The sequence below is a fragment of the Luteimonas campi genome, assembly GCF_051162505.1.
Lineage (GTDB): Bacteria > Pseudomonadota > Gammaproteobacteria > Xanthomonadales > Xanthomonadaceae > Luteimonas.
Window position 1 is genome coordinate 1 of the sequence record NZ_JBNWEM010000008.1, and the last position, 50919, is coordinate 50919.

Genomic DNA, 50919 nt, shown 5'->3' on the forward strand with positions numbered 1-50919 from the left:
TTCGGGATTCGGGATTCGGGATTCGGGATTCGGGATTCGGGATTCGGGATTCGGGAGTCGGGAGTCGGGAGTCGGGAGTCGGGAGTCGGGATTCGGGATTCGGGATTCGGAATCTGGAAAAGCACGGCGGCAGCAGACGACCGAAAACGAGAAAGCCCCGCCGAAGCGGGGCTCCTGCCGGCATCGTGGATGCGGGAGGACGGGCGCTGTTGCGAATCCCGAGTCCCGACTCCCGAATCCCGGCTGCTACAGGTCGTCGCCCTTCATGTCGTCGTCGCCGGCGACCACTTCGGCCGCGGCCCACTCCAGCGCCTCGCGTTCCTTGCGTTCGCGCTCGGCCTTGTCGACCGCGTCGATGAACGGCTGGTCGATCCGGCGTGCCGCGATCTCGCGCAGCGCCAGCACGGTCGGCTTGTCCTGCGCGTCGGCATTGTCGATCTGGGGCTCGACGCCGTTGGCGAGCTGGCGGGCGCGCTTGGCGGCCATCATGACGAGCTCGAAGCGGTTGTCGACGACTTCCAGGCAATCTTCAACGGTGATGCGGGCCATAAATCTCCCGGCGGCCCTGCGGCCGTCGATCAGTAGTCGGAAAGGACCGGAAATTCTAGGGAAGCCGTCAGCGAAAAGCAAGCGTTCGCTTGTGAAATCAGCGGGTTACGCCCTTCCCGAGGCCGATTTTCCTTTGCCATGGCCCCGGCGGGACCGGCCAGCGCCCGACGACCCATCGCCACCAGGGCCCGGGGCTGCGCCCCTCAGGCCTCGGCCAGGAGCGTGTCGATCAGGCCCCCGTGCCGCAGCCGCTGCTGGGCCACGCGCAGGCGGCTGGCGAGGAAGATCGCGCACATCTCGTCGACCGCCACCTCGAAGTCCTCGTTGACGATGACGTAGTCGAACTCGGCGTGGTGCGACATCTCTTCGCGGGCATTGGCCATGCGCCGTGCGATCACGTCCTCGCTGTCCTGGCCGCGCTTGCGCATGCGTTCCTCGAGCGCGTCGCGCGACGGCGGCAGGATGAACACGCTCACCGCGTCGGGAACCTGCGCCTTCACCTGCTGCGCGCCCTGCCAGTCGATCTCCAGCAGCACATCGCGACCGGCCGCGAGCTGCGGCTCGACCGACTGCTTCGCCGTCCCCTTCCAGTCGCCGTGGACCTGCGCGTACTCGAAGAAATCGCCCGCGTCGATCATCGCGCGGAACTCCTCGGCGCCGACGAAGTGGTAGTGCTCGGCGTGACGCTCGCCCGGCCTCGGCGCGCGCGAGGTGAACGAGATCGACAGGCAGATGTTGCGATCGCGCCCCAGGCAGGCGTTGACGATGCTGGACTTGCCCGCGCCCGAGGGCGCCGCCACGATGAAGAGGGTGCCTCGAAGGCCGGGATTCGGGATTGGGGATTCGCGATTCGACAAGGCAGGTTCCCGGGTGTCGGCTACTGGGGCGCCATCGTACCGCTTCGGCTTTTCCGGCCCTACAACAGCCGAAGGCTGGTCATCCCGAATCCCCAATCCCGAATCCCGGCTCCTATTCAATGTTCTGCACCTGCTCGCGGATCTGGTCGATCAGCACCTTCAGCTCGACCGCGGCATTGCTGGTGCGGGCGTCGACCGACTTGGAGCCGAGCGTGTTGGCCTCGCGGTTGAATTCCTGCAGCAGGAAGTCCAGGCGCCGTCCCACCGGCTCCTTCTGCCGGAACACCCGGCGGATCTCGTCGATATGGCTGCCCAGGCGGTCGAGCTCCTCGTCCACGTCGAGCTTCTGCAGCGACAGCACCAGTTCCTGCTCCACGCGCGCCGGATCGGCGCCCTGGGCCAGTTCGGCCAGGCGCGACTGCAGCTTCGCCCGCTGGCCGTCGCGGATCTGCGGCACCATGCCGCGCACTTCTCCGGCGATGCGCTCGATGCCATCGACACGCTCGAGGATCGCCGCCACCAGCTTGCCGCCCTCGCGCTCGCGCGCGGCAATGAAGTCGGCCAGCACCGCGTCGAGCAAGGCCAGGGCCTGGGCCTGCAGTTCGGACGGATCGGCCGCCTGCGACTGCAGCACGCCGGGAAACTGCAGCAGTTCGACCAGGCCCACGCGCAGTTCCGGAAAGCGGCCGCGCAGCCCGCCGGCCAGTTCGCCCAGCCGGTCGACCAGCGCCTGGTCCACCTGCAGGGAAACGGCGCCCTCGCTCGGGCGCAGGCGCAGGGTCAGGTCGACCTTGCCGCGCGAGACGCGCGCGGACACGCGCTCGCGCAGCGCGGGCTCCAGCGCGCGCAGCTCGTCGGGCAGGCGCGCGGCCAGCTCGAGGAAGCGGTGGTTCACCGCGCGCAGCTCGCAGCCGAGCGTGCCCCACGGAGTACTGCGCTCGCCCGAGGCGTAGGCGGTCATGCTGCGGATCGACATCGGGCATCCCGTGCGTGAGGGGAGGCAATGGTAATCTGGCGCCCCGTTTTCTGCCGGAAATCCCGCACATGAGCATTGCCCGCCCCAGCGGCCGCGCGCCCGACCAGCTGCGCGAGGTCCGCATCGAGCGCGGCTACACCCGCCACGCGGAGGGCTCGGTGCTGGTGTCTTTCGGCCAGACCCGCGTCCTGTGCAACGCCAGCGTCGACAACAAGGTGCCGGGCTTCCTGCGCGGCAAGGGCGAGGGCTGGGTGACCGCCGAGTACGGCATGCTGCCGCGCGCGACCCACACCCGCAGCGATCGCGAGGCCTCGCGCGGCAAGCAGGGCGGGCGCACGCTCGAGATCCAGCGCCTGATCGGCCGCACGCTGCGGGCCTGCATCGACCGCAGCGCCCTGGGCGAACGCACCATCACCCTGGACTGCGACGTGCTGCAGGCCGATGGCGGCACCCGCACCGCCGCGATCACCGGCGCCTATGTCGCGCTCGTCGATGCCGTGCGCTGGCTGCAGAAGCGCCGCGAGATCAGCCGCGACCCGGTGTTCGGCGCGGTGGCCGCGGTGTCGGTGGGCGTGTATCGCGGCGTGCCGGTGCTGGACCTCGACTACGCCGAGGACAGCGCCTGTGACACCGACATGAACGTGGTGATGAACGACGGCGGCGGCTTCATCGAACTGCAGGGCACGGCAGAAGGCCACGCCTTCCGCCGCGACGAACTCGATGCCCTGCTCGGCCTGGCCGAAGGCGGCATCGCGACGCTGCTGGAGCGGCAGCGGGAGGCGCTGGCGCAATGAGCCTCGCGTCGCAGACGCTGGTGCTCGCCTCCGGCAACGCGGGCAAGCTCGATGAATTCCGCGCCCTGCTCTCCGGCACCGGTTTCGATGTGCGCGTGCAGTCCGAGTTCGGCGTCGTGGACGCCGAGGAGACCGGACTCACCTTCATCGAGAACGCCATCCTCAAGGCGCGCCACGCCTGCCGTGCCACCGGGCTGCCCGCGCTGGCGGACGATTCGGGCCTGTGCGTGGACGCGCTCGACGGCGCACCGGGCCTGTATTCGGCCCGCTATGCCGGGGGCCACGGCGATGCCGACCGCAACATCGACCGGCTGCTGGCGGAACTGGAGCGGGTCGAGGACGCGCGACGCGGCGCCCATTTCGTCTGCGCGCTGGCGCTGTTGCGCAGCGAGCACGACCCACAGCCGGTCGTGGTCGAAGGCCGCTGGCAGGGCCGCATCCTGCGGGAGAGACGCGGTCAAGGCGGGCACGGCTACGATCCGGTGTTCCTCGATCCCCAGCATGGCCAGACCGCCGCGGAAATGCCGCTGGCCTTCAAGAACCGCATCAGCCACCGCGGCCAGGCGCTCGCGCAGCTTCGCGAGCGCCTGTCGCCGCGTTGACGGCGCGGCTTGCCGCACGACCCGGCGACACGGGCCGCGTCATCCTTGAGCGGCGCATGATCGCCCCCGCCCCGCATGCCGGACGCGCGGCGGCGGAGTTGCCGAAAGCCCATCCATGAATACGCCACTCCAGCCGCCGCCGCTCTCGCTCTACGTGCACCTGCCCTGGTGCGTGCGCAAGTGTCCGTACTGCGATTTCAATTCGCATCAGGCGCGCGGCCCCCTGCCGTTCGAGCCTTATGTGGACGCACTGCTGGCCGACCTGGACCACGACCTGCCGCTGGTCTGGGGCCGCACCGTGCATTCGGTGTTCTTCGGCGGCGGCACGCCCAGCCTGTTCCCGGCCGCGGCGATCGACCGCTTCCTGCAGGCCGCCTCAGCGCGCCTGCGCTTCGCGCCCGGCCTCGAGATCACCCTGGAGACCAATCCGGGTACGGCCGAACACGGCCGCTTCAACGACTACCTCGCCGCCGGGGTGAACCGGATCAGCTTCGGCATCCAGAGCTTCGACGACGGCTGCCTGCAGCGGCTGGGCCGCATCCACGACGCGGCGCAGGCGGAAGCCGCGGTGAAGCTGGCCCAGGACGCCGGCTACGACAATCTCAACCTCGACCTGATGTACGCCCTGCCCGGCCAGTCGCTGCCGATGGCGCTGGCCGACGTCGAACGTGCGCTCGCGCTGGCGCCGGCCCACCTGTCCCACTACCAGCTCACGCTCGAACCCAATACCGTGTTCGCCGCGCGGCCGCCCGAAGACGTGCCCGATGAGGACCTGGCCTGGGACATGCAGGAGCATTGCCAGGCCCTGCTGGCGCAGGCCGGCTACGCGCAGTACGAGGTCTCGGCCTATGCGCGGCCCGGCCGGCAATGCGCGCACAACCTCAACTACTGGCGCTACGGCGACTACCTGGGCATCGGCGCGGGCGCGCACGGCAAGCTGACCCTGGGCGCGGAGCAGGCGATCCTGCGGCGCTGGAAGGTCCGCCATCCCACCGCCTGGCTGGCGTCCGCGGGCAACGCCGCGGCCATCGGCGGCGACGAGCGCGTCGCCGCGGCGCAGCGGCCGTTCGAATTCATGCTCAACGCGCTGCGGCTGGTGGACGGCTTTGCGCTGACGGATTTCCAGGCGCGCTGTGGCCTGCCCGTGGCCGCGATCGAGGAGCCGCTGGCGCAGGCGGTGGCCCGGGGATGGCTGCTGGTGGACGGCGAGCGAGTGGTTCCCACCGCGCTCGGGCGCCGTTTCGGCAACGACGTCATCGCGCTGTTCCTGGCCGATGGGGCCGCGCCCGGAACTGGCTGATCCGCGTCCGGCGTGTAAGTATTCCGGCACCTCCGGCCGGTCCTTCGCAATGCCGACTGTTCCTTCCCGAGAATCCGCAACGCCGAGGTCCCTGGCCACCGCTGGCCTGCCGCGCCGCGTGCAGAAGGCGCTGGAGGCGGCATTGACCCTGGTCACCGACACCATCGAGCCGCAACTGGCCGCGATGCTCGGCGAGTTCGAGGAAGAACTGTTCCGGCTGGCCGACCAGGCCCGGAATCCGGGGGTCGAGTCGGGCTACATGCAGACGCTGCGCGCGTTCCGGCTCAACCGCTCGGACCTGGTGCCGCGCTTCATCCTCGAGATCGAGGCGGCCACCGCGGGCATCCGGAGCCCGGCCACGGCGCCGCTGCAGTCCGGCGGCCAGGACGATGGGCGGCCGGCCCAGTCGGGCTTCGGCCGGCTCAGCCTGGTCGACGAGGCGGTGATGGACGAGGGCATGGTGCTGCGCGAGATCGCCAGCCGGCAGGAGGGCCGCGCCAGCCTGCCGCTGCACCTGCTCGGCCAGCGCTTCGGCGTGCTGGCGGGCACACCGGCCTACGACGCCGAACGCCTGCCGCTGGGCCCGCACGCGATCTGCCGTGCGATGGGCGCCGTGGCCAAGGCGCTCGACATCGAACACGATTCGCGCCTGCTGCTCTACCGGATCTTCGACCGCCACGTGATGTCGGGCTACACCAAGGTGCTGGAGCGCCTCGACCAGTTGCTCGACCAGCAAGGCATCCTGCCGGGGCTGACCCACGTGCCGGTGCGCGTGCGGCCATCGCCGCAGCCTTCCAGCGACGCAGCTGGCACGGGTGCGGGAAGCCGCCACGGCAGTGGCGATGGCATGGCCTCCCCCGGCACCGGGCCGGGGGGCGCTGGCGCTTCCGGCGGATCGTCGACGGCGGCGCCGGACCCGCAGCGCCCCCACACCGGCTGGCTCGGCGATCCCCTCGAAGAACACGGGGACGAGGACGAACGGCGCGCCACCGAACAGCTGCAACAACTCCTGCACAGCCGCCGGGAACTGCTGGGCAAGCTGCGTCCCGCCGGGCGCCAGCCCGCCGGCGCGGTCATCGGCACCGAAGAGGTCTCCGCCGCGCTCGGCCACCTCCAGGCGCAGCCGCTGTCGATCGGCGGCGCGCCGCAGACCCTGGCCGACATCAAGCAGACGCTGCTGGCGCAGGCGCGCCAGCGTGGCGGCGTGCATGTCGAGCTGTCGGCGCGTGACAACGACACCTTCGAACTGCTGGGCATGCTGTTCGGCAACCTCGAGGAAGAGATCCGCGCCGAAGCCCCCGCCGCCGCCCTGGTCAAGCGCCTGCAGGTGCCTCTGCTCCGGGTCGCGCTCAAGGATCGCGCCTTCTTCGTGCGCAGCCGTCACCCGGCGCGGCAACTGCTGAACACGGTCGCCGAAAGCGCGGCCAAGTGGCTGGACGAGGCCGATTACGACCCGCATTTCCTGGCGCCGCTGCAGGGCGCGGTCAACCATGTCGTGGAGAAATACGACGGCGACGTCGAAGTCTTCAGCGCCTCCAACGAACAGCTGCAGACGCATCTGCAGGCGCAGGTCCGCAAGGCCGAACTGTTGGAGAAGCGCCACGCCGAAGCCGCCCGCGGCAAGGAGAAGCTGGAGGTCGCCAAGCTGCGCGCCGCCGAGGTGATGGCCGACGTCATCGGCGAACAGCGCCTGCCGCACTTCACCCGTGCGCTGCTCAACCAGGCCTGGGCCGACGTGTTGACCCTGACCCTGCTGCGCCAGGGCGAGGGCTCGGAAGCCTGGAACCGCCAGCTCGACGCCACCCGCCGCATCGCCGAGGCCTGTACCCGCGAGGATGCGCCGCGCGATCCGGAACTGGTCGCGCACATCGAGTCGGCGCTGGGCCAGGTCGGCTACCACGGCGACGAGGCCAGCGTCATCGCGCAGCGCCTGACCAGCAACCGGCCCGAGGAGGCGGACGGGGATCCGGCCTCGCGTACCGAGCTGGCGATGAAGCTCAAGGCGCGCACCCGCCTGGGCGAGGACGCCGAGCGCAAGAAGCCCGCCCTGCCGCCGCGCACGCCCGAGGAGCAGGCGCGCTACGAGCAGTTGCGGGTGTTGCCCTTCGGGACCTGGATCGAGTTCACCACCAACCAGCAGGGCGATGTGGTGCGCCGGCGCCTGTCCTGGTACAGCCTGCTCACCGGCAACGCCCTGTTCGTCAACCAGCGCGGGCAGCGCATGGGCGAACAGTCGCTCGACAGCGTGGCGCGGCTGCTCGCCTCAGGCCAGGCGCGCATCGTGACCAGCGGCCAGGCGCGGCTGGTCGATCGCGCCTGGCAGGCCGCGATGCACGCCTTGCGCAGCTTCGCAGGGCTGGGCGATCGCGGCGATGGCGCGGAGGCGCAGGCATGAACCAGGAATTCCGTCGCGCCAAGCGGCGCAAGGCCTCCGACACCATTCCGGTGACGGACACGATGACCGAGCACGTGATCGGCCGGATCGGCAACCTGTCGCAGACCGGGCTGCTGCTGATCGCCAGCGAGCCGCTGATGGACGATGCACTGTACCAGCTGCAGTTCGCCCTGCCCCACGAGCAGGGCGCGTTGGAGGTCGAAGTGGGCGCGCACCTGCTGTGGATGGACAACGCCAGCGCGCGCTCGCAGCTGTGGGCGGGATTCCGTTTCATCGCCCTGGGCGCCGAGCAGTCGCGTCGCCTGCGCAGCTGGATCGAGGCACCGGGCAGCCACTACGAGTAGCCGGGCCGACCGGCGATCGGTTGGGGCCGAGCCGCGCGGGCGCGGGTCGCCCGCGGCCAGTTCCGGCCAGGATGCGCCACCGCCCGCCTGCAGTGCACCGGGGCTTGCGGCAGAATGACGCCACGTTCTCGCGCGGAATTCCCCCGTCATGTCCACTGCCGCTTCCCTCTACGCCGACCACCTCGCCACCCTGCAGGCACGCACCGCAACGGCGCTCGAGCGCGGCGGTTTCGACCATCTGGTGGTGCCCAGCGGCACCGCGCACTACCAGGTCTTCGACGATCGCGACTATCCCTACGCGGTCAACCCGCAGTTCAAGCACTGGCTGCCGCTGACGCGCAATCCGGGCAGCTGGATCGTGGCCACGCCCGGCCGGAAGCCGAAGCTGGTCTACCTGCAGCCGCGCGACTACTGGCACGTGGTGCCGCAGGCGCCGGAGGGCTACTGGGTGGAGCACTTCGAGATCGTGGTGATCCGCAAGCCCGAGGAAGCGCTCAAGCACCTGCCGCGCAACGCCCAGCGCTGCGCCGTGCTGGGCGAGGCGCAGAGTGCGCTCGGCAAGTACGGCGCGTTCGGGCCCAACAATCCGCGGCCGGTGCTCGACTATCTCGAATACCACCGGGCATTCAAGACGCCCTACGAGATCGAAATGCTGCGCGAGGCGACCCGCCGCGGCGTGCGCGCCCACCAGGCCGCCGAGCGCGCCTTCCGCAGCGGCGCCAGCGAGTTCGGCATCCACCTGTCCTATTGCCAGGCCGCGGGCCAGGACGCGGGCGAACTGCCCTATTCCAATATCGTGGCGCTCAACGAGCACGGCGCTGTGCTGCACTACACCGAGCTCGACCGGGTGCCGCCCCGCCCCGCGCGCAGCTTCCTGCTCGACGCAGGCGCCAGCCACGGCGGCTATGCCTGCGACATCACCCGCACCCACGCCCACGACACCTCCGGCGAGTTCCAGGCCCTGATCGACGCGGTCGATCGCGCACAGCAGGCCATGTGCGCGCAGGTACGGGCCGGCGTCGACTATCGCCAGCTGCACCTGGACGCGCACCTGGCGCTGGCCGGCATCCTCGCGGAGGCAGGCATCATCACGGTGAAGCCCGAGGAGGCGGTGGCCACCGGCGTCAGCAGCGCCTTCTTCCCGCATGGCATCGGCCATGGCCTGGGCCTGCAGGTGCACGATGTCGCCGGCTTTGCCGCCTCCGACCGCGGCGGCACGATTCCCAAACCCGAGGGTCATCCGTATCTGCGCCTGACCCGCACGCTGGAGCCCGGCTTCGTGGTCACGATCGAGCCCGGGATCTACTTCGTGGACATGCTGCTGGAAGACCTCCAGGCCGCAGGTCGCGGCGGCAGCGTGGACTGGGGCCGGGTGGATGCGCTGCGCCCCTACGGCGGCATCCGCATCGAGGACAACGTGGTCTGCACCGGTGCCGACCCGATCAACCTCACCCGCGAGGCCTTCGCCGCCGCCGGCTGAGCCACGCTGTCCGGCGCCCCACCCGCGCGTGCGGGACGCCGGCCGGATTGGCTGGCCACAACGTCGCCTGCGCCCGAAACCGCCTCCTGTTGCCGTGCTGCAACATGGGGTTCGGCCAAAATCGGTAAGAATCGACCCACCGGCCGGGCCGGTGGAGCATTGCCGCGCCCAGCCGGATTTCCGTGTCTCTTCACGCTCCACTTCTTCCGGGGGAGGGTTCATGCTCGAGCAGTACGGTTTGGCGCTGGCACTGGTGTGCGCAGCAGTGGCGATCGTCTACGGCATCATCCAGACGCGGTGGATCAACCGGCAGCCTGCCGGCAACGCGCGCATGCAGGAAATCGCAGGCGCCATCCAGGAAGGCGCCCGCGCCTATCTCAACCGCCAGTACCTGACGATCTCGATCGCGGGTGCCGTGCTGTTCGTGCTGGTGGGCTTCTTCCTCGACTGGTACACCGCCATCGGCTTCCTGCTCGGCGCCGTGCTCTCCGGTGCCGCCGGCTACATCGGCATGAACGTCTCGGTGCGCGCCAACGTGCGTACCGCCGAGGCCGCGCGCCAGGGCATCGGCCCGGCGATGGACGTCGCGTTCAAGGGCGGCGCGATCACCGGCATGCTGGTGGTGGGGCTGGGCCTGCTGGGCGTCGCCGGCTACTGGGCCGTGCTCAACCTGGGGCTGAAACTGCCGACCTCCGACGTGCTGCACGCCCTGGTCGGCGTGGCCTTCGGTTCCTCGCTGATCTCGATCTTCGCGCGCCTGGGCGGCGGCATCTTCACCAAGGGCGCGGATGTCGGCGCGGATCTCGTGGGCAAGGTCGAGGCCGGCATCCCCGAGGACGATCCGCGCAACCCGGCGGTGATCGCCGACAACGTCGGCGACAACGTCGGCGACTGCGCCGGCATGGCGGCCGACCTGTTCGAGACCTATGCGGTGACGGTGATCGCGACCATGCTGCTGGGCTACCTCATGGTCACCGAGGTCGGCAGCAACGGCGTGCTCTACCCGCTGGTGCTGGGCGGCGTGTCGATCATCGCCTCGATCATCGGCGCCTTCTTTGTCAAGGTGAAGGCAGGCGGTTCGATCATGGGCGCGCTGTACAAGGGCGTGATCGTCTCCGGCGTGCTGGCGGCGATCGCCTACTACCCGATCACCAGCGAGCTGATGGCCAGCAACAGCCACGGCGCCATGAACATCTACTGGTGCGCGTTGATCGGCCTGGCGCTGACCGGGGCGATCGTGTGGATCACCGAGTACTACACCGGCACGCAGTACGGGCCGGTCAAGCACGTGGCGCAGGCCTCGACCACCGGCCACGGCACCAACATCATTGCCGGCCTGGGCGTGTCGATGAAGTCGACCGCGTTGCCGGTGGTGGCGGTGTGCCTGGCGATCTGGGCCTGCTATGCGCTGGGCGGGCTGTACGGCATCGCCATCGCCGCGACCGCGATGCTGTCGATGGCAGGCATGATCGTGGCGCTGGACGCCTACGGCCCGATCACCGACAACGCCGGCGGCATCGCCGAGATGTCCGAGCTTCCGCCGGACGTGCGCGACGTGACCGATCCGCTCGACGCGGTGGGCAACACCACCAAGGCGGTGACCAAGGGCTATGCGATCGGTTCGGCGGCGCTGGCCGCGCTGGTGCTGTTCGCCGACTACACCCACAACCTCGAGGCCGCCAACCCCGGCGTGGTCTACGCCTTCGACCTGTCCGACCACCGCGTGATCATTGGCCTGCTGATCGGCGGCCTGATCCCCTACCTGTTCGGCGCGATGGCGATGGAAGCGGTGGGCCGCGCAGCGGGCAGCGTGGTGGAGGAAGTGCGCCGCCAGTTCCGCGAGATCAAGGGCATCATGACCGGCGAAGCCAAGCCGCAGTACGACCGCGCGGTGGACATGCTGACGCGCTCGGCGATCAAGGAAATGATCGTGCCCTCGCTGCTGCCGGTGGTGGTGCCGGTGATCGTGGGCCTGCTGCTCGGGCCCGAGGCGCTGGGTGGCCTGCTGATCGGCACCATCGTCACCGGCCTGTTTGTCGCGATCTCGATGACCACCGGCGGCGGCGCCTGGGACAACGCCAAGAAGTACATCGAGGACGGCAACTTCGGCGGCAAGGGCTCCGAGGCGCACAAGGCTTCGGTCACCGGCGACACCGTGGGCGATCCCTACAAGGACACCGCCGGCCCGGCGATCAACCCGCTGATCAAGATCATCAACATCGTGGCGCTGCTGATGGTGCCGCTGCTGTAGCGTTCAGCGCCGGCATGCACGAAGGGGCGGCCGATGGCCGCCCCTTTTCTTTATCCGCGCATTGCCCGACGTCCGCCCCGCACTGGCCCGCGGCCTCCCGGTGCCAACGGGCGCAACAGCGTTAGCGGTCGACGAACCGCCCCTGCCCACGATCGAACCAGGGCGTGCACAGTTCGCGCTGGCCGCCGATGTCCAGTACCTGCCAGACCTCGCCTGCAGCGGTCTGCTCCGGTGCGGCGAACCGCTCCGGATCGAACGGCGCCACGCCCAGGCACCAGCGCAGCCGCGCGGGCGAGACCGAAGCCGGGACCGCGAAGCGGAAATCGCCTTCCAGCGTCGCGCCCGCCGCGAGGCGCAGGGCCAGCGGCGTGGGCGGGCTCGTCGGCCCGGTGGGCCCTGCCGGCAATGGACGGGCGACATGGCGCAACACCACGGCGCCATCGTCGAGTTCCTCGACCGTCGGTGCCCCGATCGCGCCTGGCACCTGGCGTCCGGCGAGCACCGCATGCCGATCGCCGCGATCGAACACGGCCAGGGCATCCGGGCCACCATTGCGCAGGCGGTAGCGGACCTGCACCACGTCGCCCTCGGACATCGACAGCGTCGCTTCCAGTGCGATCGCTCCATCCTGGATGCGGGTAGTCGTCGGGTTGGGCTGCATGGAATCGCTCGGGGGCGGAGGTGGCGCTGCATCGTAGGCGGCCGGCAGCGGACCGGCCAATAGCGCCAGGGTCAGCAGGCTGCAGAGGGTAGCGGCGCGCATGCGTGGGGGCGCTGGCGTGGAGTGCGAAAAAAAAGGACAGCCTGCGTCTGCAGGCTGTCCCCTCCATCCCTGGAGCATGCGACCGTGGCTCCCTGCCCTGGTCACAACCTGTAGCTGGGACGATCCGGCAGACCCAGTTCCTCGCGCAGCCCGTTCTCGGTGAGGTGATCGGGATTGGCGGTGGTCGGCGGCGTCGACGGATCGCCGTCGAAGTCGAACGGTGCCGCCGTGGTCTCCAGGCCCACGGCCTGGCGTTCCGAATTGGAGATACCGCGGTCGGCCGCATCCGGGCCGCTATAGTTGCCCGGCTGCAGCGTGCCGTTGGCGAAGTTGTAGGCGTGCGACATCTCGTGGTAGAGCACCACCACCGGCGCCGGGAACGCCTCCATATGGAAGGACGGGTTGTAGCGGATGTCGGTCTGCACGCCAGGGCCGGCGACGCCGTTGGTGATCTGCACATCGGGCCAGGTGGCGTCGTCGTTGGCCGGCATGGCGTAGCCGTTGTGCTCGTTCGACAGTTCCTTGATCGTGACCACGTTGCCCTTGCTGGCCGCGGTCGCATCGAACTCGGCCAGCATGCGCTGCCCGTTGGGCGAACTGCGCAGGAAATCGATCTCGGCCTGCACGCGCTGCACGAACGCCTCGGACCCCTCGATCCTCACACTGCTGCCTGCCTGCGGGTCGATCTCGACATTGACGACGGTCGGACGCGCGCCGGTGGCGGCGTTGATCACGTCGCCGATCTCGGCGTACACCGTGCTGCGATTGCCGGCACCCTCGATGGTGTCCTGCCCGGCGCCGGCATAGATGCTGCTGGCGCCGCTGGCCGCGTGGATGGTGTCGTCGCCCACGCCGCCGGACACCATGTCGCCGGCGCCACGGCTGCGGATGGTGTCGTTGCCGGCGCCGCCCTCCAGGAAGTTGCGGCCGGCGCCGCCATCGATGCTGTCGTTGCCGTCGCCGCCAAGGATCACGTCGACGCCGCTGCCACCCTGCAGGGTATCGTCGCCACTGCCGCCGAACACATCATTGCGGCCGCTGCCGGACAGGGTCACCCGGTCGTTGCCGGCGCCGGCGTCGACACGGTTGTCGCCACTGCCGGCGATCGCCACTTGGTCGTCGCCCTCTCCGGTATCGGCGACGATGTTCACGCTGACGTTGGAAGCCACCTCGATGACGTCGTCGCCGCCGCCGGTGCGGATGGTGAGCTCCTGCCCCTGGGCCGTGGTCACGGCGAAGGACTGGCCGTTGACACTGACGTCCAACGTGCCGTCATCGCGCTGGCTGACGCCGACGCGGTCGTTGGCGCCGCCGGTGGTGATGACCAGCTGGTCGGCGCTGACGTAGGTCTGGCCGAAGCCGGCGTCGCCCAGGGTACGTTCGCGCGCGATCTGCAGGTCGCCGTCGCGATGCAGCGGATCGACCTGGATGGTTTTTCCGTCCGGGGTCTGGCCGAGGCTGCGGTCGACCGGGTTGCTGCGGGTGCCGTCGATCTCGGTGACCCCCAGGCGCGGCAGCAGCGACAGCAGCGCGGGGCGCTCCACCTGTCCGGGGTCGATCGGGTCCTGGTCCAGGTCCGCCGGCGACGCCAGGCGGTTGCCGTCGACGGCCGGATCCTCCCAGTAGCCCTCGCTGCGGAGCGGGGCGGCGTCGGCAATCCGGGAAGCGTCGGTGATCGACATGTCGGCATCTCGCTGGGGACGGGGAACAGGCGCCATATGTACGCCTGCGTATGGACCGCGCCCAGCTGGGGCGTACCCTGCCTCGGGCCGACCCTAGGCCCGGGCCGGCCGGGCATCGCCCCCGATTTCTGCAATGCAGCATCGGTCGCGTAGAATGCGCACCCCACCCCTGCGGGCCCTGCCCGCGCCGCCGGAGTTGCCACCCCATGGGTCTCGACCACGTCTCCACCGGGAAGAATCCCCCGGACGAAATCAACGTCATCATCGAGATCCCGAAGGATGCCGAGCCGGTGAAGTACGAAGTGGACAAGGAGAGCGGGGCGATCTTCGTCGACCGCGTGCTGTCCACGCCGATGCGGTATCCCTGCAACTACGGTTACGTACCCCATACCCTGTGCGGCGACGGCGACCCGGCCGACGTGCTGGTGGTGCTGCCGTTGCCGCTGGTGCCCGGTTCGGTCATCCGCTGCCGCCCCGTCGGCGTGCTGAAGATGACCGACGAGGCCGGCAGCGACGAGAAGCTGTTGGCCGTGCCGGTGGACAAGGTGTTCCAGGGCTATGCCCACGTCGACAACATCGACAAGGTCAGCACCCATTGGCTCGAGCGCATCGGCCACTTCTTCGAGCACTACAAGGATCTCGAGAAGGGCAAGTGGGTCAAGCTCGAGGGCTGGGGCGGCGCCGAGGAAGCGAAGAAGATCCTGGTCTACGCCATCGAGCGCCACAACGCGCAGAAGGCGGCGGCTGCGGCCTGAGGCCGCATTCGGGCCGCCCGGCGCCGTTACGGCGACGCAGGCGGCCGGCGCAGGATCGTCAGTCCGATCAGGCGCGACACCACCAGGGCGATGTACATCACCCCGGCGAACGCCTCCAGCATGACCAGCGCGCGCGCCTGCGGGCTGACCGGCAGGATGTCGGTCAGCCCCACGCCCGACAGCGTGCTGAAGCTCAGGAACAGCAGTTCCGTCCACGTGCGCGGCGCTTGCGGGTCGATCGCGGCCAGGAAGCTGCCGGGAAACCAGTACTGGCAGGCCGCATAGGCGAAGGCGAAGCCCCAGGCCAGCAGGGTGAAGGTCGCGCCCGCGGCGTACAGCTCGTCGCTGGTGACCTTGTGGTCGTGCAGCATGTAGGCGATCAGCGCCGCCGCCGTGTAGAAATACAGCGCGCCTTCCAGCAGGTAGGCGTAGACCAGCGCTTCGGGCTTCCCCGCCAGCACCGACCAGAGCGACAGCAGCACCGCCGCGGCGGCAAGCGCGCCGGCGATACTGTTGCTGGCGGCACTGCGGTTGACCACCCACAGCGCCAGCACCAGCACCAGGATGCCGAACGCGCCGAAGACCGCCCTTCCCGCGGCCGTGCCCTCCATCGCCGGGTACAGCAGCACGCCGGCCAGTTGCACCAACAGCAGCCACCCCGAAGGGTGGCGCTTGGCGGCCACCAGCCATCGCAGCGACTGGAAGGAGGCCATGGCCGGCGTCAGGCGGGCGAATGATCCCGGGGGCGCGCAGGCGGCCGCCGGCGACCCGCCAACGCCCGACGGCTCATTGCAGTCGCGCGCTTACTGCGTCCAGCGACCGGGCTCGCTGGATTCCGGCAGCACCTGGGCCGACAGACGACGGTCGTGGTTGAGCAGGCGCACCGCATCGGCCAGGATCGCCGCCGATTCGCGCAGCAGCGGGTCGGGACGCTCCTCGGCGGCCTTTTCGCGCGCCGCGTCCTCGGCCACGTTGCGCTCGCTGGCCTGCAGGCCATCGTCGGTGCTGCTGTCGGCCAGCGGATCGAGTGCCAGGCCCAGCGCCTTGCGCTCTTCCTGGCGGCGCGTGCGCTTGGCTTCGTCGCGGTCGCGCTCGGCGCGACGCTCGGCCTCGTTGAGCGAGACGTACTTCTTCTCGCGCTCGGCGCGGAACTCGGCCACATCCTCCGACCACCAGCGGAACTCGTGGTCGCTGGCCACGCGCCGCTCGTGCAGCTGCTGCAGTTTGGGAAGCAGCGGCGAGAAGTCGCCGTAGCGCTGATGTGGCACGGCCGCGATCTGGCGCCATTCCAGCGCATTGTCGTAGGTGCTCTCGCCGAACTCGCTGGCATCCACCGTCACCGGGAAGGCCAGGTCGGGGACGATGCCGCGGTTCTGGGTGCTGCTGCCGCCGGGCAGGAAGAACTGGGCGATCGTCAGCTTGACGTGGCCGTAGCGATCGCCTTCCGACGAGGGCCAGCGGTCGAGCGGCACGATGTTCTGCACGGTGCCCTTGCCGAACGAGGTCTCGCCGATGACCAGGCCACGGCCATAGTCCTGGATCGCGCCAGCGAAGATCTCCGAGGCGGAGGCGGAGCCGCGATTGATCAGCACGGCGAGCGGACCATCCCAGGAAACGCCCGCGGTGCGGTCGCTTTCCACGCTGACGCGGCCGCCGGATTCGCGCACCTGCACCACCGGCCCCTTGTCGATGAACAGGCCGGTCAACTCGATCGCCTCGTTGAGCGAACCGCCGCCGTTGCTGCGCAGGTCCAGCACCACGCCATCGATCCCGTCGGCGCGGAATTCGCCGAGCAGCCGGGCAACATCGCGGGTGGCGGAGGTGTACTCGCCGTTGCGGGTGCGGCGTCCCTCGAAATCCTGGTAGAACGCGGGCAGCTTGATCACGCCGATGCGCTTTTCGACCCCGCCATCGACGGCCGGGAGGGTGATGATCTCCGACTTGGCGGCCTGCTCCTCGAGCTTGATCCGCGCGCGGGTCAGCACCACGCGCACCGGCGTGCTGTCCAGCGTGGCCTCTCCCGGAATCACGTCCAGGCGCACCTGGCTCTCCTTCGGGCCCTTGATCTTCTCCACCACGTCGTCCAGACGCCAGCCGACCACGTCCTCCATGGGGCCGCTGGTGCCCTGGCCCACGCCGACGATGCGATCGCCCGGCTTGAACTTGCCGCTGAGCGCGGCCGGCCCGCCGGCGATGAGTTCGCGGATCACCACCACGTCGTCCTGCTTCTGCAGCTGCGCGCCGATGCCCTCGAGCGAGAGCGACATGCTCTGCGTGAACAGCTTGGCGGTGCGCGGGCTCATGTAGTCGGTATGCGGATCGACCGTCGAGGTGTAGGCGTTGAGGAAGGTCTGGAACGCATCCTCCTGGTTGAGCGCCGCCACGTTGTTGGCGAGGTTGAGATAGCGCCGGTCGAGCGTCTTGCGGATCTCGTCGGGCTTCTTGCCCGCGAGCTTGAGCCGCAGCCAGTCGTTGCGCACCGACTGCTTCCACAAAGCGTCCAGCGCCGCGGCGTCGCGCGCCCACGGCGCGTCCTCGCGGTCGTATTCCCAGCGATCCTCGCCGGTGAAGTCGAAGATGTCCTGGTTGAGCAGTTCGCGCGCGGACGCCACGCGGTCGGCCACGCGCTGCTTGTAGACGGCGAAGATCGCGTACGCCGGCTCCAGCTTGCCGCTGCGCACGTTTTCGCCCATCTGCGGCTTGTAGGCCTCGAACCTGGCGATGTCCTGCGCGGTGAAGAACAGCTTGGAGCCGTCCAGCGCCTCGAGGTAATGGTCGAAGATCTCGCTCGACATCGTCGCGTCGAGCGGCCGCGGACGATAGGCGTAGCGGCTGTCCGACAGCAGGCCGTAGACCAGCTTGGAGGTGGTGGCCTGTTCGGCGGTCGGCGCGCCGGGCAGCGCATCGCCGCCGGTACGCGCCATCAGCCCCACCGGCACGGCCAGGACCAGGGCGATCAGGGAAACGGTGGCGAGGCGGTTCAATCTCATCGGGAACGATCCTGGAAAGGGCGGTCCGTGGGCGCTGCGACCACGATGCCGCCATGTTCTGACCTTACGCCAGTGCACAAAGTTGCGCGACGGCCCACTCTATCGGCCGGGGCTGCAGGCAACGTGAATGCGGGCGGCCGCGGCCGGATCGGGCCTGCCGGCCCGCCAATCGCGGCCAATCCCGGGATTCACGCGACGCGCCGGCTCAGGCGGCCACGCCGGCCTCTTGCGCCTGCCGGTCGGCATGGTAGGACGAGCGCACCAGGGGCCCGGACGCCACGTGGCTGAAGCCCAGCGACATGCCGTAGTCCTCCAGCGCCTCGAACTCGTCGGGCGTCCAGTAGCGCAGCACCGGATGGTGGTGGGCGGACGGCTGCAGGTACTGGCCGATGGTGACCATGTCCACGTCGTGCGCGCGCAGGTCGCGCAGGGTGCCCTGGACCTGCTCCATGGTCTCGCCCAGGCCGAGCATGATCCCGGACTTGGTCGGCACGTCCGGATGCTGGGCCTTGAACTTCTGCAGCAGGGTCAGCGACCACTGGTAGTCGGCGCCGGGGCGGACGTTGCGGTAGAGCTCCGGCACGGTCTCGACGTTGTGGTTGAACACGTCCGGCGGCGCGGTGGCCAGAATTTCCAGCGCGCGCTCCATGCGGCCGCGGCCGCGGAAGTCGGGGGTGAGGATCTCGATGCGGATCGCAGGCGACTGCGCGCGCACCTCGCGGATGCAGTCGACGAAATGCTGGGCGCCGCCGTCGCGCAGGTCGTCGCGGTCCACCGAGGTGATGACCACGTACTTGAGCCCCATGTCGGCGATGGTGCTGGCGAGGTTGAGCGGCTCGGACGCATCCGGCGGCTTCGGCCGGCCGTGGGCGACATCGCAGAAACTGCAGCGGCGCGTGCACACTTCGCCGAGGATCATGAAGGTCGCGGTGCCATGGCCGAAACATTCGTGGATGTTCGGGCAGCTGGCTTCCTCGCAGACGGTCACCAGGCGGTTGGCGCGCAGCTTGGACTTGAGCGCGGCCACCGCGCCGTTGGACGGGATGCGCACCCGGATCCACGACGGCTTGCGCAGCACCGGCGCATCGACGAATTCCACCGGCGAGCGCGCGATCTTGTCGCCGGCCACCTGCTTCGCCCCGGCCTCCAACGACGCCGGGGCGGCCGACTGCATCACCTGCAGCGGGATCGAACGCGGGCTGGACTCGGACATGTCGGCTCAGGCGGCCTGCGCCGCGGCAATGGGAAGGGGATTGGCCAGGTCGGGCGCGGGCGCTTCGTGCAGCGCCAGCCCGAACTGCCGGGCCAGTTCGTCCAGCAGGACGGGTTTGACCGCATCCATGCCCGACGGACCGCCCAAGTCTAGCATCGAGGTCACCTGCAGCCCGGCGTAGCCGCAGGGATTGATGCGGCCGAACGGTTCCAGGTCCATGGCGATATTGAAGGCCAGGCCATGGAAGCAGCGGCCGTGCCGCACGCGGATGCCGAGCGCGGCGACCTTGGCGTCGCCGACATAGACGCCCGGCGCGCCCTCCCGACGCGCGCCGAGGATGTTCCATTCCAGCAGCGTGTCGATGATCGCCTGCTCGATGCGGCAGACGTAGTCGCGCACGCCCACGCCGAGCCGGCGGATGTCGAGCAGCGGATACACCACCAGCTGGCCGGGACCGTGGTAGGTCACCTGGCCGCCGCGGTCGACACGCACCACCGGGATGTCGCCCGGCATCAGCACGTGCTCGGGCTTTCCGGCCTGGCCCAGGGTGAACACCGGATCGTGCTCCACCACCCACAGCTCATCGAGGGAAGCGGCATCGCGCGCATCGGTGAAACGCTGCATTGCATGCCAGACCGGCTCGTACGGCTGCCGGCCAAGATCGCGGACCACGCAGCGGGCCCGGACATTTTCCGACAGCGCATTGGCGCCAGGCCGATCGGGCGTGGCCGAGGTGTCGCTCACCGCAGCCCCCTGCCCCGGGGTCGCTCCGCGGGCGCGGGCAGGAAGACGGACGTCACAGCGTCCATTTCACCTCGGGATGGTTGCGCAGGGCCTCGTGCGCGGCCTCGTACTGGCCGCGATCGAGCGCGCGGAAGCCCAGTTTCACCGAGACGTATCGCCCTCCGCTGCTCTCGCGCCACTGCACGGTCTCTTCCAGCACGGTCAGGCCGGCCTCGCCGAGCAGACGCGGAATCTCGCCCTCCAGGCCGATGCCGGCGGGTCCCATCGCGGTGATCTCGAACACGCCCGGAAACTGGAAGCCGTGGTCGGGGTTGTCGGATTTGATTTCCATGCGCCGATTATGGGGGCGGACGACGCGATCCCAAATGCCGGTCCTCCAAACGCAGAACGGCCGCCTTGCGGCGGCCGTCCTTCCCGACGAACGAAGCCTCAGCGCGACAGCTGCAGCAGGCTCGAGGACACCCAGCCCTTGTTGCCGAGCTCGTCCTCGACCTCCCACATCACGCCCTCCTTGGCGCCGGTGGGATACAGCATCATCCCCACCTCGAGGTCGCGCACCACGCCCTTGCCGTCGGCGCCGGTGAACAGCCGCGCGGGCTTGGTCACGGTCACGGCCTGCTGGGCATTCGCCGCAGAGGCGTTTTCGGGCAGGCCGCCGAGCTGGGCGACCAGATCGGTATAGGCCTGCAGGTAGGCCAGGGTGATCACCTGGCCGAGTTCGGTATTGGCGTAGCCGCCGACGCCCGCGGCACCCAGGCCGCCACCGCCGAACAGGCCGCCGCCCGCGCCCCAGCCGATGTCGGTCTTCTTGGCGTGGCCCTCGGCCATCGCCACCTGCTCGGACGAGCGCACGTCGGTGACCGTCAGCACCACGTCGGCGGTCTTGCTGCGGAAGTTGAGGCCGCCGACGAGGGCACCGGCGCGGCCGCCGATCAGCCCGCCGAGCAGGCCACCCACGGCGTTGCCGCCGGAATTGTTGTTGGCGCCGATCAGGTCGGGAACCATCACGTAGTCGGCGGCCTTGATCTGGCCCTTGCCGATGTTGGAACGGTTGCGCAGCTCGCCGCTGGCGCCCAGGTCGCGCTCGCGCATGGCCGCATCGAGACCCGAGCCGCGATCGACCAGGGTGAAGCAGCGCGACTTGTTGACGAACACCTTGATCAGGCGCGACGGCGCCGGCAACTGCTGGCCGGTCCACCAGTGTTCGCCGTCCTCGGGTTCGATCACCGAGATGGCGCCCAGCGGCTCCGCGCACACCGGGATCTGCGCCACCTGCTCCTTGCGCCGGTCCTGCGCGCTCTGGCGCTGCGCCAGCGCCGGTGTGGCGACCGCCAGCATGGCGACCGTCGAAAGCGCGACCGCGAAGGCGCGCCTGCCGTTGAATACGGGCATCTGTTCCCTCTCCCTGAAGTTGTCTGTGCGGGCGCGCCGCGGCGCGCCCGTTCCCCACGCACGCGATACTTCCCGCATCGCGCGCGCCGGGATCTTAACAGACACGCTACCGGCGCCGGAGGGCGGACACCGGGCGGCGCGGCCAGCTCAGGCCGCGCCAGTCAGGGGGATCAGACCGACTTCCACCACATCAGGAACTCGTGCCACAGGCGCTTGAAGAAGCCTGCCTCCTCGACCGCCTGCAGCGCCACCAGCGGGCGCTCGGCCACCACCTTGCCATCCAGGGTCACCCGCACCTTGCCGATGGCCTGGCCCTTGGCGATCGGCGCCACCAGGGTTTCGGGCACGTCCATCGAAGGCTTGAGCTGGTCGTACTTGCCTCGCGGCAGGCTGACCAGCAGCGGCGCGGCCACGCCAAGCTGCACTTCGTTCACCGAGCCCTTCCAGACCTGCTGGGTGGACACGGGCTTGGACGCGTCGTACAGGCGGTGGGTCTCGTGGAAGCGGAAGCCCCAGTTGAGCAACGCCAGCGAATCGGTGGCGCGCTGCGCTTCGCTGGTCGAACCCATCACCACCGAGATCAGCCGCTGGTCGCCGCGCTTGGCCGAAGCCAGCAGGCAGTAGCCGGCGCCGGAATGGTGGCCGGTCTTGATTCCGTCCACGCTCGAATCGCGCCACAGCAGCAGGTTGCGGTTGCGCTGGGTGATCGGGCCGACGGTGAACTCCTTGATCGCGTTGTAGCCGTACTCCTCTGGGAAGTCGCGCACCATCGCGCGCCCGAGCAGGGCCAGGTCGCGCGCCGTCGAGTAGTGCTCGGGCTCGGACAGGCCGTGCGAGTTGACGAAGTTGGAGTTGGTCATGCCGATGCGCTTGGCGTACGCGTTCATCAGCGCGGCGAAGGCATCCTCGCTGCCTGCCACGTGCTCGGCCAGGGCGATGGCGGCGTCGTTGCCCGACTGCACCACCATGCCCTTTTCCATCTCCAGCAGCGTCGCGGTCTGGTTGACCGGGAAGCCGCTGTAGCTGCCGTCGGTGCCGGCCCCGCCCTTGCGCCAGGCGTTCTCGGACATCATCACCTGGTCGTCGGGCTTGACCTTGCCGGCCTTCATTTCCGCGGCGATCACGTAGCTGGTCATCACCTTGGTGATGCTGGCCGGCTCGACGCGCGCGTCGATGTTCTCCCCGGCCAGGACCTGGCCGCTGGCGTAGTCCATCAGCAGCCAGGCGTTGCCCGCGACCGCCGGCGGCGGCGGCGTGGGCAGCGCATCGCTCAGCGCGGCCGGCGCGGATGCCGGCTGGGGTGCAGGCTGCGGCGTGTCCTGGGCCGTCGCCAGGCCGACGACGAGCAGTGCGGCCAGCGCGGCCACGGCGAAACGACGGGAAAGGACAGCGGATTTCATCGGGTGGCGGACTCCGGTGGGCCGGACATCCCTGGCCGGACGGAATATGGAATGCGCAGGGAATATCCCGGCGGCGAATGGGAACAGTCTACTCGCGAACGATCTGCGGCACGCCCAGGCCAAGGCCCGACACGCGCGAGCTCAGCTCGGCCAGGGCCACCGTGGCGATCGGGCCGACCCGCAGCCGCCACAGTTGCCGGTCGGCCACCGTCACGTCCTGCAGGTGGGCGCCAACGATGCCCGCGCCCCGCAACGCGGCAAGCGCGCGCTCGGCATTGTCGCGGACCGAGAACACCCCGACCTGCAGGGTGACCGGGCGTTCGCCCGGGCCGGCGGCGGGCACGGCAACCTGTGCCGACGCATCCAGCGGCGCGGACGCACGCGCCGCCGGCGTCGCGGCGACAGGCACAGTCGCGGCCGCGGCGGCGCCCTCGCCGTCCAGGCGCGCCTGGCGCGCGCGCATCCAGGCCTCGAATTGATCGGCGCTGCGCACGCGGCCGTCCTCGGCTACCAGGCGGAAGCGGTTCTCGGCGCGCCCGTAGCCCGGATGGTCGGCCATCCGCGACGAGGCGGCGGTGGCCGCGGCCATCGGCCCTGTCGTCGAGGCCGGCGCCGCGGCTGTGGAGGCGGCGACCGGCGGCACGCCAGCGGGCGCCGCGGCAGGCAGCTGGCCGACGAGGGTGTCCATGCCGCTGGTCGGAGCGGTCGGAGCGGTCGGAGCGGCCTGGGCCGTCATCGTCCCCGCCTCGCCCGGCCGCAGCGCGCGCACTTCGACGCGGCCCGTGCCGCGGCGGTGGATATCCAGCTTCACCGCCGCGGCGTAGCTCAGGTCGATCACGCGGCCCTCGTGGAACGGCCCGCGGTCGTTGACCCGCACCACCACGCTGCGACCGTTGTCCAGGTTGGTGACCCGCGCGAAGCTCGGCAGCGGCAGCGACTTGTGCGCCGCGGTGAACGCGTACATGTCGTAGACCTCCTGGTTGGAGGTGCGCCGGCCGTGGAACTTGTTGCCGTAATACGAGGCCACGCCGGTCTCGACGAAGCCCTCGGTCGAATCGAGCACGCGGTAGGACCGGCCGAGGACGCTGTAGGGCGAGCGGTTGCCGTAGGGCGAACGCGGTTCGTCGACCACCGTCGGCTCGGGAATGCAGTCCACCTTGGGCAGGTAGTCGGGCGTGGTGTCGCGGACGCCCGGCTTGTACAGGCCGCCGGCGACGTAGTCGCCCCGGGTCCGCGGGTCTTCCTGCGCGGCAGGATAGGGAGTGAAGTCGCTGCAGTCCGGGGGCGGCCCTGCGTCGGCGACCCTCGGCGGCATCGACGGCGCCGCTGCGGAGGGTTTCTTCTGGGTTCCGGCGCAGCCGGCCAGCAGGGCGATCGCCAGCAGCGGCAGCAGCCGCCTCACCGCGCCTGCCCTGCCCCGGCGCGGATCGCCTGCGCTAGCTGGTACACCGACAGCGAATACATCGGAGAACGGTTGTAGCGGGTGATCACGTAGAAGTTGCGATACGCCAGCCAGTATTCCGGGCCGGCATCGCCCTGCAGCGTGAGCAGGGTCGCACCTTCGGCAACCGGCTCACCCGGCTGCGGGCGGTAGCCGCGCGCCGCCAGCGCCGACAGCGGATACACCGGATCCCAGTTGTCCGGCGTGAAGTCCTGCGCGACTTCCCCGCGCATGGCACGCGCCACCACGGGGGCATCGCGCTCCCAGCCGTGTACTACGAAATAGTTGGCGATCGAGGCGAACACGTCCGGCAGGTGGGTGAGCAGGTCGCGTCGTCCATCGCCGTCGCCATCCTTCGCCCACAGCCGATAGCTGGAGGGCATGAACTGGCCCAGCCCCATCGCGCCGGCATAGCTGCCCTTGAGCGCCAGCAGGTCGAGCTGGGGCTCATCCTTCTTCAGCGCGAACAGCTGCGCCAGTTCGCCGGCGAAGAACGGCGCGCGCTTGGGATAGTCGAACGCCAGGGTGTAGAGCGCATCGACCACGCGGAAGTTGCCGGTGACCCGGCCGTAGCTGGTCTCCACGCCGATGATGGCCACGATGATCTCGGCCGGGACGCCGGTATCGGCCGCCACGCGGTCGAGCGCGGCGCGATGGCGGTTGTAGAACGCGATGCCGCCGTCGATGCGGGCCTGGTTGAGGAAGATCGGCCGGTATTCGTGCCACTGCCTCACCGCTTCGGCGGGCCGGTTCATCGCATCGATGATGCTCTGGCGCACTTCCGCCTGGGCGAGCACGTCGCGGATCTGCGCGCGATCGACGCCATAGGTGGTGGCGGTGTAGTCGACGAAGGCGTCGATGCGCTGCGCACGCGGGATCGCCGGATCGGTCACCGAGGCGGCCGCCACGGGACGCTCCGGCGGCTGCGGCACCTTGGGCAGCAATCCGTCGTCGGAAGCGTGCGCGGCAGGCGCCTCGGTCACGGGCGATGCGGGCGCCTGCGCCTCGACACTGGCGGTGGATGGCGTCGGCGTGGCACAGGCGCACAGGGCCGCCGGCAACAGGAAGACAGCAAGACGGAAAGCGCGCGCTCGGATCATCGGCGCGAGGTTAGCACGCAGGTGCATGCGCAAAGATTTGCAGAACGTGAACGGCGACAGCGGCGCAGAGCCCGCGACGAACAGCCTGCGCCGCGCTCGCTGCCCCAGTGCGCGTCTTGTCGCGGCGAGCCGCTCAGCGCTTGCCCTGTCCGTGCGCGCCGACGGCCATCACCACGCCCATGCCGGCCAGCAGCGAGACGGCTGCCGTGCCGCCGAAGCTCAGCAGCGGCATCGGCACGCCCACCACCGGCAGCAGGCCGGAGATCATGCCGCCGTTGACCACCACATAGACCGACAGCGCCAGGCCGAAGCTGCCGGCCACGATGCGGGCGAAGGGCTCGCGCGCGCCCGCCGCGATCCACAGGCAGCGGCCGATCACGAACGCATAGAGCGCCAGCACGGTCGCAACGCCCAGCCAGCCGAACTCTTCGGCGAGCACCGCGAAGATGAAGTCGGTGGTGTGCTCGGGCACGTAGTTCAGATGCGACTGCGTGCCCTCGCCCCAGCCCTGCCCCCTGACTCCGCCCGAACCGATCGCGATCTTGGACTGGATGATGTTCCAGCCTGCGCCGAGCGGGTCGTTCTGTGGATCGCGGAAGGTGAGGATGCGGTCCTGCTGGTAGGGCCTCAGGAACGAGAACCAACCGATCGGCGCGAACAGCGCGAACCCGGCCGCGCCCGCGGCACCGATGCCGGCGGCGATGAACCACCACAGCCGCAGGCCCGCCAGGTAGAGCGCGAACACGCCGCTGGCCGCCACCAGCATCGCGGTGCCGAAGTCCGGCTGCAGCAGGATCAGCCCGGTGGGCACGCCGATGACCGCCACCGCGGCCAGCAGGATATCGATACGCGGCGGAGGCGCGCTCTGCGCCAGCACCCAGGCCGCCATCATCGGCAGGCTCAGCTTCATCAGCTCGGCCGGCTGGAAATAGAACACGCCCAGGTCGATCCAGTGCGCGCCGCTGCGTCCGGTGCCGATGAACAGCACCACCAGCAGCGGCAGCAGCGAGACGGCGTAGAACGCCGGCGTCGCGCGACGCAGCGGCCCGGGCGGCACCCGCGACAGCAGCCACATCACGCCCAGCCCGACCACGTAGCGCGCACCCTGCGACTGCACCAGCGCGGGGTTCTGTCCGCCGGCGCTGTGCAGCACCGCCAGGCCGATGCCCATCAGGGCCAGCAGCGCCGCCAGCAACGGCCAGTCGAGCGTGCGCAGGAAGCGCCCCACCAGGTCCAGCAGCCAGCGCAGGATCGTGTTCATGCCGAAGGCCGGGATTGGGGATTGGGGAGCCGGGATTCGGACAGCGCCTTCTGGCGCAGGGCAGCCGGCGGGCCGGATCCGGTCGTCACGTTGCCGAAATCGGGCTGTGCCTGCTCGCCGGGCACCCCGATTCCCGATTCCCCATTCCCGATTCCCGGCTCCTCGGGCATCACGCCCAGCAGCCAGGCGTCGAACACCTTGCGCGCGATCGGGGCCGCCGCGCTGCCGCCGTAGCCGCCGCCTTCCACCGCGATCGCCACCGCGATGGTCGGCGCGTCGGCCGGCGCGAAGCCGATGAACAAGGCACGGTGCCGCAGGTGCATCGGCAGGCTGCGGGGGTCCACCGCGCCGGTGCCACGGCGGCTCACCACCTGCGCGGTGCCGGTCTTGCCGGCCATCAGGTAGCCCGCGCCGCTGGCGACGCGCCAGCCGGTACCGCCGGGCTGCATGGTGTCCATCATGCCCTGGCGCACGACCTCCAGGTGCTCGCGGCTGGAACTGATCGGCGTGGGTGCGGGCTGCGGCACGGCGGTCCACTCGGCATCGAAGCCCGTGCGCGTTTCGGCCACCAGGTGCGGGCGCCGCAGCATGCCGTCGGCCAGCCCCGCGGTGGCCCGCGCCAGCTGCAGCGGGGTCACCTTCCAGTCGCCCTGTCCGATGCTGGCGTTCACGGTGTCGCCCGGATACCAGCGCTCGCCGCGCGCGATGCGCTTGGCTTCCGGCGAGGGCAGGATGCCGTCGATCTCGCCGACCAGATCGATGCCGGTCGGCGCGCCGAAGCCGTAGTCGCGCATGTACTGCGCGAATCGCTCGATCCCCATGTCCAGCGCGAGGCGATAGTAATAGGTGTTCACCGAGGCCGAGATCGACTTGCGCAGGTCGGTCCAGCCATGGCCGCCGCGGGCGGCGTCGCCCCAGCCGCGACGGGTGCCGGGGAGGTAGAACATGCCGGTCGACAGCACCCGGTCCTCCGGCCTGCGCAGCCCGCTGTCGAGGCCCGCCAGGGCCAGCAGCGGCTTGAGCGTGGAACCTGGTGCCACCCCGCCCAGCACCAGGCGGTTGAACAGGGGCCGCGACGGCGCATCCATCAGCCGCCGGTAGTCGGTGCTGGAAATGCCGTTGACGAACAGGTTCGGGTCGAAGGCCGGCAGGCTGACCATGGCCAGCACCTCTCCGCTGCGCGGATCCAGCGCGATCGCCGAGCCCTCCTGTTCGCCGAATGCGGCCACCATCGCCCGCTGCAGGTCCAGGTCGATGCCCAGGCGCAGGTCGGCGCCGGCCTGGGCCGGCACCATGCCGATGCGGCGCAGCGCGCGGCCCTCGACGTTGGTCTCGACCTGCTCGTAGCCGACCCGTCCGCGCAGCTGCTCGTCGTAGGCGCGCTCCAGGCCGGTGCGGCCGGTATGCGGGAACAGGATCTGGTCGCGGCCGAACCGCTCCACGTCGCCCTCGTCGGTACGGCCGACGTAGCCGATCACGTGCGCGAACAGGTCGCCGTGCAGGTAGCGGCGGTTGAGATAGGGCACCACCTCGACGCCGGGGAAGCGCCAGCGGTCGACCGCGAAGCGGGCCACCTCCTCGTCGCTCACCCGCGCCTTGAGCGTGATCGAGCGGAAGCTGCGGGTCGCCTTGCGGGCGGCCTCGAAGCGCGCGATCTCCTCGGGCGTGAGCGTCACCACCTGCGAGAGCTGCGCGAGCATGCGCGGGATGTCGCCGGCGTCCTCCGGGGTGACGTCGATCCGGTAGGCCGGCACGTTGTCGGCCAGCAGCCGACCCTGGCGGTCGTAGATCAGCCCGCGCGCCGGCACCACCGGATGCGGCTTGATCCGGTTGGCCTCCGACAGGCGGGCATACTCCTCGTGGTCGACGACCTGCAGGCGGAAATACCAGGCGGCCAGGCCCAGCAGGCCCAGCACCACCAGGCCGAAGCCGACCAGCGCCCGCAGCCGGAACTGGGCGGCCTCGACCGAGGCGTTGCGGATGCGCTGGCGCCGCTCGCGCATCAGCGCGGTCTCCGCACCTGCCGCAAGGCATCGAAGCCGAGGAACAGCGGCACCCACAGGGCCATGCCCACCACCGGCGCCAGCCAGTACAGCCAGGGCCACTGCGGCAGCCCGAGCACCAGGTGCAGCGCGGCTGCGACCACCCGGTCGTTGAGCAGCAGGCCGCCGATCGCCAGCGCCTGCTGCGGCAGCGGGAAGAAGCGCAACTGGGTGCGGAAGCGCTGCAGGATGAAGGCCATGATCACCAGGCGCAGCGCCTGCTCGCCGAGCAGGGCGCCGAAGACCAGGTCGGCGAGCAGGCCCGCGCCAAAGGCCAGGCCCAGGCCGGCGCGCTCGGGCTCTTCGATCACCCAGTACGCCACCACCAGCGCCAGCCAGTAGGGACGCAGGCCCTGCACTGCATCCGGCAGCGGCAACAGGCCCAGCACCAGCGCGACCAGCACGCTTACGGGCAGCAGCCACAGGCGACCGCGGCGGTTCATGGCGTGGTCTCGCGCAGGGGCGGCGTCGCGGGTGCGGGCGTCTCAGGCCGCGGCGCCGCGACCGGCGCCGGCACGGCGATGGCGCCCTCGGCGGTTGCGGCGGGCGGCGCGACCGCCGCGTCGCCAGTCTCGCCCTGGGCCGTCGGCGGCGCGGCCGCAGCCGGGCCGGTCGACGCTGCGGCGGCGTCCGCCGATGCCGCGGCCGGCAGCGCGGACGGCACCTCGCGCAGCAGCAGCACGTCGCGGCCACGATCCAGCTGTGCCGCCGGCGCCAGTTCGCCGACCAGGAAGGCCTGGCTGTCGTCTGGACGCAGATCCACCAGGGTCCCGACCGGGAAGCCCGGCGGGAAGCGCCCACCCAGGCCCGAGGTCACCACCACGTCGCCCGCCTTCACGTCGCTGGACACCGGGATGTTGCGCACCTCCAGCCTGTCGCTGCGGCCGACGCCGTAAGCCACCAGGCGCACGCCGGTGCGGGAGATCGACACCGGCACCGCATGGTCGAGGTCGGTGAGCAGCAGCACGGTCGCCGTGCCCGGCGTTACCGCGATGATCTGCCCCACCAGGCCGCCCGCATCGATCACGCTCTGGCCCTGGCGCACCCCGTCGCGGCTGCCGGCGTTGAGCAGCAGGCGCTGCCGCGAGGGGTCCAGGTCCACGTCCAGGATCGGCGCCAGCTGCACGTCCAGTCCATGCCGGGTGGCCGCGCCCAGCAGGCCGCGCAGGCGCGCATTCTCGTCGGCCTCGACCTGCAGCCGCGCCTGGCGCGCACCCATCATCAGCAGTTCGTTGCGCAGCCGGCGGTTGTCGTCGGCCAGCAGCGAGCGGGTCACCGCGTCGTCGCGCACGGTCTGCCCCAGCCGCGCAGGCAGGCCGGCCAGTTGCCACAGCGGCTGCACCGCCACCCCGGCAGTCGAACGCACCCGCTCCAGCCAGCCGCCGCGATGGTCGAGCACGATCAGCAGCACCGACAGGCCCAGAAAGGCCAGCAGCCGCAGCGTGCCGGCGACATCGCCGGGTCGTTGGGCAGCCGGGCTGGCGAAGGAGGACACAGTCAGGAGCCGGGAATGGGGAATCGGGAAGACCGGACATGCGTCCGTTGAAGACCGGGAATGGGAAAAGCGCCGGGCGCAACCGGCCGGCGGCGGCCACGCGCCGCGAGAGGACAATGGGAAGCGAAGGGGTGGACAGGCAGGGGGCCCGGGCCCGGCGCCTCAGATTGGCAACTGCGCGCCTCCAACCCAGGCATCAGGCGATCCGGTTGCGCTGAGACTCCGGCGATTCCCGGTTCCCCATTCCCTGTTCCCCGCCCCATCACTCCGACGCGAAGAACTCGTTTCCGTGCAGGTCCAGCAGTTCCAGCGCGCGTCCGCCACCGCGGGCGACGCAGGTCAGCGGGTCGTCGGCGACCTGCACGTGCAGTCCGGTTTCCTCGCTGATCAGGCGGTCCAGGTCGCGCAGCAGCGCGCCGCCACCGGTGAGCACGATCCCGCGTTCGGCGACGTCGGCGCACAGTTCCGGCGGCGTCTGCTCCAGCGCCTGGCGCACCGCGGCCACGATGCCGGACAGCGGCTCGCGCAGCGCGTCGAGCACCTCGCTGGAGGTGATCGAGACCACCTTCGGCACGCCCTCGGCCAGGTGGCGGCCGGAGATTTCCATCGAGGCCACCTTCTCCTGCGGATAGGCGCAGCCCAGTTCGATCTTGATCTTCTCGGCGGTGGTCTCGCCGATCAGCATGCCGTGGTTGCGGCGCACGTAGTTGATGATCGACTCGTCGAAGCGGTCGCCGCCGATGCGCGCGGACTGCGAATAGACGATGCCGTTGAGCGCGATCACCGCCACCTCGGTGGTGCCGCCGCCCACGTCCACCACCATCGAGCCGCGTGCCTCGGTGACCGGCATGCCGGCGCCGATCGCGGCGGCCATGGGCTCCTCGATCAACGACACGTCGCGGGCGCCGGCTTCCATGGCCGAATCGCGGATGGCGCGCTTTTCCACCTGGGTGGAGCCCGCCGGCACGCAGATCAGCACCCGCGGGCTGGGGCGCAGGAAGCGGCTCTTGTGCACCTTGCGGATGAAGTGCTTGAGCATTTCCTCGGTATAGGTGAAATCGGCGATCACGCCGTCCTTCATCGGCCGGTGCGTGGTGATGTTGCCGGGGGTGCGGCCGAGCATCATCTTGGCCTCGCTGCCCACCGCCGCCACCGCCTTCTGGCCGCCGCTGCGGTCCTGGCGCACGGCGACCACCGATGGCTCGTTCAGGACGATGCCCTGGCCGCGGACGAAGATCAAAGTATTGGCCGTGCCCAGGTCGATGGACAGGTCGTTGGAGAACATGCCGCGGAACTTCTTGAACATCGGGGGGCTGGGTCCGGTCTCGGCGCTGGCGCACAGGGGCGGCTAGCCTAGCAAAAAAGCGCATTCCGGCGACCTCGAGCCGGGCGGAACGGGCGCTCGGGCACATCCCGGCCCGATGACGGCCGCAGCCGTGCCCGAAAGCGCCCGCGCAGCGGTGCGGCTGGCCTCGCTGTGCCTGCCCGGCTACCCTATCGGCCCATTTTCCAGCCGAGACACCTGATGTCCGCACTGATCTGCGGTTCCCTGGCCTACGACACCATCATGGTGTTCCCCGACCAGTTCAAGAACCACATCCTGCCGGACAAGGTGCACATCCTGAACGTCTCGTTCCTGGTGCCGCGGATGCGCCGCGAGTTCGGCGGCTGCGCCGGCAACATCGCCTACAACCTCAAGCTGCTGGGCGGCGACCCGATTCCGATGGCCACGGTCGGCCAGGATTTCGGACCCTATCGCGAGTGGTTCGAGGAAAACGGGATCACCCTCGAGCGGGTCAAGGTGATCGACGAGCTGTTCACCCCGCAGGCCTTCATCACGACCGACCACGACAACAACCAGATCACCGCCTTCCACCCGGGGGCGATGATGCGCAGCTACGAGAACCACGTGAAGGACGTGCCGGGCGTCACCATCGGCATCGTCAGCCCGGACGGCTACGAGGGCATGATCCAGAACGCGAAGGAGTTCGCCGAGTCCGGCATCCCCTTCATCTTCGACCCCGGCCAGGCGATGCCGCTGTTCAACGGCGAGGAATTGCGCGCCTTCATCGAGCAGGCCGACTACGTGACGGTCAACGACTACGAGTCGAACCTGCTGCAGGAGCGCACCGGCTGGAGCGAGAAGGACATCGTGCAGCGGGTGAAGGCCTACATCATCACCCAGGGTCCGCGCGGCGCCCTGATCCACACTCCTGGCCAGCTCTACACCGTGCCGCCGGCGCACGAGCGCCGCATCACCGACCCGACCGGCTGCGGCGACGCGTTCCGCGCCGGCCTGATCTTCGGCATCGAGAAGGGCTGCGACTGGCAGACCATCGGCCGCATCGGCAACCTGATGGGCGCGCTCAAGGTCGAACACCCCGGCACCCAGAACCAGCGCTTCGACTACGACGATTTCGCCAACCAGTTCCGCCAGCAGTTCGGCTACGCCCTGTAACCGGGCACCCCGGCCAGGCACGCGCCGGTTTAGCGGGCGCTGGCCCCGGTGCCCGGACCGGAAGCCGCGGGATACGCCCGCGCCGCGGTCTCGAGCCAGGTAGGCAGCGCGCGCCGGCGCACCCGCTCGCGACGCGCGCGTTCCAGGCAGGCCAGCATGTAGGCGCGCATGCCGGCATCGTCGCCGGCGAACGACAGCGCCAGGTCGCGATCCATCCAGCGCCGGATCAGCACGAACAGCGCCACGTGCAGGGCCACGGCCAGGGCGCTGACCGCGGCGACGATGAGCACGTCCATCCGGATTTGCGCCGGCTCAGGCCGAGGCCGAGGCCGGGGTCAATCCCACTTCGGCAGCTTGGCGCGATCCAGGCCAGCGACCTCGAACTCGGCCACCTTGTCGCCCACGTCGCGGGTGGGGAATTCGATGCGCATGCGTTCGGCATCGCGGGTCAGCCGCCACAGCGTCTTCTCATCGTCGATGAACATGGCGATGGCCTCGTCCGTCTTCGGGCGGTTGGCCGACATCTTCTTCGGTGGCTGGTCGTCGATGGTGACCGTCACGCTGCAGCTGCGATAGCAGGCTTTCGCGAAGTCGCCGCCGGGCAGGACCAGGTAGCTGCTGCGGCCCCAGTCGGGGTGGTCGCGGAAGATCAGCCGGACAGGCTTGGCGCCACTGCCATCCACGTCCAGCGGCTCCCTGGCGTAGATGGCGGCCGACAGCTGGTTGCCGCCGTCCACCGCCTGGCTCTGGTAACTCCACAGCGCGGCCACGCGACGCGCCTCGTTCTCGGCAGCGCCCTTGGCCCGCGCTTCCTCGTGCCGGGGACGCACGCGTTCGGCTGCGTCGGTGGTCGGCCACTTCGCCAGGAGGATGTCGCCCTGGGCCTTGGCCAGCGACCAGTTGCCGTCGGCGACGGCCGCCTCGAAGGCGCGTTCGGCTTCGGCAGCCGCCTGTTCGTTGGCCTGCGCCAGCGCGGCGGACTGGGCCGCGGCCTCGGCTTCGCGGTCCTTGCAGCCGGCCAGCAGCGCCAGGGACAACAGCAGCGCGGCGGGCGCGGGTTTCATGAGGGACATGGGCCAGCTCCTGATCGATGGTGGTCTTCCGTCTCGGCACCAGCGCCATGGCCGAAGATCGAGGCGCGGTGCACGGCCACGCCCGGGGACGACGGCGCATCGCCTGGGACCGTACCAGCCCGACCTCAGCCGGCCGGCGGCGTCTCCGGCACCGGATTGCCGGCAGGCGCGTCCATCGCAGGCGCTTCCGCATCCTGCGCGGGCGTCGGCCGAGGCGATGCCGCCGGCCTGGCCTGGGCAATCACCTTCTCCACCGACGCCGTGGTGATGGGATGGTAGCCGGGGCGGGCCTGCTCGAAAGCCGCGCGCGCCAGCGCCAGGCCCTCGGGCGTTTCCACCAGCGCCTCGTACACCGGAATGATCAGCTTGCGGCGGCCGATGCCGCGCACGAATTCGACGATGGCGTCATTGGCCTGGGCGTAGCCGCTGCGGATCGCCAGCGGATACCAGCGCATCGCGATTTCCCCGTTGGCGGTGCCGGTGAAGCGGTAGGCGCGATCGAGCTGTTCGAGTTCGGCCACCGGCAGCGTCGCCGGCATGCCTTCGAGGAAGTGCAGCCACTCCTGCGTGCTCCACTGGCTGGTGATCTGGGTCGGCGGCAGCTGCTTGCTGCCGCGCCAGCCCAGGCGCGCGGAGTCGACGATGCCCATCCGCGGCGAAAGCACCTGCGGCGCGTCGGCGGGGATGCCGGGCCCATAGATCCATGCGTCGAGTTCGGTCTCGGTCACCACGCCCGGATGGGCATCGAACAGGTGCTGCCGGGCGTACTCGAGGAAGGTCTCGGTGGCGATGCTCTGGAAGGCGAAATGATCGAAGTAGCCGCGCAGGAACGGATCGAAGACCTCGCGGCCGTAGCGCTCCTCCAGGAACTGCAGGAACCAGGCGCCCTTGTCATAGGACACCTGGCTCAGCGCATCGTCGGCATCGAGCGGGGTGCCAGGGCGGATCGCCAGCGCCTGGGTGGCCTCGGGCATGCCGCCGATGTCGCGCTTGAGCGCCTCGCGCGAGATCACCCACTCCATGTCGCTGAACTCCTCGCCGTACAGCGCCTCGACGATGCGGTTCTCGACGTAGCTGGTCATGCCCTCGTTGAGCCAGCCGTGCTTGGCGCTGGAGAAGGTCACCAGGTTGCCCGACCAGCTGTGGGCCAGCTCGTGCGCGATCAGCGACACCAGCGACTTGTCGCCCACGATCACCGTGGGGGTGATGAAGGACAGGCGCGGGTTCTCCATGCCGCCGAACGGGAACGAGGGCGGCAGCACCAGCAGATCGTAGCGTTCCCACCGGTAGGGGCCGTACAGCGCCTCGGTGGCCACGATCATCTTCTCGGTGTCGGCGAACTCGACGGTGGCGCGTTCCACCATCGACGGCTCGGCCCAGACGCCCGAGCGCGCGGAGATCGGCTTGAACACCAGGTCGCCCGCCGCGATCGCCATCAGATAGGACGGGATCGGCTGCGGCATGGTGAAGCTGTACTCGCCGTCGCGCGCGGCCGCCGGATCGTTGTCGGCGCTCATCAGCACCATCACGTCCGGACGCGTGGTCACGCGGGCGCTGTAGGTGTAGCGCACCTGCGGCGTGTCCTGCAGCGGCACCCAGGAGCGCGCGTGGATCTGCTGCGACTGGCTGAACATGAAAGGCAGTTGCCCGCCGGCGGTCATGCCCGGTTCCAGCCACTGCAGGCCCGAGGCGTCCGGCGAGGTGCGATAGGACACGCGCAGCTTCTGCGGCCGCTGCGGCGCCTGGATCGTGAGGCGGCTGCCCAAGCTGCCGTCGGCCTCGGCCAGTTCGAACTGCAGCGGCTGCCAGGCGCCATCGACCTCGGCTTCGGCCTTGGCGATGGCCAGGTCGCGGGTATCGAGCACCAGCTGCGTGGCGCCGTCGTCCTTCCACTCCAGGGTGTAGGTGGCGGTGCCCGACAGGGTTCTGGCGTCGAAATCGAGCGCGAGGTCCAGCGCCAGGTCGTCGATGACCACCTTGGCGGGTTCGGCGAAGGAATGCTCGTCGGTATCGGCCATGGCGGCAGGGGCGGGCGAAGGCGCGGGAGTGGCATCGGCATCCGCGGCGTCGCGTTTGCAGGCCGACAGCGCGAGCAGGACGGGGAACAGCAGCAGCAGGGCGCGCAACGCGCGCACGCGGGGATGGCGCATGGCCGGGGGACGCCTCTGGCGGAAAACAGGCCGCAATTCTAGTCCCGATGGCGCGGGGTCGCATGCGCGGCGACTGCACCCTGCCCGTCCCGCCGTTCCAGGCAGCCGGGCCGCCCCACCCTGCCCTCCGGCGTGACGACCGAAGCCGCGCCGGGCCGGGCCGGTGACACGACCGCCGTCACATCCGCGCGCGGCGCGGTCAGGCCTTCCAGCCGTCGTGGATCGCGACGATGCCGCCCGACAGGTTGCGGAAGCGGGTCCGGGCGAATCCGGCCGCCTCCATCATCGCGCGCAGCTGTTCCTGCGGCGGGTGCTGGCGGATCGACTCGGCCAGGTACTGGTAGCTGTCGGCATCGCCGGCGAACAGCCGCCCCAGGCGCGGCAACACCTTGAACGAGTGGAAGTCGTACAGGGGCTTGAACCAGTCGGCCTTGACCTCGGAGAACTCGAGCACGCGCGCCTGGCCGCCCACCTTCAGCACGCGCAGCATCTCGCGCAGCGCCGCGTCCTTGTCGGTCACGTTGCGCAGGCCGAAGGCGATCGTGACCAGGTCGAAGCTGGCGTCCGGGAAGGGCAGCTTCTCGGCGTTGCACTGCACGTACTCGAAGCCGCGCACATTGCCGCGGTCGGTCATGCGGTCGCGCCCTACGCGCAGCATTTCGCCGTTGATGTCGCCCAGCACCAGCTCGCCCGACTCGCCCACCCGATCCTTGAGCAGCGCCGCGATGTCGCCGGTGCCGCCGGCCAGGTCGAGAACGCGTGCACCGCGCCTGACCTGGGCGGTCGCGACGAAATAGCGCTTCCAGATCCGATGGATGCCCATCGACATCAGGTCGTTCATCAGGTCGTAATTGCCGGCGACCGAGGAAAAGACCTCGCCGACCAGCTTCTGCTTCTCGCCAACCGGTACCTCGCGGTAGCCGAAGTGGGTGGTGCCGCGGTCGTCGGATGCGCTCATGCGCGCATTATCGCACCGCCGCGCGGGCCCGGCATCCCGGTCCGTTCACCTGCGGCGGCGCGGGCCTTCGCCGCCGGTCACGCGGCCACGGTCGCCGACGATGACGGTGAACCCGTTCGCGTTCGCCGCTTCGACGTACAGGGTGAACAGGCCGTCGGGCGAGATCCAGGCTTCGCCCGGCTTGAACATCGATCCTTCGTTGTTGGCCACGTCGGCGGGCGGACGGTCGGCATCCTGGCTCTCGGCCTCGTAGCGATAGCCGCTGCCGACCCGGTGGATGATCACCGCATCGCCGGCCAGTTCGCCTTCGTAGGCGCCGCCGCGCCGGCGCGCCTCGACCGTGTAGAACGCGCCGCTGTACGGGTCTGGCGAGGATGGCGTCTGCAGCACCAGCATCTGCGCGGCCCCCGCGTCGGGCAGGCTGGCGAAATCCAGCTGCAGGCGCGTGCGCGGGCCGTCGACCTGGAACGTCTGCTTGCGTGCCGCGTCGACCCAGCCCAGGCGGTCGCGCTGGAGCATGTTGACGTGCTTGGGCAGCGCGCCGTAGGTCGGACTGCGGACGGCATTGTTCCAGCTGTCGCTCATCACGTCCCAGGGATTGTCGTAGGTGTCGTCGTCGCCGTCGGAGTTGTCCGAATGCGGCAGGCCATAGCCATGCCCCATCTCATGCGCCAGCGGGGCGAGGTTGTTGAACGACCACGGCGGGTTCCAGGTCGCCGACCAGCAACGGTTGCGGCCATCCAGCGTGGCGCAGCGTCCGCCACCCCATGCGTAGCCGTCCAGGTCGCCGTTGAACATCAGGTTGATGCCGACTACATCGCTGAAATCGACGTCCGCATCGGCAGCCGCGGTGCAGTCGTCGAACAGCGTGTTGAGGTCGGCCTTGTCCTTGTCGCCCTCGCGGGTCACATAGTGCGAACGCGGCTGCGGCAGCGCGTACCAGCCCACCGCGTCGCTGCCGGCGAGGTTGATGCGGCCGTAGGACACCTCGCGCCAGTAGTGGCCCAACTGGCCGGCCGCCTCCCCATACTGGCCGCGGAAGAATTCCACCGGCTTCTGCTCGTCGGCCACGTCGCCGAAGCGGCAGGCCACCGTGATCCAGCGGGTCGGGCCGAGCGTGGCCTTGGCGATCCCGTCGGCGCGGCCGCTGCGTACGTGGACGAGGCTGTCGTCCGCACCGTCGACGGGCACGATCGCATCGATCGCCCGTCCGCCCCCCGACTTGGCGCGGCCGAACGCCACCGCGACGCGCCGATTGGCCAGCGCGTAGAGATCGCCTGCACCGCGCCGCGCCTGCCCGGCGTCCAGCACGATGCGGGCGCCGCCATCCACCACCAGCGCCGCTTCGAACCTGGGGGCCAGACGTGCGGCCGGCGCCGGAGCACTGTCGCCCCAGCGCAGCTCGAGACCACCCTGCACCACCTCGCCACGGGCCGCCCCGCCCGCCAGCAGGGCCATCGCGAACAGCGCCATCCGCATCGTGGCCATCGTCCATCCCCTTGTTCCCCGGTGACGATTCTCGGCGACCGCCTGCCGCCGGACAACTCGTGACACCCATCACGCACCGCGGCGGCGGGCAATCGCGCTATCGTGCACAACGGTTTCCCCCGTGCCCATTGCCATGTCCACGCCCGACTACCGCGCCATGCTCGCCACCGCGATCGAAGAAGCCCGACTGGGCCTGGACGAAGGCGGCATCCCGATCGGCGCGGCCCTGTATTCGTCCACCGGGGAGCTGCTCGGACGCGGCCACAACCGGCGGGTCCAGGAAGGCGACCCTTCCGTCCACGGCGAAACCGACGCCTTCCGCAAGGCCGGCTGCCAGCGCTCCTACCGCGACACCATCATGGTCACCACGCTCTCGCCGTGCTGGTACTGCAGCGGCCTGGTGAAGCAGTTCGGCATCGGCACCGTGGTGATGGGCGAGTCGGTCAACTTCCAGGGCGGACACGACTGGCTGCGCGAACAGGGGGTCAAGGTCGTCGACCTGGCCGACCCCGAATGCATCGCCCTGCTCGGCGACTGGATCGCCGCGAATCCGTCGGTGTGGAACGAAGACATCGGCGAGGACGACGGTTGCCACGGCTGATCACGGCCTCGCGCGGGATGGCCGACGCCTCGATCCGACGCGACATTCGTCGTCGCCTCGCGCCATCGTCCGGGCCTCGCCGGCTCCCGCCTGGCCGCGGAATGCGGCCGCAGCGCCACGCCACCATCCTGGCCGCCGCAGCCTGAGCGGCCACCCGTCCATGACGGATTCGACCATGCCCGCAAATCCCATGTCCCTGCAGCACGAAACGCTCGTCTTCCGCGACACGCCCTGCATCCGCCTGCGCGCCAACGGCGCCACCGCGCTGGTCTCGCTGCGCGGCGCGCAGCTGCTGTCCTGGATCCCGTCCGACGGCCGCGAACGCCTGTTCCTTGCCCAGCGTGCCGGCTTCGCCAGCGGCGCCGCCGCCCGCGGCGGCATTCCGGTGATCTTTCCGCAGTTCGGCGAACGCGGAACGCTGCGCAAACACGGCTTCGCGCGGCTGCTGGACTGGTCGTTCGCCGGCATCGCCGACGGGGCCGCGAGCTTCGAACTGCACGACCGCCCCGCCACCGCGGAATGGCCGCATGCGTTCGCCTGCCGTCTCTCTGTCGCACTTGCCGACCGTACGCTCGCCATCGCGCTGCAGGTCCAAAACCGCGGCGACGACCGCATCGCCCTCACCACCGCCCTGCACACCTACCTGCGCGTGGACGACATCGGGCATGCGGCGGTCGAAGGCCTGCAGGGCTGCGACTACGAGGACAGCGCCAACGGCGGCACCCTGCATCGCGAGGACGCCCACCAGGTCCTTTTTGATGGCGAAGTGGACCGCATCTATGGCGATGTCGTCGCCCCGTTGCGGCTGATCGACGGCCAGCACCATGTCGACATCGAACAGGACGGCTTCAGCGATTGCGTCCTATGGAACCCGGGCCAGGCGCTGGCGGCCCGCATGCCCGACCTCACCGCCGGCGAGTACCGCCGGTTCGTCTGCGTGGAAGCCGGGCAGGTGCTGCAGCCGGCGGTGCTGGCCCCGGGCGAGCGCTGGTGCGGAAGCCAGCGCCTGGGCTAAGCCGGGCGATCCCTCAGCGCGCCTGGATGGTGAACGCGCCGAAGGCCACGCCCAGGTCCCAGCCCTTGCCGGTGCCGGCCAGGGCCAGCGACACGTCGCCCTTGGTCATCGCCTGCGCCTTGCTCGACTTCACGGCGCCGGCGTGTGCCTCCGCGGCGACATAGGTACCGAGCAGTTCGCGGATGTCGTCGACAGCGGAGAAATCCCCGCGGCCATCGCGGATCTCCGACTTGCCCACGCTCAGCCCACCGCCCCGCGCCTCGATCCGCACGGCCATGGCCTGGCCGTTGCTGCAGCTGACCCGGCCCGTGCCGGATGCGGTCTTGTAGAAGGCCGACCAGCCGCTCATGTCGAAGGCCAGACGGCAGGACACGTCGCCGGCGGCCGCCGGCGCGGCGGCGCACAGGGCCGCAAGCGCGGCGGCGGTCAGCAGTATGCGGTGGCGCATCGTGGAACTCTCCTCGTGTGGCCGGCGCAGCCGGCGGCTCAACCGGTGTCCCGGCCCCGCGGCCTGATGCGCCGGTCGAACGTCGGCACGGTACGCGGCATCACGGCGGCCCGGCCCCATATGATGCCTCGCGATCGGCTGGCCGCGCGCGGAAGCCGACGGTAGGCGCTTGCGTTCGAGCGGTGCCGCAACCTTGCCGGAGCGGCGCGGCCCGGGAGCGGTTCCTCACGATCGCCCTGCAGCGCGTCGCGGCGCATCCGCCGCGCCGCGCCCCGCCCCGGGTCAGAGGATGTAGCGGCTCAGATCCGGGTCCTGCACCAGGTCGCCCAGATGCGCGTCGACATAGGCCCGGTCGATCACAACGCGACTGCCGTCCTTGTCCGGCGCCTCGTAGCTGAGCGTATCCAGCAGGCGCTCGAGCACGGTGTGCAGCCGCCGCGCGCCGATGTTTTCCTGGCGCTCGTTCACCTGCGCAGCGATCTCCGCCAGACGCTCGACCGCATCATCGGCGAACGAAAGGGTCACGCCCTCGGTCTTGAGCAGTTCGACGTACTGGCGGGTGAGCGCCGCCCTGGGCTCGGTGAGGATGCGCACGAAGTCGTCCTTGCTCAGTGCCGAGAGCTCCACCCGGATCGGAAACCGGCCCTGCATCTCCGGAATCAGGTCGCTGGGCTTGGCCAGGTGGAATGCGCCCGAGGCGATGAACAGGATGTGGTCGGTCTTGACCGCGCCGTACTTGGTGCTGACCGTGCTGCCTTCCACCAGCGGCAGCAGGTCGCGCTGCACGCCTTCGCGGCTGACGTCCGCACCCACGCCCTCGCCGCGCTTGGCGACCTTGTCGATCTCGTCGATGAACACGATGCCGTGCTGCTCGCAAGCCTCGATCGCCGCCTCGCGCACGTCGTCCTCGTTGACCAGCTTCGCGGCTTCCTCCTCCACCAGCTGCGGGCGCGCGGCCTTGATCGTGAGCTTGCGCGCATGCGTCTTGGCGCCGCCGAGGTTGGCGAACATCTGCCGCAGCTGCTGGCCCATCTCCTCCATGCCCGGCGGGGTCATGATGTCCACGCCGACGTTGGCCGCCAGTTCCAGTTCGATCTCGCGCTCGTCCAGCTCGCCGGCGCGCAGCTGGCGACGCAGCTTCTGCCGGGTTTCGGATTCCTTCGACGACGGTTCCGCGCCGATGTCGACGGTGGTCTGGCTGCCGAAACCGAAGCCGGGCTGCGGGGCCTCGCGCCGCGGCAGCAGGGCATCGAGGATGCGGTCCTCGGCGCGCTCCTCGGCCTGGGTACGCACCTTCTTCTTGGCCTGCTCGCGATGCAGCTTGACCGCAGTGTCGGCCAGGTCGCGGATGATTTGCTCGACGTCCTTGCCGACGTAGCCGACCTCGGTGAAGCGCGTCGCCTCCACCTTCACGAAGGGCGCGTTCGCCAGCGTCGCCAGGCGCCGCGCGATCTCGGTCTTGCCCACGCCGGTGGGCCCGATCATCAGGATGTTCTTGGGCATCACCTCGTTGCGCAGCTCATCGGGCAGCTGCGCGCGGCGCCAGCGGTTGCGCAGCGCGATCGCGACCGCACGCTTGGCCGATTGCTGGCCGATGATGTGGCGATCGAGTTCCTGCACGATCTCGCGCGGGGTCATGGTGGAAGAGCCGGGATTCGTCATTTGGATTCGGGATTCGGGAAGGGCTGGGATCGGCGGGTTGGCGGGAACGGGTCGGGACTGCTTCCGAATCCCGAACCCCCAATCCCGGCTCAGAGTTCCTCAACCACCACGTTGCGGTTGGTGTAGATGCAGATGTCGCCGGCGATGGCCAGCGCTTCGGTGGCGATGCTGCGCGCGTCGAGCGCGGTGTGCGCGAGCAGGGCCCGCGCGGCCGACAGCGCGTAGGAGCCGCCCGAGCCGATCGCGATGATGCCGTCCTCCGGCTCGATCACATCGCCCGTGCCGCTGATGATCAGCGAGGTGTCCTTGTCGGCCACCGCAAGCAGGGCCTCGAGCTTGCCGAAGCGCCGTTCGGTCCGCCAGTCCTTGGCCATCTCCACGGCCGCGCGCTGCAGCTGGCCGTGCTTCTCGAGCTTGGATTCGAACAGTTCGAACAGGGTGAAGGCATCGGCCGCGGCACCGGCGAAGCCGGCCAGCACCTGGCCGTCCTTGCCCAGGCGCCGCACCTTGCGCGCGTTGCCCTTCATCACCGTGTGCCCCAGCGTGACCTGGCCGTCGCCGGCGACGGCCACCTTGCCGTCGCGGCGCACCGACAGAATGGTGGTGGCGTGGAATACGTTCGGGTTCTGGCTGGGGTCCATGCGGCCTCCGGGGCGGGTCCGACAGACATAGGGGCGCGCCCGGCCCGATCAAGCCCGCCGCATCCGTGGCTTCAGGCCCGATGCGCCACGCAGGAGTAGCAGCCACGGCGGGCGTTGTGCAGGTGGACGAAGGAGACGGCCGCATCGTCCAGCAAGCGCGTCAGTTCGCCGGCCACGTCCCCGCCCTCGCACACGCAGGCATCCACCATCGCGCTGGCCGCGTCGTAGGCGCGCAGGGACATCAGACGCCGGCTGACATACGGCGGCACCTCACCGGGCGCGAGCACGCGCCGCCGGGCGTGGCGGCGCACGAAGATCGGCCCCGACGCACGATAGGGCGTGGCGCCGGGCACGTGTTCCCAGTGCAGCAGGAGCAGTTCGTCGCCCACCAGGGCATCGGCAAGGCCGACGCGGCAGGGGTAACCCGAATCGCGGTCGGCCAGCACGCGGCGCGCGCCGTGCCGTGCGAGGCTGGCGTCGTCGAGCGCGAACAGCGGGGCGAACGGGGCCGGATCGAGGCCTGAAAGGCGAAAGGTCATGGCAGCTCCTGCGGGGACGGGTTCCAGAGCCTGGCGCAGGACGCCGATCGATACGCGCCGTTTCCGGACACGCAGTTCCACCGGATCGACCGCACGGACGCGGCCTGGGAGGAGCGCTCAGTCCTTGCGGCGGCGCGCGCGGGGATGCGCGGCGTCGTAGACCTTGGCGAGGTGGACGAAATCCAGGTGCGTGTAGATCTGCGTGGTCGAGATGTCGGCATGGCCCAGCAGTTCCTGCACGCCGCGCAGGTCGCCGGAAGACTCGAGCACGTGGCTGGCGAACGAATGCCGCAGCAGGTGCGGATGCACCCGCTTGAACAGCCCTTGCCGCTGGGCCAGCAGGCGCATCCGCATCTGCACCGCACGCGGACTGATCGGCTTGCCTCCCCGGCCGGGAAAGACCGGGGACGCATCGCGGCCGCCACTGTCGCGGCGCCATTCGCGCAGCGCTTCGCACGCGAACGAGCCCACCGGCACGATGCGCTCCTTGCCGCCCTTGCCCACCACGTTGACCAGGCCCTGCTCCAGGTGCAGGTCGCCCCAGCGCAGCGTGCACAGTTCGCTCAGGCGCAGTCCCGAGGAATAGAACAGTTCCAGCATCGCGCGGTCGCGTAGTCCGAGCGGCGCGTCGGTCGGCACTTCGACCAGGGACTTGGCCTCGTCGGCATCGAGTACCTGCGGCAGCTTGCGCGGCGCCTTCGGGGCACGCACGCCTGCCGCGGGATTGGCCGCGATGCGCTCGTGCCGGAGCAGCCACTGGTAGAAGCCGCGCACCGCCGACAGGCGCCGCTGCAGGCTCTTGGGCGACAGTCCACGGCGGTGCTCGGCGGCGATGAAGGCGCGGACATCGGCCTCGCCCAGCGCGATGACGCCCGCCTGCGCCTCGGCCCAGGCCGACAGCGCCTCAAGGTCGCGGCGATAGCCGTCCAGGGTATGCGGCGAGACGCGGCGCTCCACCTGCAGGTAATCCAGGAACGCCTGGACGTGGGTCACCGCAGTTCACCGCCGGCGTGCGCCCGCGCGCTCGGCCCGGGCCATGCATGGCCCGCCTGCGGCCGCGCGGTGGCGGGATCAGGCATCGAACCGGCGCAAGGCCGCTTCGAAGGCCTCGCCCATCATGCGCAGGAACAGGGTGCCCATGCCCGGATAGAACCGGTTGGGATCGGCGCTGCCCACCGCGACCAGGCCCGCGCCTTCCAGCGCCAGCAGCGCGCTCGACTGCACATCGTCGATGCGCGCTCCGTACAACAGCGCCTGCTTGTCCGGATGCAGGCGTCCGCACAGCGGCTCCCCGTCCTTGAGCGCATCCGCGAACGGCGCGAGCACGGCGGCATCCCGATCGATCACCTGCAGCCAGGGCTGCTCGCCCAGCCCCTCGACCGGCTTGAACAGCACGATGCGCACCAGGTCGCCGGCGAAATCCTCCTCCAGCGTCGCGGCCATCGCGCTCACCACGCCAGCGCGATCGGATTGCCGCATCAGCGCCAGCGTCAGCTGATGGGTGCGCACGGCCAGGCGTTCGTTCTCCTGCGAAATCGCGTACAGGTCGTGCAGCCGGCGCGAGAGTTCGCGGTTCTTGTCGCGCAGCACTTCGAGCTGGTAACTGGCCAGCGACGCCGCCGGGCCATCCTCGCGCGGCACCACCAGGCTCAGCGCCAGGTCCGGGAACTGCTGCAGGAACTTCGGCTGCCGGCGCAGCCATGCCGCTACTTCGTGCGCGCCGAGTTTCTCGGTACTGCTCATCGGGTCCATTCCCCTTCGAAAACAAATGCGGCGGGCCCGGCCATCGCGACCTGGGCCGCGTCTTCGGGCCAGCTGATGCGCAGTTCGCCGCCCGGCAACTGCACGGTCACGTCGCGGTCCAGGCGGCCGGCCCGCACCAGCACCGCCACTGCCGCACAGGCGCCGCTGCCGCAGGCGAGGGTCTCGCCGGCGCCGCGCTCGTACACGCGCAGGCGGATACGGTCGCGGTCGATCACCTGCGCGAAGCCGACGTTGGCCGACGCCGGGAATATGGCTGCGGCCTGCAGCGCCGGGCCGATGCGGGCGACATCCGCTGCCGCCACGTCGTCCACTTCGATCAACACGTGCGGGTTGCCCATCGACACCGCGCCGAAGCGCAGCGGGCCGATGCCGCTCAGGTCGATTCCGTACCAGGGCTGGGCTTGGGCGACCCCGGTCATCGGCACCTGCGCGGGCTCGAAGCGCGGCACGCCCATCGCGATGCGATAGCGGCCGTCGCCCAGCGCCTCGACCGCGTGCCTGCCTGCGGGACTCTCCAGCGTGAAGCGCGCATCGCGGGTGGCGCCATCGCGCACCAGCCATGCCGCGACGCAGCGGGCGCCATTGCCGCACTGGGCCGATGGCGAGCCATCCGAGTTCCAGATGCCGTAGCTGGCGAGCGATCCCGGGCCAGCCGGCGGCCCGATGGTCAGGATCTGGTCGCAGCCGACACCGGTGTGGCGATCGGCCAGGGCACGGCAAAGCTCGGGATCGGGCGGCGGTGCGCCGTCGCGCAGGTCGAGCACGACGAAGTCGTTGCCCGCGCCGTGCATCTTGCTGAAGCGCAGCGGCTGCATCGACAGGTCCTGCCGGAGCGCCTGCGGGGTGTTCGCGCCCACCGGATCAACCGTTGCCGGGATCCGCCGGCGGTGGCGGCACCTCGACCGGATCCTCGGCGTCTTCCACCGGATCGGCATCCACCTCGTCCACGGCCGCGTCGTCGTCGGCCGCGTCGTCGTCCGCAACGTCCCCATCGACGTCGACGTCCTCCTCGACCTCAGCCTCCTCCATCTGCTCGGCGTCGGAAGCCCGCACCAGCGGCCCCTTGTTGCCGCAGGCGGCGAGGTTCAGGGCGACCAGCAGCGCCAGTGGCGCCAGGAATATGGAGAATCTGCGCATGCCGGCAGTGTAGCCCGGCCCGCAGGGCAGGACGAGTCCCGCGGCGGGGGGCGTTCGGGTCCGCTCAGCGTCCGCGCCCGTCGCCCTCCACGGGCGGTTCCGGCCGCAGCCAGAGCCAGGTCCCTACCGCGCCCATGCAGCCCAGCGGCAGCACCAGCAGCCACCAGCGCTCCCCGCCTCCAGCCAGCACCAGCACGACCAGGATCAGCGCCGACGCCAGCATCGTGCCCGTGGCCATCCATTTGGCGCGCCGCGCGACGGTGCGGCCCGCCTGCCAGTCCTGGATCATCGGTCCGAACCGCGGATCCGCGAGCAGCCTGCGGTGCAGGCGTTCGGACCCCCGCGCCGCGGCGACCGCCGACAGCAGCACGAACGGCACCGTCGGCAGTCCCGGCAGGAACATGCCCAACAGGCCGAGTCCGAGGCTGGCGTAAGCCAGCAGCCACCAGGCCCAGCGGAAGCGGTGCGCAGGACGCATGGCGCCATGATATCGGCTGCATGGCGGCGGATCGTGCGCGCCGCCCGCTGGAACTTCCTGGCTGCGTTTCCCGGCGCCCTTCACCTTGCCTGTATCCCTGCGCCCGGCAGACATCGGCTCCAGAAATGCAGAGGCCGCCCCGGGGGGCGGCCTTCTGTGGCGATCCTGGCTACTTCACGCCGAGCTGGTCGAGCATGAAGGCATACATCTCGGCCTGTTCGCGGAAACGGCGGAATCGCCCCGACTTGCCACCGTGCCCCGCCTCCATGTTGGTACGGAACACGATCGGGCCGTCGCCGGTGTCCAGATCGCGCAGCCGCGCCACGAATTTGGCCGGCTCCCAGTACTGCACCTGCGAGTCCCACAGACCGGTCCCGACGAACATCGCCGGATAGGCCTGCGCCTTGAGATTGTCGTAGGGCGAGTAGGTGACCATGTAGTCGTAGAACCGCTTCTGCTCGGGATTGCCCCACTCGTCGTATTCGTTGGTGGTCAGCGGAATGCTCGGGTCGAGCATCGTCGTCACCACGTCCACGAACGGCACCTGCGACAGGATCACCCGGTAGCGGTCCGGCGCCATGTTCGACACCGCGCCCATCAGCAGGCCGCCGGCGCTGCCGCCGTAGGCGGCCACGCGATCCTTCGACGCATAGCCTTCCCCGACGAGGAAGTCGGTCACGTCGATGAAATCGGTGAACGTGTTGATCTTGTTCAGCAGCTTGCCGTCCTCGTACCAGTGGCGGCCCATCTCCTGGCCGCCGCGGATATGCGCCAGCGCGTACACCATTCCGCGGTCGAGCAGGCTCACCGTGGTGGCGCTGAAGCCGGGATCCATCGACATACCGTAGCTGCCATAGGCGTACTGCAGCATCGCTGCGGTGCCAGCCTTCGCGAAGCCCTTGCGGTACACGAGCGAGACCGGGATCTTCACTCCGTCGCGCGCAGTGGCCCAGACGCGCTCGGTCACGTACTGCGTCGGATCGTAGCCGATCACCGGCTGCTGCTTGAGCAGCACGCGCTCGCCGGTCTCGGTGTCGAGTTCGTAGGTGGTCGCCGGCGTTGTGAGCGACGTGTAGGTGTAGCGCAGCTTGGTGGTATCCGGCTCGGTATTGGCCGACAGCCCCATCGAATAGGCAGGTTCATCGGCCTTCACATAGTCGGCCCGGCCGTCTGCACGCAGGATCCGCACGCGTTCGAGCCCGTCGGAACGCTCGCCCACGGCGATAAAGTCGTTGAACAGCTCGAAGGTTTCCAGGAACACCGACTCGTCGTGCGCGACCAGGTCCTTCCAGTCGCCGCGCGATGTCGATGTCGATGGCGCCTCGGAGATCTTGAAGTTCTTCGCGCCATCGGCGTTGGTCAGGATGACCCAGCGGTCGCCCAGATGGTCGACTGTGTACTCCAGATCCCGCTCACGCGGGGCGAGGACGGCGAACGCCTTCGGATCGTCCGCCGGCGCATACCGGATCTCGTCGGAAACAGTGCTGCCCAGCCCGATGACGATGTAGCGATCGTCGCGGCTGCGCTCGATGCCCATGTAGAAGCTGTCGTCTTCCTCTTCGTAGACGACTGCGTCATCCTTTGGATCGGTGCCGATCACGTGCCGCTTCACCCGCTTGGTCAGCAGCGTCTCGGGATCGTTTTCGATGTAGAACACGGTGCGGTTGTCGTCGGCGAACACCAGGTCGCCCGAGGTCCCCGTGATCTGTTCCGGATAGTCTTCGCCGGTGGCGAGGTTGCGGAAGCGGAAGGTGTACTGGCGGCGGCCGTTGGTGTCGTCCGCCCAGGCCATGATGCTGTTGTCCTGGCTGATCTCGTAGGCCCCGACCGCGTAATAGTCCTTGCCATCGGCCAGCGCGTTCACGTCGAGGAGCACCTCCTCGCCCTCGAAGTCGCCGGCTTCGTTCGCCCGCTGGATCGAGAGTGCATCCATCCCGGCGGCATCCTTGCGGCGGGCGTGGATCGGATAGTCCTTGCCGGTCTCGAACCGCGCGTAGTACCAGCAACCGCGCTCACGCGCCGGGATCGAGCTGTCGTCCTGCTTGATGCGGCCCACGATCTCTTCGTAGAGCCTGTCCTGCACCGGCTTGAGCGGTGCCATCACCCGGTCGACGTAGGCGTTCTCGGCCTCCAGGTAGGCCAGCATGGCCGGGTTCTCGCGCTTGTCGTCGCGCAGCCAGTAATACTCGTCCTGCCGCTCGGCACCATGTGGGGCCTTGACCACGTAGGGACGCTTTTCGGCGTCGGGCGGCGTGGCATCGGCGGCGAGCGTGGAAGTATGCGGAAGCGTCATCAGGATCGTGGTCGCAAGCAGGAGGGCGTTCTTCATCGGAAAGGCGCCTGGAAGTGGAGAATGCGGCGCCCGGACCAGCGGCCGGGCGCCGGCCGGTCATTCGCGGCCGAGCTGCTGCCAGAGGAAGGTCAGGTACAACGCATCCATGTGCGCGGCCTGGCGGTTGTCCGCCGCGCCGCCGTGCCCGCCCTCGATGTTCTCGTAGTAGCGCACGTCCTTGCCGGCCTCCGACATCCTGGCGAACATCTTGCGCGCATGGCCAGGGTGTACGCGGTCGTCGCGCGTGGAGGTCAGCAGGATCGTGGCCGGGTAGTCCTTCGCCGGGTCGAACAGATGGTAGGGCGAGAACTTCTGGATGAAGGCCCACTCCTCCGGCTTGTCGGGATCGCCGTACTCGGCCATCCAGGAGGCGCCGGCCAGCAGCTTGTTGTAGCGCTGCATGTCGAGCAGCGGCACCTGGATCACCACCGCACCGAACAGCTCCGGGTACTGCACCAGCATGTTGCCGGTGAGCAGGCCGCCATTGCTGCCGCCGCGGATCCCGAGGTGCCTGGGCGAGGTGATCTTCCGCGCGATCATGTCCTGTGCGACCGCGGCAAAGTCCTCGTAGGCCTTGTGGCGGTTGGCCTTGAGCGCGGCCTGGTGCCAGCGCGGTCCGTATTCGCCGCCACCGCGGATATTGGCGACCGCGTACACGCCGCCCTTCTCCAGCCAGCCCTTGCCCACACCGCCGGAATAACCCGGCGTCAGCGAGATCTCGAAGCCGCCGTAGCCGTACAGCAGGGTCGGGTTGCTGCCGTCGAGCACGATGTCCTTCGGGCGCACCAGGAAGTACGGCACGCGGGTACCGTCCTTGGATGTGGCGAAATGCTGTTCGACCTCATGCGTCGAGGCGTCGAAGAACGCCGGCTGCGTCTTCAAGACCTCCGGAGCCGTCGCATCCACGCCGGCATCGCCGAGCATCAGCGTGGTCGGCGTCAGGTAGTCGGCGACCGTGAGCCAGAGCGCATCGGACTCGTCGCGGTCCACCGCACCGGCGCTGATCGTTCCGAACTCCGGCACGCCCGACAGCGGACGCCTGGTCCAGCCCTCGGCGCCAGGCGTCAGCACGAACAAGCGATTCTTCACGTCATCGAGCACGTTGATCACCAGATGGTTCCTGGTGAACGTGGTGCCCGCCAGCGAGGTCGTCTCGGTCGGCTCGAACAGCACCTCGAACTCGCGCTTGCCGGCCATGAACTCGTCGAACTTGGCCGCCAGCAGCGAACCGGCCGCATAGGTGCGGCCGCCCACCGTCCAGGGTTCGCGCAGCTCGAGGCCGATCCATTCGCGGTAGGCCGACTTCTGCGCCGAGTTGGGCGCATCGATCTTCGTCAGCGAGCCGTCGGCATCGCGCAGGTACAGCTCGTCGTTGTAGAAGGCCAGCGTGCGGCTCACGAAGTCGCGCTCGAACCCCGGGGTATCGTCGCGCATCGCGGCGATGTACATGTCGCCGGGCTGGCCTTCGTAGACCACCCTGGCCTGCGCCAGGGGTGTGCCGCGCTTCCATTCCTTGACGATGCGCGGGTAGCCCGAACTGGTCAGCGAGCCCTCGCCAAAGTCCGTATAGACGTACACGGTATCGCGGTCGATCCAGCTCAGGGCGCCCTTCGCCTCTTCGCGGAAGAAGCCGCCATCCACCCAGGATCGGGTCGACAGGTCGAACTCGCGGGTGACGTCCGCATCCGCGCCACCGCGCGAAAGCGCCACCAGGCAGCGGCTGTAATCCGGACGCAGGCAGTCCGCGCCGTGCCACACCCAGTTCTCGCCCTCGGCCTTGTTCAGCGCGTCGAGGTCGATCAACACATCCCACTGCGGCTTGGGCTTGCGGTACTCCTCCAGCGTGGTCCTGCGCCACAGCCCGCGAGGATTCTGCTTGTCCTTCCAGAAGTTGTAGTACCACTCGCCCTGCTTGTAGACGCCGGGAATCTTCTCGTCGGAGTCGTAGATCGCAAGCAGGTCGGCTTCGAGCTGCTTGAATGCCGGCGTGCTCGCCAGTTGCTGCTCGGCCTTGGCGTTCTGCGCCTTGACCCACTCCAGCGCCTTGGGATCCTCCACGCCTTCAAGCCACTGGTAGGGATCGGACACCTTCGCCTCCTCGTTCGCGTGGACGGCACCGGCCGCAAGGCCGATCGCGAGCGCGAGCGTCGCGGCGGAAATGGGATTCGCCATCACTGGTTTCCTGTGCAAATGATGGCGCACGCTACCACGGAGCATGCGCAGGCCGCAGCTGTCGAAAGTCGGAAACTGCATTCCGACGCGAATGCCCATGGATTTCCAGCGGCACAATAAAAAACCCCCAGCCTTGTGGGCTGGGGGTTTGGGGTAAAGACCCTGGCGATGACCTAC

General features: G+C 69.7%; 46 protein-coding genes. 11 read left to right on the forward strand and 35 right to left on the reverse strand.

All coding sequences use genetic code 11. The annotated features are described in order from the left end of the window. Positions 1 to 246: 246 nt before the first annotated feature. From rpoZ to ACQYVW_RS16930, 3 genes are all read right to left on the reverse strand, one after another. A complete protein-coding gene (gene rpoZ / locus ACQYVW_RS16920; RefSeq protein ID WP_434933328.1) occupies positions 247 to 549 on the reverse strand; it encodes a DNA-directed RNA polymerase subunit omega in 303 nt (100 codons plus the stop codon). Positions 550 to 752: 203 nt separating this feature from the next. Further along, positions 753 to 1385, reverse strand: coding sequence for a guanylate kinase (gmk, locus tag ACQYVW_RS16925; RefSeq protein WP_434947841.1), 633 nt, complete (start codon positions 1383 to 1385; stop codon positions 753 to 755). 133 nt (positions 1386 to 1518) lie between these two features. Next, positions 1519 to 2367: a YicC/YloC family endoribonuclease gene (locus ACQYVW_RS16930; protein ID WP_434933363.1), complete on the reverse strand. Its 849-nt coding sequence runs from the start codon at positions 2365 to 2367 to the stop codon at positions 1519 to 1521. A gap of 83 nt (positions 2368 to 2450) precedes the next feature. Between ACQYVW_RS16930 and rph the strand changes: the two genes are divergently transcribed. From rph to ACQYVW_RS16965, 7 genes are all read left to right on the forward strand, one after another. Beyond that, a complete protein-coding gene (gene rph, locus ACQYVW_RS16935) occupies positions 2451 to 3176 on the forward strand; it encodes a ribonuclease PH (protein WP_434933326.1) in 726 nt (241 codons plus the stop codon). Beyond that, positions 3173 to 3778 carry an RdgB/HAM1 family non-canonical purine NTP pyrophosphatase gene (gene rdgB / locus ACQYVW_RS16940; protein WP_434933324.1) on the forward strand — a complete coding sequence of 202 codons (606 nt, stop codon included), beginning with the start codon at positions 3173 to 3175 and terminating at the stop codon, positions 3776 to 3778. Before rph ends, rdgB begins: the two co-directional genes overlap by 4 nt. A 115-nt stretch (positions 3779 to 3893) precedes the next feature. Further along, complete coding sequence (gene hemW, locus ACQYVW_RS16945) at positions 3894 to 5078, forward strand: radical SAM family heme chaperone HemW (RefSeq protein WP_434947812.1); 1185 nt, start codon at positions 3894 to 3896, stop codon at positions 5076 to 5078. Positions 5079 to 5196: 118 nt separating this feature from the next. Beyond that, a complete protein-coding gene (locus tag ACQYVW_RS16950; RefSeq protein ID WP_434947813.1) occupies positions 5197 to 7473 on the forward strand; it encodes a DUF1631 family protein in 2277 nt (758 codons plus the stop codon). Further along, positions 7470 to 7817: a PilZ domain-containing protein gene (locus ACQYVW_RS16955; RefSeq protein ID WP_434933315.1), complete on the forward strand. Its 348-nt coding sequence runs from the start codon at positions 7470 to 7472 to the stop codon at positions 7815 to 7817. The genes ACQYVW_RS16950 and ACQYVW_RS16955 overlap by 4 nt, the downstream gene beginning before the upstream one ends. Positions 7818 to 7965: 148 nt before the next feature. Beyond that, on the forward strand, positions 7966 to 9297 hold the full coding sequence (pepQ, locus tag ACQYVW_RS16960) for a Xaa-Pro dipeptidase (protein WP_434933313.1): 1332 nt from the start codon (positions 7966 to 7968) through the stop codon (positions 9295 to 9297). A gap of 220 nt (positions 9298 to 9517) precedes the next feature. Further along, a complete protein-coding gene (locus tag ACQYVW_RS16965) occupies positions 9518 to 11548 on the forward strand; it encodes a sodium-translocating pyrophosphatase (RefSeq protein WP_434947814.1) in 2031 nt (676 codons plus the stop codon). A 121-nt stretch (positions 11549 to 11669) separates the two neighbouring features. On the opposite strand, the gene ACQYVW_RS16970 is transcribed toward ACQYVW_RS16965, so the two are convergent. Continuing rightward, positions 11670 to 12209: a hypothetical protein gene (locus tag ACQYVW_RS16970; protein WP_434947815.1), complete on the reverse strand. Its 540-nt coding sequence runs from the start codon at positions 12207 to 12209 to the stop codon at positions 11670 to 11672. 203 nt (positions 12210 to 12412) lie between these two features. Further along, the gene (locus tag ACQYVW_RS16975) at positions 12413 to 13993 is read right to left on the reverse strand and encodes a M91 family zinc metallopeptidase (RefSeq protein ID WP_434947816.1); all 1581 of its coding nucleotides are present in this window, start codon (positions 13991 to 13993) and stop codon (positions 12413 to 12415) included. A gap of 206 nt (positions 13994 to 14199) precedes the next feature. Between ACQYVW_RS16975 and ppa the strand changes: the two genes are divergently transcribed. Beyond that, on the forward strand, positions 14200 to 14748 hold the full coding sequence (ppa, locus tag ACQYVW_RS16980; protein WP_434933306.1) for an inorganic diphosphatase: 549 nt from the start codon (positions 14200 to 14202) through the stop codon (positions 14746 to 14748). 26 nt (positions 14749 to 14774) lie between these two features. Here the strand turns inward: ppa and ACQYVW_RS16985 are convergent, their stop codons facing one another. From ACQYVW_RS16985 to ACQYVW_RS17050, 14 genes are all read right to left on the reverse strand, one after another. Further along, positions 14775 to 15461 carry an ion channel gene (locus tag ACQYVW_RS16985; protein WP_434947817.1) on the reverse strand — a complete coding sequence of 229 codons (687 nt, stop codon included), beginning with the start codon at positions 15459 to 15461 and terminating at the stop codon, positions 14775 to 14777. Positions 15462 to 15551: 90 nt separating this feature from the next. After that, positions 15552 to 17738: a carboxy terminal-processing peptidase gene (locus tag ACQYVW_RS16990; protein ID WP_434947818.1), complete on the reverse strand. Its 2187-nt coding sequence runs from the start codon at positions 17736 to 17738 to the stop codon at positions 15552 to 15554. 205 nt (positions 17739 to 17943) lie between these two features. Beyond that, positions 17944 to 18951: a lipoyl synthase gene (gene lipA, locus ACQYVW_RS16995; RefSeq protein ID WP_434947819.1), complete on the reverse strand. Its 1008-nt coding sequence runs from the start codon at positions 18949 to 18951 to the stop codon at positions 17944 to 17946. A 6-nt stretch (positions 18952 to 18957) separates the two neighbouring features. Then, complete coding sequence (gene lipB / locus ACQYVW_RS17000; protein ID WP_434947842.1) at positions 18958 to 19650, reverse strand: lipoyl(octanoyl) transferase LipB; 693 nt, start codon at positions 19648 to 19650, stop codon at positions 18958 to 18960. Positions 19651 to 19747: 97 nt separating this feature from the next. Then, complete coding sequence (locus tag ACQYVW_RS17005) at positions 19748 to 20026, reverse strand: DUF493 family protein (protein ID WP_434947820.1); 279 nt, start codon at positions 20024 to 20026, stop codon at positions 19748 to 19750. Between the two features lie 98 nt (positions 20027 to 20124). Continuing rightward, the gene (locus ACQYVW_RS17010; protein ID WP_434933359.1) at positions 20125 to 21033 is read right to left on the reverse strand and encodes a CsgG/HfaB family protein; all 909 of its coding nucleotides are present in this window, start codon (positions 21031 to 21033) and stop codon (positions 20125 to 20127) included. A 224-nt stretch (positions 21034 to 21257) separates the two neighbouring features. After that, positions 21258 to 22487 (reverse strand): D-alanyl-D-alanine carboxypeptidase family protein, encoded by a 1230-nt coding sequence (locus tag ACQYVW_RS17015; protein WP_434933295.1) that lies wholly within the window; start codon positions 22485 to 22487, stop codon positions 21258 to 21260. Positions 22488 to 22575: 88 nt separating this feature from the next. Next, positions 22576 to 23889 (reverse strand): septal ring lytic transglycosylase RlpA family protein, encoded by a 1314-nt coding sequence (locus ACQYVW_RS17020; protein ID WP_434947821.1) that lies wholly within the window; start codon positions 23887 to 23889, stop codon positions 22576 to 22578. Further along, a complete protein-coding gene (mltB, locus tag ACQYVW_RS17025) occupies positions 23886 to 25028 on the reverse strand; it encodes a lytic murein transglycosylase B (RefSeq protein WP_434936474.1) in 1143 nt (380 codons plus the stop codon). Before mltB ends, ACQYVW_RS17020 begins: the two co-directional genes overlap by 4 nt. Positions 25029 to 25161: 133 nt before the next feature. Continuing rightward, complete coding sequence (gene rodA, locus ACQYVW_RS17030; RefSeq protein WP_434947822.1) at positions 25162 to 26289, reverse strand: rod shape-determining protein RodA; 1128 nt, start codon at positions 26287 to 26289, stop codon at positions 25162 to 25164. Further along, complete coding sequence (gene mrdA, locus ACQYVW_RS17035) at positions 26286 to 28292, reverse strand: penicillin-binding protein 2 (protein ID WP_434947823.1); 2007 nt, start codon at positions 28290 to 28292, stop codon at positions 26286 to 26288. Before mrdA ends, rodA begins: the two co-directional genes overlap by 4 nt. After that, positions 28292 to 28774, reverse strand: coding sequence for a rod shape-determining protein MreD (gene mreD, locus ACQYVW_RS17040; RefSeq protein WP_434947824.1), 483 nt, complete (start codon positions 28772 to 28774; stop codon positions 28292 to 28294). Before mreD ends, mrdA begins: the two co-directional genes overlap by 1 nt. Beyond that, entirely contained in the window at positions 28771 to 29826 is a 1056-nt protein-coding gene (mreC, locus tag ACQYVW_RS17045) for a rod shape-determining protein MreC (RefSeq protein WP_434947825.1), read from the reverse strand. Before mreC ends, mreD begins: the two co-directional genes overlap by 4 nt. Positions 29827 to 30088: 262 nt before the next feature. Then, positions 30089 to 31132 (reverse strand): rod shape-determining protein, encoded by a 1044-nt coding sequence (locus ACQYVW_RS17050; protein ID WP_280942388.1) that lies wholly within the window; start codon positions 31130 to 31132, stop codon positions 30089 to 30091. A 219-nt stretch (positions 31133 to 31351) separates the two neighbouring features. Between ACQYVW_RS17050 and ACQYVW_RS17055 the strand changes: the two genes are divergently transcribed. Then, positions 31352 to 32284, forward strand: a complete 933-nt coding sequence (locus tag ACQYVW_RS17055) for a carbohydrate kinase family protein (protein ID WP_434947826.1) — start codon at positions 31352 to 31354, stop codon at positions 32282 to 32284. Between the two features lie 29 nt (positions 32285 to 32313). On the opposite strand, the gene ACQYVW_RS17060 is transcribed toward ACQYVW_RS17055, so the two are convergent. The 5 genes from ACQYVW_RS17060 to ACQYVW_RS17080 form a co-directional block, all read right to left on the reverse strand. Beyond that, positions 32314 to 32580, reverse strand: a complete 267-nt coding sequence (locus ACQYVW_RS17060) for a hypothetical protein (protein ID WP_434947827.1) — start codon at positions 32578 to 32580, stop codon at positions 32314 to 32316. A 39-nt stretch (positions 32581 to 32619) separates the two neighbouring features. Next, entirely contained in the window at positions 32620 to 33357 is a 738-nt protein-coding gene (locus ACQYVW_RS17065) for a hypothetical protein (RefSeq protein ID WP_434947828.1), read from the reverse strand. Positions 33358 to 33482: 125 nt separating this feature from the next. After that, positions 33483 to 35507 carry a M1 family metallopeptidase gene (locus ACQYVW_RS17070; protein ID WP_434947829.1) on the reverse strand — a complete coding sequence of 675 codons (2025 nt, stop codon included), beginning with the start codon at positions 35505 to 35507 and terminating at the stop codon, positions 33483 to 33485. A gap of 199 nt (positions 35508 to 35706) precedes the next feature. Further along, a complete protein-coding gene (ubiE, locus tag ACQYVW_RS17075) occupies positions 35707 to 36465 on the reverse strand; it encodes a bifunctional demethylmenaquinone methyltransferase/2-methoxy-6-polyprenyl-1,4-benzoquinol methylase UbiE (RefSeq protein WP_434947830.1) in 759 nt (252 codons plus the stop codon). Between the two features lie 45 nt (positions 36466 to 36510). Then, on the reverse strand, positions 36511 to 37953 hold the full coding sequence (locus tag ACQYVW_RS17080; RefSeq protein WP_434947831.1) for a metallopeptidase domain-containing protein: 1443 nt from the start codon (positions 37951 to 37953) through the stop codon (positions 36511 to 36513). A 133-nt stretch (positions 37954 to 38086) separates the two neighbouring features. Here ACQYVW_RS17080 and ACQYVW_RS17085 point away from each other — a divergent pair, with 133 nt between their 5' ends. Continuing rightward, entirely contained in the window at positions 38087 to 38554 is a 468-nt protein-coding gene (locus ACQYVW_RS17085) for a nucleoside deaminase (RefSeq protein ID WP_434947832.1), read from the forward strand. Positions 38555 to 38744: 190 nt separating this feature from the next. Next, positions 38745 to 39569, forward strand: coding sequence for a D-hexose-6-phosphate mutarotase (locus ACQYVW_RS17090; protein WP_434947833.1), 825 nt, complete (start codon positions 38745 to 38747; stop codon positions 39567 to 39569). A 13-nt stretch (positions 39570 to 39582) separates the two neighbouring features. On the opposite strand, the gene ACQYVW_RS17095 is transcribed toward ACQYVW_RS17090, so the two are convergent. The 11 genes from ACQYVW_RS17095 to ACQYVW_RS17145 all read right to left on the reverse strand — a co-directional run bounded on the left by ACQYVW_RS17095 (position 39583) and on the right by ACQYVW_RS17145 (position 50742). Further along, the gene (locus ACQYVW_RS17095) at positions 39583 to 40017 is read right to left on the reverse strand and encodes a hypothetical protein (RefSeq protein ID WP_434947834.1); all 435 of its coding nucleotides are present in this window, start codon (positions 40015 to 40017) and stop codon (positions 39583 to 39585) included. Positions 40018 to 40299: 282 nt separating this feature from the next. Beyond that, positions 40300 to 41679, reverse strand: a complete 1380-nt coding sequence (hslU, locus tag ACQYVW_RS17100; protein ID WP_434947835.1) for an ATP-dependent protease ATPase subunit HslU — start codon at positions 41677 to 41679, stop codon at positions 40300 to 40302. An 89-nt stretch (positions 41680 to 41768) separates the two neighbouring features. Further along, positions 41769 to 42320, reverse strand: coding sequence for an ATP-dependent protease subunit HslV (gene hslV, locus ACQYVW_RS17105; protein WP_434934434.1), 552 nt, complete (start codon positions 42318 to 42320; stop codon positions 41769 to 41771). A 71-nt stretch (positions 42321 to 42391) separates the two neighbouring features. Continuing rightward, on the reverse strand, positions 42392 to 42859 hold the full coding sequence (locus tag ACQYVW_RS17110) for a DUF1203 domain-containing protein (protein ID WP_434947836.1): 468 nt from the start codon (positions 42857 to 42859) through the stop codon (positions 42392 to 42394). A gap of 117 nt (positions 42860 to 42976) precedes the next feature. Further along, a complete protein-coding gene (gene xerC, locus ACQYVW_RS17115; protein WP_434947837.1) occupies positions 42977 to 43852 on the reverse strand; it encodes a tyrosine recombinase XerC in 876 nt (291 codons plus the stop codon). Positions 43853 to 43930: 78 nt separating this feature from the next. Beyond that, positions 43931 to 44611, reverse strand: coding sequence for a DUF484 family protein (locus ACQYVW_RS17120; protein WP_434934430.1), 681 nt, complete (start codon positions 44609 to 44611; stop codon positions 43931 to 43933). Next, positions 44599 to 45438: a diaminopimelate epimerase gene (gene dapF, locus ACQYVW_RS17125; protein WP_434947843.1), complete on the reverse strand. Its 840-nt coding sequence runs from the start codon at positions 45436 to 45438 to the stop codon at positions 44599 to 44601. The genes ACQYVW_RS17120 and dapF overlap by 13 nt, the downstream gene beginning before the upstream one ends. A gap of 46 nt (positions 45439 to 45484) precedes the next feature. Next, positions 45485 to 45760 carry an LPS translocon maturation chaperone LptM gene (gene lptM / locus ACQYVW_RS17130; protein WP_434947838.1) on the reverse strand — a complete coding sequence of 92 codons (276 nt, stop codon included), beginning with the start codon at positions 45758 to 45760 and terminating at the stop codon, positions 45485 to 45487. A 64-nt stretch (positions 45761 to 45824) separates the two neighbouring features. After that, positions 45825 to 46238: a YbaN family protein gene (locus tag ACQYVW_RS17135; protein WP_434947839.1), complete on the reverse strand. Its 414-nt coding sequence runs from the start codon at positions 46236 to 46238 to the stop codon at positions 45825 to 45827. 169 nt (positions 46239 to 46407) lie between these two features. Then, positions 46408 to 48567, reverse strand: a complete 2160-nt coding sequence (locus ACQYVW_RS17140; protein WP_434947840.1) for a S9 family peptidase — start codon at positions 48565 to 48567, stop codon at positions 46408 to 46410. Positions 48568 to 48627: 60 nt separating this feature from the next. Then, a complete protein-coding gene (locus ACQYVW_RS17145; RefSeq protein WP_434934426.1) occupies positions 48628 to 50742 on the reverse strand; it encodes a prolyl oligopeptidase family serine peptidase in 2115 nt (704 codons plus the stop codon). Positions 50743 to 50919 lie beyond the last annotated feature (177 nt).

Coding starts and splice junctions, on each gene's coding strand:
- rpoZ (WP_434933328.1), bottom strand. CDS start 549: ATGGCCCGCATCACCGTTGAAGATTGCCTGGAAGTCGTCGACAACCGC.
- ACQYVW_RS16930 (WP_434933363.1), bottom strand. CDS start 2,367: ATGACCGCCTACGCCTCGGGCGAGCGCAGTACTCCGTGGGGCACGCTC.
- rph (WP_434933326.1), top strand. CDS start 2,451: ATGAGCATTGCCCGCCCCAGCGGCCGCGCGCCCGACCAGCTGCGCGAG.
- rdgB (WP_434933324.1), top strand. CDS start 3,173: ATGAGCCTCGCGTCGCAGACGCTGGTGCTCGCCTCCGGCAACGCGGGC.
- hemW (WP_434947812.1), top strand. CDS start 3,894: ATGAATACGCCACTCCAGCCGCCGCCGCTCTCGCTCTACGTGCACCTG.
- ACQYVW_RS16955 (WP_434933315.1), top strand. CDS start 7,470: ATGAACCAGGAATTCCGTCGCGCCAAGCGGCGCAAGGCCTCCGACACC.
- pepQ (WP_434933313.1), top strand. CDS start 7,966: ATGTCCACTGCCGCTTCCCTCTACGCCGACCACCTCGCCACCCTGCAG.
- ACQYVW_RS16965 (WP_434947814.1), top strand. CDS start 9,518: ATGCTCGAGCAGTACGGTTTGGCGCTGGCACTGGTGTGCGCAGCAGTG.
- ACQYVW_RS16970 (WP_434947815.1), bottom strand. CDS start 12,209: ATGCAGCCCAACCCGACGACTACCCGCATCCAGGATGGAGCGATCGCA.
- ACQYVW_RS16975 (WP_434947816.1), bottom strand. CDS start 13,993: ATGTCGATCACCGACGCTTCCCGGATTGCCGACGCCGCCCCGCTCCGC.
- ppa (WP_434933306.1), top strand. CDS start 14,200: ATGGGTCTCGACCACGTCTCCACCGGGAAGAATCCCCCGGACGAAATC.
- ACQYVW_RS16985 (WP_434947817.1), bottom strand. CDS start 15,461: ATGGCCTCCTTCCAGTCGCTGCGATGGCTGGTGGCCGCCAAGCGCCAC.
- ACQYVW_RS16990 (WP_434947818.1), bottom strand. CDS start 17,738: ATGAGATTGAACCGCCTCGCCACCGTTTCCCTGATCGCCCTGGTCCTG.
- lipA (WP_434947819.1), bottom strand. CDS start 18,951: ATGTCCGAGTCCAGCCCGCGTTCGATCCCGCTGCAGGTGATGCAGTCG.
- ACQYVW_RS17005 (WP_434947820.1), bottom strand. CDS start 20,026: ATGGAAATCAAATCCGACAACCCCGACCACGGCTTCCAGTTTCCGGGC.
- ACQYVW_RS17010 (WP_434933359.1), bottom strand. CDS start 21,033: ATGCTGGCGGTCGCCACACCGGCGCTGGCGCAGCGCCAGAGCGCGCAG.
- ACQYVW_RS17015 (WP_434933295.1), bottom strand. CDS start 22,487: ATGAAATCCGCTGTCCTTTCCCGTCGTTTCGCCGTGGCCGCGCTGGCC.
- mltB (WP_434936474.1), bottom strand. CDS start 25,028: ATGATCCGAGCGCGCGCTTTCCGTCTTGCTGTCTTCCTGTTGCCGGCG.
- rodA (WP_434947822.1), bottom strand. CDS start 26,289: ATGAACACGATCCTGCGCTGGCTGCTGGACCTGGTGGGGCGCTTCCTG.
- mrdA (WP_434947823.1), bottom strand. CDS start 28,292: ATGCGCGAGCGGCGCCAGCGCATCCGCAACGCCTCGGTCGAGGCCGCC.
- mreD (WP_434947824.1), bottom strand. CDS start 28,774: ATGAACCGCCGCGGTCGCCTGTGGCTGCTGCCCGTAAGCGTGCTGGTC.
- ACQYVW_RS17050 (WP_280942388.1), bottom strand. CDS start 31,132: ATGTTCAAGAAGTTCCGCGGCATGTTCTCCAACGACCTGTCCATCGAC.
- ACQYVW_RS17055 (WP_434947826.1), top strand. CDS start 31,352: ATGTCCGCACTGATCTGCGGTTCCCTGGCCTACGACACCATCATGGTG.
- ACQYVW_RS17060 (WP_434947827.1), bottom strand. CDS start 32,580: ATGGACGTGCTCATCGTCGCCGCGGTCAGCGCCCTGGCCGTGGCCCTG.
- ACQYVW_RS17065 (WP_434947828.1), bottom strand. CDS start 33,357: ATGTCCCTCATGAAACCCGCGCCCGCCGCGCTGCTGTTGTCCCTGGCG.
- ACQYVW_RS17070 (WP_434947829.1), bottom strand. CDS start 35,507: ATGCGCCATCCCCGCGTGCGCGCGTTGCGCGCCCTGCTGCTGCTGTTC.
- ubiE (WP_434947830.1), bottom strand. CDS start 36,465: ATGAGCGCATCCGACGACCGCGGCACCACCCACTTCGGCTACCGCGAG.
- ACQYVW_RS17080 (WP_434947831.1), bottom strand. CDS start 37,953: ATGGCCACGATGCGGATGGCGCTGTTCGCGATGGCCCTGCTGGCGGGC.
- ACQYVW_RS17085 (WP_434947832.1), top strand. CDS start 38,087: ATGTCCACGCCCGACTACCGCGCCATGCTCGCCACCGCGATCGAAGAA.
- ACQYVW_RS17090 (WP_434947833.1), top strand. CDS start 38,745: ATGTCCCTGCAGCACGAAACGCTCGTCTTCCGCGACACGCCCTGCATC.
- ACQYVW_RS17095 (WP_434947834.1), bottom strand. CDS start 40,017: ATGCGCCACCGCATACTGCTGACCGCCGCCGCGCTTGCGGCCCTGTGC.
- hslU (WP_434947835.1), bottom strand. CDS start 41,679: ATGACGAATCCCGGCTCTTCCACCATGACCCCGCGCGAGATCGTGCAG.
- hslV (WP_434934434.1), bottom strand. CDS start 42,320: ATGGACCCCAGCCAGAACCCGAACGTATTCCACGCCACCACCATTCTG.
- ACQYVW_RS17110 (WP_434947836.1), bottom strand. CDS start 42,859: ATGACCTTTCGCCTTTCAGGCCTCGATCCGGCCCCGTTCGCCCCGCTG.
- ACQYVW_RS17120 (WP_434934430.1), bottom strand. CDS start 44,611: ATGGACCCGATGAGCAGTACCGAGAAACTCGGCGCGCACGAAGTAGCG.
- dapF (WP_434947843.1), bottom strand. CDS start 45,438: ATGCAGCCGCTGCGCTTCAGCAAGATGCACGGCGCGGGCAACGACTTC.
- lptM (WP_434947838.1), bottom strand. CDS start 45,760: ATGCGCAGATTCTCCATATTCCTGGCGCCACTGGCGCTGCTGGTCGCC.
- ACQYVW_RS17135 (WP_434947839.1), bottom strand. CDS start 46,238: ATGCGTCCTGCGCACCGCTTCCGCTGGGCCTGGTGGCTGCTGGCTTAC.
- ACQYVW_RS17140 (WP_434947840.1), bottom strand. CDS start 48,567: ATGAAGAACGCCCTCCTGCTTGCGACCACGATCCTGATGACGCTTCCG.
- ACQYVW_RS17145 (WP_434934426.1), bottom strand. CDS start 50,742: ATGGCGAATCCCATTTCCGCCGCGACGCTCGCGCTCGCGATCGGCCTT.